Annotated in this window: 48 protein-coding genes, 1 pseudogene, 4 riboswitches and 1 other annotated feature (1 of these 54 running past the window's edge); of the genes and pseudogenes, 34 read left to right on the top strand and 15 right to left on the bottom strand. The window is 29.7% G+C overall.

Annotated elements, in window-relative coordinates; translation table 11 throughout:
- Window positions 1–660: the 5' portion of a creatininase gene (locus IO99_RS07705; RefSeq protein WP_035132102.1), read on the bottom strand. It extends 96 nt beyond the left edge of the window; 660 of the gene's 756 nt are visible here — the first part of the coding sequence; it begins with the start codon at window positions 658–660; its stop codon lies beyond the left edge, outside the window.
- Window positions 661–1,045: 385 nt separating this feature from the next.
- On the opposite strand from IO99_RS07705, the gene zupT reads away from it, so the two are divergent.
- From zupT to IO99_RS07685, 4 genes are all read left to right on the top strand, one after another.
- Window positions 1,046–1,870: a zinc transporter ZupT gene (gene zupT, locus IO99_RS07700; RefSeq protein ID WP_035132100.1), complete on the top strand. Its 825-nt coding sequence runs from the start codon at window positions 1,046–1,048 to the stop codon at window positions 1,868–1,870.
- Between the two features lie 21 nt (window positions 1,871–1,891).
- Window positions 1,892–3,139, top strand: coding sequence for a UV DNA damage repair endonuclease UvsE (uvsE, locus tag IO99_RS07695; protein WP_035132098.1), 1,248 nt, complete (start codon window positions 1,892–1,894; stop codon window positions 3,137–3,139).
- A 105-nt stretch (window positions 3,140–3,244) separates the two neighbouring features.
- A complete protein-coding gene (locus IO99_RS07690; protein ID WP_035132097.1) occupies window positions 3,245–5,185 on the top strand; it encodes a sigma-54-dependent Fis family transcriptional regulator in 1,941 nt (646 codons plus the stop codon).
- 336 nt (window positions 5,186–5,521) lie between these two features.
- A complete protein-coding gene (locus IO99_RS07685) occupies window positions 5,522–6,601 on the top strand; it encodes a 2,3-butanediol dehydrogenase (RefSeq protein ID WP_035132095.1) in 1,080 nt (359 codons plus the stop codon).
- 111 nt (window positions 6,602–6,712) lie between these two features.
- Here IO99_RS07685 and ric read toward each other — a convergent pair whose 3' ends face one another.
- Together ric and IO99_RS07675 are read right to left on the bottom strand one after the other, a co-directional pair.
- Entirely contained in the window at window positions 6,713–7,429 is a 717-nt protein-coding gene (gene ric, locus IO99_RS07680; RefSeq protein ID WP_035132093.1) for an iron-sulfur cluster repair di-iron protein, read from the bottom strand.
- Window positions 7,430–7,555: 126 nt separating this feature from the next.
- Window positions 7,556–8,263 (bottom strand): Crp/Fnr family transcriptional regulator, encoded by a 708-nt coding sequence (locus IO99_RS07675; protein ID WP_035132091.1) that lies wholly within the window; start codon window positions 8,261–8,263, stop codon window positions 7,556–7,558.
- A 198-nt stretch (window positions 8,264–8,461) separates the two neighbouring features.
- On the opposite strand from IO99_RS07675, the gene IO99_RS07670 reads away from it, so the two are divergent.
- The 5 genes from IO99_RS07670 (at window position 8,462) to bioA (ending at window position 13,311) form a co-directional block, all read left to right on the top strand.
- Complete coding sequence (locus tag IO99_RS07670; RefSeq protein WP_035132209.1) at window positions 8,462–9,355, top strand: AraC family transcriptional regulator; 894 nt, start codon at window positions 8,462–8,464, stop codon at window positions 9,353–9,355.
- A gap of 289 nt (window positions 9,356–9,644) precedes the next feature.
- Complete coding sequence (locus tag IO99_RS07665) at window positions 9,645–10,205, top strand: biotin transporter BioY (RefSeq protein WP_035132089.1); 561 nt, start codon at window positions 9,645–9,647, stop codon at window positions 10,203–10,205.
- A 24-nt stretch (window positions 10,206–10,229) separates the two neighbouring features.
- A complete protein-coding gene (gene bioB, locus IO99_RS07660; RefSeq protein ID WP_035132087.1) occupies window positions 10,230–11,213 on the top strand; it encodes a biotin synthase BioB in 984 nt (327 codons plus the stop codon).
- The gene (bioD, locus tag IO99_RS07655) at window positions 11,206–11,931 is read left to right on the top strand and encodes a dethiobiotin synthase (RefSeq protein ID WP_035132084.1); all 726 of its coding nucleotides are present in this window, start codon (window positions 11,206–11,208) and stop codon (window positions 11,929–11,931) included. Before bioB ends, bioD begins: the two co-directional genes overlap by 8 nt.
- 18 nt (window positions 11,932–11,949) lie before the next feature.
- Window positions 11,950–13,311 (top strand): adenosylmethionine--8-amino-7-oxononanoate transaminase, encoded by a 1,362-nt coding sequence (gene bioA, locus IO99_RS07650; RefSeq protein ID WP_035132082.1) that lies wholly within the window; start codon window positions 11,950–11,952, stop codon window positions 13,309–13,311.
- 420 nt (window positions 13,312–13,731) lie between these two features.
- On the opposite strand, the gene IO99_RS07645 is transcribed toward bioA, so the two are convergent.
- Both IO99_RS07645 and IO99_RS07640 read right to left on the bottom strand, forming a co-directional pair.
- Window positions 13,732–14,712 (bottom strand): anti-sigma-I factor RsgI family protein, encoded by a 981-nt coding sequence (locus IO99_RS07645; protein ID WP_035132080.1) that lies wholly within the window; start codon window positions 14,710–14,712, stop codon window positions 13,732–13,734.
- Window positions 14,709–15,434 (bottom strand): hypothetical protein, encoded by a 726-nt coding sequence (locus tag IO99_RS07640; RefSeq protein WP_051823994.1) that lies wholly within the window; start codon window positions 15,432–15,434, stop codon window positions 14,709–14,711. The genes IO99_RS07645 and IO99_RS07640 overlap by 4 nt, the downstream gene beginning before the upstream one ends.
- A 171-nt stretch (window positions 15,435–15,605) precedes the next feature.
- Here IO99_RS07640 and IO99_RS07635 point away from each other — a divergent pair, with 171 nt between their 5' ends.
- Together IO99_RS07635 and IO99_RS07630 are read left to right on the top strand one after the other, a co-directional pair.
- On the top strand, window positions 15,606–17,309 hold the full coding sequence (locus IO99_RS07635; RefSeq protein ID WP_035132078.1) for an ABC transporter ATP-binding protein: 1,704 nt from the start codon (window positions 15,606–15,608) through the stop codon (window positions 17,307–17,309).
- Window positions 17,310–17,350: 41 nt separating this feature from the next.
- Window positions 17,351–19,093 carry an ABC transporter ATP-binding protein gene (locus IO99_RS07630; RefSeq protein ID WP_035132076.1) on the top strand — a complete coding sequence of 581 codons (1,743 nt, stop codon included), beginning with the start codon at window positions 17,351–17,353 and terminating at the stop codon, window positions 19,091–19,093.
- 142 nt (window positions 19,094–19,235) lie between these two features.
- Here the strand turns inward: IO99_RS07630 and IO99_RS07625 are convergent, their stop codons facing one another.
- Complete coding sequence (locus IO99_RS07625; protein ID WP_035132074.1) at window positions 19,236–20,552, bottom strand: hemolysin family protein; 1,317 nt, start codon at window positions 20,550–20,552, stop codon at window positions 19,236–19,238.
- A 246-nt stretch (window positions 20,553–20,798) separates the two neighbouring features.
- Window positions 20,799–20,904, top strand: a riboswitch (SAM riboswitch).
- Window positions 20,905–20,993: 89 nt separating this feature from the next.
- A riboswitch (SAM riboswitch) is annotated at window positions 20,994–21,111 on the top strand.
- Window positions 21,112–21,224: 113 nt separating this feature from the next.
- Here IO99_RS07625 and IO99_RS07620 point away from each other — a divergent pair.
- The 11 genes and pseudogenes from IO99_RS07620 to IO99_RS07570 all read left to right on the top strand — a co-directional run bounded on the left by IO99_RS07620 (window position 21,225) and on the right by IO99_RS07570 (window position 34,151).
- Window positions 21,225–22,523: an O-acetylhomoserine aminocarboxypropyltransferase/cysteine synthase family protein gene (locus IO99_RS07620; protein ID WP_035132071.1), complete on the top strand. Its 1,299-nt coding sequence runs from the start codon at window positions 21,225–21,227 to the stop codon at window positions 22,521–22,523.
- A 4-nt stretch (window positions 22,524–22,527) separates the two neighbouring features.
- On the top strand, window positions 22,528–23,412 hold the full coding sequence (locus IO99_RS07615) for a homoserine O-succinyltransferase (RefSeq protein WP_035132068.1): 885 nt from the start codon (window positions 22,528–22,530) through the stop codon (window positions 23,410–23,412).
- Between the two features lie 40 nt (window positions 23,413–23,452).
- Window positions 23,453–24,679, top strand: coding sequence for a homoserine dehydrogenase (locus IO99_RS07610; protein WP_035132066.1), 1,227 nt, complete (start codon window positions 23,453–23,455; stop codon window positions 24,677–24,679).
- A 35-nt stretch (window positions 24,680–24,714) separates the two neighbouring features.
- Window positions 24,715–25,602 (top strand): methylenetetrahydrofolate reductase [NAD(P)H], encoded by an 888-nt coding sequence (metF, locus tag IO99_RS07605; RefSeq protein ID WP_035132064.1) that lies wholly within the window; start codon window positions 24,715–24,717, stop codon window positions 25,600–25,602.
- Between the two features lie 36 nt (window positions 25,603–25,638).
- Window positions 25,639–26,172: a methionine synthase gene (locus tag IO99_RS07600; RefSeq protein ID WP_242844108.1), complete on the top strand. Its 534-nt coding sequence runs from the start codon at window positions 25,639–25,641 to the stop codon at window positions 26,170–26,172.
- A 137-nt stretch (window positions 26,173–26,309) separates the two neighbouring features.
- The gene (locus tag IO99_RS07595) at window positions 26,310–28,688 is read left to right on the top strand and encodes a homocysteine S-methyltransferase family protein (RefSeq protein WP_035132062.1); all 2,379 of its coding nucleotides are present in this window, start codon (window positions 26,310–26,312) and stop codon (window positions 28,686–28,688) included.
- Window positions 28,689–29,057: 369 nt separating this feature from the next.
- Complete coding sequence (locus tag IO99_RS07590; RefSeq protein WP_035132060.1) at window positions 29,058–29,501, top strand: hypothetical protein; 444 nt, start codon at window positions 29,058–29,060, stop codon at window positions 29,499–29,501.
- A gap of 490 nt (window positions 29,502–29,991) precedes the next feature.
- Window positions 29,992–31,401, top strand: a complete 1,410-nt coding sequence (gene ltrA / locus IO99_RS07585; RefSeq protein WP_035132058.1) for a group II intron reverse transcriptase/maturase — start codon at window positions 29,992–29,994, stop codon at window positions 31,399–31,401.
- A gap of 157 nt (window positions 31,402–31,558) precedes the next feature.
- Window positions 31,559–31,790 (top strand) — a binding site (T-box leader).
- Window positions 31,791–31,922: 132 nt separating this feature from the next.
- Window positions 31,923–32,445: pseudogene (epsC, locus tag IO99_RS07580) on the top strand (serine O-acetyltransferase EpsC).
- A gap of 36 nt (window positions 32,446–32,481) precedes the next feature.
- The gene (gene cysK, locus IO99_RS07575) at window positions 32,482–33,411 is read left to right on the top strand and encodes a cysteine synthase A (RefSeq protein ID WP_035132056.1); all 930 of its coding nucleotides are present in this window, start codon (window positions 32,482–32,484) and stop codon (window positions 33,409–33,411) included.
- A gap of 155 nt (window positions 33,412–33,566) precedes the next feature.
- Window positions 33,567–34,151: a hypothetical protein gene (locus IO99_RS07570; protein WP_035132054.1), complete on the top strand. Its 585-nt coding sequence runs from the start codon at window positions 33,567–33,569 to the stop codon at window positions 34,149–34,151.
- A 226-nt stretch (window positions 34,152–34,377) separates the two neighbouring features.
- On the opposite strand, the gene IO99_RS07565 is transcribed toward IO99_RS07570, so the two are convergent.
- Window positions 34,378–34,857, bottom strand: a complete 480-nt coding sequence (locus tag IO99_RS07565) for a TspO/MBR family protein (RefSeq protein WP_035132052.1) — start codon at window positions 34,855–34,857, stop codon at window positions 34,378–34,380.
- A 170-nt stretch (window positions 34,858–35,027) separates the two neighbouring features.
- Between IO99_RS07565 and IO99_RS07560 the strand changes: the two genes are divergently transcribed.
- The 4 genes from IO99_RS07560 (at window position 35,028) to IO99_RS07545 (ending at window position 39,629) form a co-directional block, all read left to right on the top strand.
- The gene (locus IO99_RS07560) at window positions 35,028–35,549 is read left to right on the top strand and encodes a hypothetical protein (protein WP_035132050.1); all 522 of its coding nucleotides are present in this window, start codon (window positions 35,028–35,030) and stop codon (window positions 35,547–35,549) included.
- A gap of 102 nt (window positions 35,550–35,651) precedes the next feature.
- Complete coding sequence (locus IO99_RS07555) at window positions 35,652–36,512, top strand: rubredoxin-like domain-containing protein (protein WP_051823993.1); 861 nt, start codon at window positions 35,652–35,654, stop codon at window positions 36,510–36,512.
- Window positions 36,513–36,639: 127 nt separating this feature from the next.
- Window positions 36,640–37,290, top strand: a complete 651-nt coding sequence (locus IO99_RS07550; protein ID WP_035132047.1) for an FMN-dependent NADH-azoreductase — start codon at window positions 36,640–36,642, stop codon at window positions 37,288–37,290.
- A 350-nt stretch (window positions 37,291–37,640) separates the two neighbouring features.
- Entirely contained in the window at window positions 37,641–39,629 is a 1,989-nt protein-coding gene (locus tag IO99_RS07545; protein WP_035132045.1) for a methyl-accepting chemotaxis protein, read from the top strand.
- Between the two features lie 81 nt (window positions 39,630–39,710).
- On the opposite strand, the gene IO99_RS07540 is transcribed toward IO99_RS07545, so the two are convergent.
- From IO99_RS07540 to IO99_RS07530, 3 genes are read right to left on the bottom strand one after another with little or no spacing between them, the layout of a single operon-like run.
- On the bottom strand, window positions 39,711–40,475 hold the full coding sequence (locus IO99_RS07540; protein WP_035132043.1) for an ABC transporter ATP-binding protein: 765 nt from the start codon (window positions 40,473–40,475) through the stop codon (window positions 39,711–39,713).
- Complete coding sequence (locus tag IO99_RS07535) at window positions 40,475–41,563, bottom strand: FecCD family ABC transporter permease (protein ID WP_242844110.1); 1,089 nt, start codon at window positions 41,561–41,563, stop codon at window positions 40,475–40,477. Before IO99_RS07535 ends, IO99_RS07540 begins: the two co-directional genes overlap by 1 nt.
- An 8-nt stretch (window positions 41,564–41,571) precedes the next feature.
- Window positions 41,572–42,597: an ABC transporter substrate-binding protein gene (locus IO99_RS07530; protein WP_035132041.1), complete on the bottom strand. Its 1,026-nt coding sequence runs from the start codon at window positions 42,595–42,597 to the stop codon at window positions 41,572–41,574.
- A gap of 136 nt (window positions 42,598–42,733) precedes the next feature.
- Window positions 42,734–42,903: riboswitch (cobalamin riboswitch) on the bottom strand.
- 255 nt (window positions 42,904–43,158) lie between these two features.
- On the opposite strand from IO99_RS07530, the gene IO99_RS07525 reads away from it, so the two are divergent.
- Entirely contained in the window at window positions 43,159–43,479 is a 321-nt protein-coding gene (locus IO99_RS07525) for a (2Fe-2S)-binding protein (protein ID WP_035132040.1), read from the top strand.
- A 159-nt stretch (window positions 43,480–43,638) separates the two neighbouring features.
- Window positions 43,639–43,815 (top strand): (2Fe-2S)-binding protein, encoded by a 177-nt coding sequence (locus IO99_RS07520; RefSeq protein ID WP_035132038.1) that lies wholly within the window; start codon window positions 43,639–43,641, stop codon window positions 43,813–43,815.
- Window positions 43,816–43,892: 77 nt separating this feature from the next.
- Here IO99_RS07520 and IO99_RS07515 read toward each other — a convergent pair whose 3' ends face one another.
- Window positions 43,893–44,174, bottom strand: coding sequence for a hypothetical protein (locus IO99_RS07515; RefSeq protein ID WP_035132035.1), 282 nt, complete (start codon window positions 44,172–44,174; stop codon window positions 43,893–43,895).
- A 524-nt stretch (window positions 44,175–44,698) separates the two neighbouring features.
- On the opposite strand from IO99_RS07515, the gene IO99_RS07510 reads away from it, so the two are divergent.
- On the top strand, window positions 44,699–46,060 hold the full coding sequence (locus tag IO99_RS07510) for a short-chain fatty acid transporter (RefSeq protein WP_035132033.1): 1,362 nt from the start codon (window positions 44,699–44,701) through the stop codon (window positions 46,058–46,060).
- 193 nt (window positions 46,061–46,253) lie between these two features.
- Here IO99_RS07510 and IO99_RS07505 read toward each other — a convergent pair whose 3' ends face one another.
- The 4 genes from IO99_RS07505 to IO99_RS07490 are packed head-to-tail and all read right to left on the bottom strand — an operon-like array spanning window position 46,254 to window position 49,058.
- On the bottom strand, window positions 46,254–47,168 hold the full coding sequence (locus tag IO99_RS07505) for a DUF4097 family beta strand repeat-containing protein (protein ID WP_035132031.1): 915 nt from the start codon (window positions 47,166–47,168) through the stop codon (window positions 46,254–46,256).
- 28 nt (window positions 47,169–47,196) lie between these two features.
- Window positions 47,197–47,913 (bottom strand): hypothetical protein, encoded by a 717-nt coding sequence (locus IO99_RS07500; RefSeq protein WP_035132029.1) that lies wholly within the window; start codon window positions 47,911–47,913, stop codon window positions 47,197–47,199.
- 9 nt (window positions 47,914–47,922) lie between these two features.
- A complete protein-coding gene (locus IO99_RS07495) occupies window positions 47,923–48,690 on the bottom strand; it encodes an ABC transporter ATP-binding protein (protein ID WP_242844107.1) in 768 nt (255 codons plus the stop codon).
- A gap of 2 nt (window positions 48,691–48,692) precedes the next feature.
- The gene (locus IO99_RS07490) at window positions 48,693–49,058 is read right to left on the bottom strand and encodes a GntR family transcriptional regulator (RefSeq protein WP_035132027.1); all 366 of its coding nucleotides are present in this window, start codon (window positions 49,056–49,058) and stop codon (window positions 48,693–48,695) included.
- A 393-nt stretch (window positions 49,059–49,451) separates the two neighbouring features.
- Between IO99_RS07490 and IO99_RS18365 the strand changes: the two genes are divergently transcribed.
- The 5 genes from IO99_RS18365 (at window position 49,452) to IO99_RS07465 (ending at window position 57,517) form a co-directional block, all read left to right on the top strand.
- Complete coding sequence (locus IO99_RS18365; RefSeq protein WP_051823992.1) at window positions 49,452–51,869, top strand: PAS domain S-box protein; 2,418 nt, start codon at window positions 49,452–49,454, stop codon at window positions 51,867–51,869.
- A gap of 156 nt (window positions 51,870–52,025) precedes the next feature.
- Window positions 52,026–52,595, top strand: a complete 570-nt coding sequence (locus tag IO99_RS07480) for a TetR/AcrR family transcriptional regulator (protein ID WP_035132024.1) — start codon at window positions 52,026–52,028, stop codon at window positions 52,593–52,595.
- Window positions 52,596–52,800: 205 nt separating this feature from the next.
- The gene (locus IO99_RS07475; protein WP_035132022.1) at window positions 52,801–55,287 is read left to right on the top strand and encodes a YhgE/Pip domain-containing protein; all 2,487 of its coding nucleotides are present in this window, start codon (window positions 52,801–52,803) and stop codon (window positions 55,285–55,287) included.
- 69 nt (window positions 55,288–55,356) lie between these two features.
- Window positions 55,357–55,458, top strand: a riboswitch (purine riboswitch).
- Window positions 55,459–55,595: 137 nt separating this feature from the next.
- A complete protein-coding gene (locus IO99_RS07470; protein ID WP_035132019.1) occupies window positions 55,596–56,942 on the top strand; it encodes a uracil-xanthine permease family protein in 1,347 nt (448 codons plus the stop codon).
- Complete coding sequence (locus IO99_RS07465; protein WP_035132017.1) at window positions 56,942–57,517, top strand: xanthine phosphoribosyltransferase; 576 nt, start codon at window positions 56,942–56,944, stop codon at window positions 57,515–57,517. The genes IO99_RS07470 and IO99_RS07465 overlap by 1 nt, the downstream gene beginning before the upstream one ends.
- Window positions 57,518–57,671 lie beyond the last annotated feature (154 nt).

Here is a 57,671-nt window from a genome sequence, read left to right as displayed (position 1 = left end):
AAGTATTCCAGTTTCGGGAACGATATCTTTTTCTATAGGATATCTAAAATAAGTTGCAGGACTAGCATTTTCAGTATCTAATATTTTATCTTCTCTAACAAGCTCTGGTGCAAAATACATCATTAATGAAGTCTCTGTAACGGCAGCATGTTCTAAAGCCCATCCTGGGAATGGGACTTCATCAAAAACTTTATCAATAACATCAGGTGACATTGGATCCCACCAGTTAGTAAGAAGAAGCTTTACCTTGTCTCCATATTTTGCAGAACATAGATCCATAGCTTCTACAATAAATGCTTCGTTTTCAAAGTGAGCACTTAAAATAAATATTTTTGTAAATCCATCACGAACAAATTCATCAACAATATCCATTACTAAGGCTTGTAATGTAGCACCATTTAAGTCAATAGTTCCAGGAAATAATGGGCCACCACCACTTAATGGTTTTGATTTATATCCATAGGAAATTGTTGGAGCAACTACTCCATTTATTTTTTCAGCTATGCGATAAGCAAACTCTCTTGCTAATACAGAATCTACACAGGTAGGTAAGTGAGGGCCATGTTGTTCTGTAGCACCTATTGGTAATATAATTACATCATCTTTTTTCTTTGCAAACTCTTGCCATGTCATATTTTCCATTTTAACATTTTCGTACATAATTAATGTCTCCTATTCTTAAGTGTAATAAAGTTTTTTGATAATTATTTATATAATAAAAATAAAGTTTACATAATATTATTGTAACATAAGTATGCTTTTACATAATAACCATATTATAAACAAAAATATAAATAGAATTATTAAAACACTAGCATAAGTATTATTTTATATAGGATAGCATAGTAGTGATTTTTGAATTGATTATGATATAATAATTATACTATTAAAGGAAAATAGAGTAATTCATCCTATGAAAATGATTAGGTTTAAATATGGTGAAAATTAGTTAAAGTTGCATTAATTGATATTGTAATGATTAAACAAGTTTGTGTAAATTATTAATAAGTATATGAATAAAATATAGGATTTAGGGGGAAAAGATATGGAACAGGTTTTTATTGCCTTTGCATTAACGTTATTTGCAGGGCTATGTACAGGAATTGGAAGTGCTCTTGCGTTTTTTGCTAAAAAGACCAATACAAAATTCTTATCAATTAGTTTAGGATTTTCTGCAGGAGTTATGATATATGTTTCTATGATAGAAATTTTTGTTGAAGCTAGGAAATTATTATCCGTTGAACTTGGTTTTAAATTGGGTTCTTGGGTTACAGTAGGAGCTTTCTTTTTTGGTATGTTAATTATAGCGATTATTGACAAACTTATACCAAGTGGTGAAAATCCTCATGATATTTATAAAATTGAAGAATTAGAGGGAACGGAAAATGATAATTTAAAAGATACATCAAAAGATAATAAGAAATTGCTTAGAATGGGATTACTTACAGCACTAGCAGTAGCTATTCATAATTTTCCAGAGGGATTGGCTACATTTATTTCTGCATTACAAGAGCCATCAATAGCAATACCTATAACAATAGCTATTGCTATTCATAATATTCCTGAGGGTATCGCAGTGTCAGTTCCAGTGTTTTATGCTACAGGTAGTAGAAAGAAAGCCTTTCTATATTCTTTTCTATCTGGACTGTCAGAGCCTCTAGGTGCTATTATTGGTTATTTAGTACTAATGCCATTTATTAACAATGTTACCCTTGGAATTATTTTTGCTATAGTTGCTGGTATTATGATATTCATTTCTCTTGATGAATTACTTCCATCGGCAAGAGAATATGGGGAACATCATTTATCTATCTACGGGCTAGTAGCGGGAATGGCTGTAATGGCAATTAGCTTATTACTTTTCATTTAAGTAAAAGGATGGTGTTGTAAGTTGCTTGAAAAAAATAGAATTGGATATGCATGTACACCTGCATCTATTCCATATAAAACTTCAAGAAGCTTTTTATTAAAAAATTTTAGTGATAATGTTTTTAATCAGTGTGTTAGAAGTAACATTGATGATTTGATGAATATATTAAAGTGGAATGTAGAAAATTCAATATATTTATTTAGGATAAGCTCAGATATAATTCCCTTTGGTAGTCACCCCATTAATAACCTAAAGTGGTGGGAGACCTATAATAAAGAACTTACAGAGTGTGGAGAATTTATAAAAAATAATAATATTAGGGTTTCTATGCATCCTGGTCAATATACAGTTCTAAATTCTCCTAATGAGGAAGTAGTTGAGAAAAGTATTATGGATCTAGAGTATCACTGCAAATTTTTAGATAGTTTAGGTGTGGACTATTCTAACAAAATCATACTTCATGTTGGAGGGGTATATGGAGATAAAATTTCTGCCATGGAACGATTTAAGCATAATTTTAATAGACTATCAAACTCTTTGAAAAAAAGATTGGTAATTGAGAATGATGATAAGAGTTATACCATAGAAGATGTATTAAATATTTGTAATGATATTAAAATACCAGCAGTGTTTGATAATCTTCATCAACAGCTCAATCCTTGTTCTTTAGAGTGGAAGGATATTTTATACTCTGTTAAAAATACATGGAAGATTGAAGATGGTCCAGTAAAATTCCATTATTCTGATAGGGATATAAGTAAAAAAGGAGGAGCTCATTCTAAGTTTGTTGTTACTAGTAATTTTTTAGATTATATGAAAAGTATTTCAGAAATTAATTCAGATGTTATGCTTGAAGTTAAGGATAAGGAAATATCAACAATCAAGTGTATTTGTGCTATTAATGAGGACTTACCAATTTATGTAAGGACAGAGCAATGGGCGAAGTATAAGTATTCTTTAATGGAAAAGGATTATTCTTATTATAAAAAATGTAGTAGCTTAGTAAATTCTCCTATACCAATGAGAGAAGTGTATATGTATATAGATCAGTGTTTAGAAAAGCCTTTTAGTAGAGGAAATTTTATTAACACATCACAACATGTTTATGGATATATAAAAGATAAAGCAACATTAAAAGAAAAGAATAGGTTTAATGAACTTTTAAAGAATCCAGATGAAAATAATATTAAGGTAAAAACTTTGTTAAAGAAACTAAGTGAAAAATATGGAGTGGATTATATTAATAACTCTTATTATTTTATATATTAGATTTAGTTCTAGGTATACATTTTATCCATGGTGATATAAAACAAATGCTAAAATAATGAATTTATTGTTTTAAGTATATATTTCTTAAGGGGTGGGAGTGTAAGAATGGATAATTATACGGAATTCATTACAAAAGCTTGGAATGAATTTGTGAAATACGGTATAGATAATAAAAAAGTTAAAAAACATATAAGAGATTCATGGATAAGATGTAAAGAGTATAATGTAGACTATATGGATGGAAGAGGTGTTGAGAAATATAAAGCTCCTGTAGGAATTAAAGTTAAAGAGAATATAGATTTAGTTTCAGTAGCACATTCTATAATGGAGAATTTGTATAACACCATATCAGGTTCAGGCTTTGCTTTATTCCTTGCAGATAAAGATGGATATATAATAGATGTTATTGGTGACGATAGTATTTTAGAAAAAGCCAGGGATTTAAGATTTACAAAGGGAGCCTTATGGTCAGAAAAAGCAGTAGGAACTAATGCTATAGGAACCTGCTTATATCTAAATAAACCAATACAAACTATTGGAGCTGAGCATTATGGTATACAACAACATTCTTGGACGTGTTCATCAGCACCTATACATGATAGTGATGGGAAAATAATAGGGTGTATAAATATGTCTGGCATATGCAAGGATGCACATCTGCATACTTTAGGAATAGTTATTGCAGCAGCTGAATCCATAAAGAAACAGTTAGAACTTATATTATCCTATAATTTATTAAATATAACTTTTGACTCCATTGTAGAGGGAATGATAGTAATAGATGAAAAATTTAATATTAAGAGAGTGAATCATAGAGCAGAAAATATTTTAGATATGAATCAAGATGAAATATTTGAAATAAATATAAAAGAAGCTCTAGGTAATTTAAATTTTGATTACATTATAGAAAATTATGAGGAAACGTATAATAACATAGAATGTGACTTTAATATTAATAATAAAAGAATAAAATGTATATTAAATATTGTACCTATGAATGCTAATAATAGGTCCATGGGAGTAGTTATAACTTTTAGAGAAAGTAAGTCTGTACATAGGCTTGTAAATAAAGTGGTAGGATATAAGGCTAACTATAAGTTTAAAGACATTGTAACTAGTAACGATAAAATGATAAATATGATAAATTTTGCAAAAAGGGCTTCAAGAAGTGATTGCAATATATTAATAGAAGGACCTAGCGGTACGGGAAAAGAACTGGTAGCTCAAGCTATACATAATTATAGTCAAAGAAGTGATGGACCTTTTGTAGCTGTAAACTGTGCTTCAATTCCTAGAGACCTAATGGAAAGTGAATTTTTTGGTTATGATAAGGGCGCTTTTACTGGAGCGGCTAAAGAGGGACATCCAGGAAAATTTGAATTAGCAGATGGTGGAACAATTTTCTTAGATGAATTAGGAGAACTTCCTTTAGATATGCAATCGAAATTATTGAGGGTTTTAGATAACAATACCATAGTTAGAGTAGGCGGAAATTACGAAAAGAAATTAGATGTAAGAATAATAGGAGCAACCAATAAAGAGTTGAAAAAAGAGGTAAGTAAAAAAACTTTTAGAGAAGATTTGTATTACAGGTTAAATGTAATGAATATAAAAACCATCCCTTTAAAGGAAAGAAAGGAAGATATAGAGACATTAGCAAGATACTTTGTTAATAACCTTAATTTTAAAAATAAAGATAAATATAAACTAATAAAAACAGATTATATAAATGGACTAAAAAAACATGATTGGCCTGGAAATGTAAGAGAACTTAGAAATGCTATAGAAAGGGATTATTATTCTAGTGAAAAGGATATAATTTGTGTACAATCTTTGGAAAAGTCACAAATAATAGAAGATAATTTTAATAATGAGAAAGCAAGTGATGTAGGTGAAATAGTACCTATAGATATTTTAGAAAGAGAAAGTATAATAAAAGCTATTAACTTTTGCGGAGGTAACATATTAAAGTCTGCGGAAATGTTAGGAATAAGTAGAGCTACTATTTATAGAAAGATAAAAAAATATAACATAAATGACCTATAAATTACTTTGTTTTTTTATTATCAATGATTAGAATTATATATGTATCAAAATGAGAATTAAAAATAATAAATCTCAAGATGAGACACTAAGTTGTGTATCATTTTGAGATTTTTTAATTTACTATATAAATTAAATTTTTATATAGGATTTATAATAAATTTAATTAGAAATATAGAATGGTACTTAGTGTAGTCATTTACATAGCTATAAGTAAAATAGGAAAAATAATGTCTGAAAAAGTATTTTAAGTAATGATTTTGGCATAAGTCTTGCATAATAAATATGTGAGAATATTAACAATATAATAGATTATATTTTTTAGGAGGTACTTTTATTATGAAAGCAGCATTATGGTATGCTAAGAAAGATATTAGGGTTGAAGAGGTAGATGAACCAAAGGTTACTAAAGGAAATATAAAAATTAAAGTTAAATGGTGTGGAATATGTGGTTCAGATTTGCATGAATATTTAGGAGGACCTATTTTTATACCTGTTGGACAACCTCATCCTTTAAGTGGAAATATAGCACCAGTAGTTCTAGGGCACGAATTTTCAGGGGAAGTTGTAGAAGTAGGAGAAGGAGTAACAAAATTTCAAATAGGTGATAGAGTTATTGTAGAACCTATAGTAGCTTGTGGAGAATGTCCAGCATGTAGAGAAGGTAAATACAATCTGTGCTCTTCCTTAGGATTTCACGGACTTTGTGGTAGTGGTGGAGGACTTGCAGAATATACTGTATTTCCAGAAGAATATGTGCATAAAATGCCAGAGGGGATGACTTATGAACAAGGAGCTTTAGTAGAACCAATGGCGGTAGCACTTCATTCTATTAGAATTGCTAATTTTAAAACAGGAGATACTGCCATAGTACTTGGTTCAGGACCAATAGGTCTTGCAACTATTGAATGCTTAAAAGCAGCAGGAGCAAAATTAGTAGTAGTGTTACAAAGAAAATCAATAAGACAGGAATATGCAAAGAGGGCAGGAGCAGATGTTGTTCTTGATCCAAATGAAGTTGATATAGCTATGGAGGTTAAAAAACTTACTGGTGGAACAGGTGTAGATGTGGCCTTTGAAACTACAGGAGCAAAGATAGGCTTTGATATAGGCTTAGATAGTTTAAAATATGAAGGAACTATGGTAATAACAAGTATTTGGGAAGATGGAATAAACTTTAATCCTAATGTATTAGTATTTTCTGAAAAGAAAATAGTAGGAACTTTAGCCTATAGACATGAGTTTCCGGCAACAATTGCGCAAATGAGCGATGGAAGAATTAAGGCAGAAGGATATATAACTAAGAAAATAGCACTTGAAGATATAGTTGAAGAAGGCTTTGGAGCTTTGACAGGTCCTGAAAAGAAAAAACATGTGAAAATTCTTGTAACTCCAGATAAAGAGCTTTTAAATAAATAAGAAATCAGAGAAAATGTAAAGATATAAAACAAGTATGGAATAAAATGATAAAAAGCCTAAGGAAATAAATTATCCTTAGGCTTTTAAATTTTTTTGTTTTATGAAAATTACTTATAGATGTTTGTTAACATCCAAGTTCATTCTCTTAAATAGAATATTGTTTTCAAGGTGAATATGCTGGAATAAATCACTCTCTAGTTCTTCAATAATTTTAAAAGTTATAACATAGGTATTACAACCGTCATTAGGAACTTTGAAATCATTGGTAATTTTTCTAAGTTCCTTTAAAATATCTCCAGCACCTTCATGCTCCTCCTCGGTTTCATTAATTACTTCATTAATTTTTTGAAGTTGATTAACACTTGGATTTTTATCATATTCTTTAATTAATGGGAAAAGAATTTGTTCTTCTTTAAGCAAATGTTGTTCTAACTCAGTTTTAAGCATTGAAAAGAGCTTATGGACTCTAAATAGTACATTATGGTTTATACCATGAACTCTCATTATTTTTGTTGTTAACTCTCCTAATTCAGGAAGTACTCTTTTAGTATAGGCATGATGAGTATTTTCAATATGGTCAATTAATTCACTTGATGTCAATGCTCTAAAATCCATGGATACTTCTTTTGTATTATTACTTTCTTCAAAAGTCTCATTTATTTTATTTAATATTAGATTTTCATCAAGATGTAATTCGTAGAGTACCTCTTCAAGGGGTCTATTACCTCCACAGCAAAAATCGATTTTATATTGTTTGAAAATTTCACTAGCCTTAGGCATAATTGAAACAATTTCTCCTACGGTTTGAGAACTATTAAATTTATTCATATATATTCCTCCAATACAGTTTATTTAAAGATTTCTTGTTTATAACTCTATAATATATTAGTTATATAAAATATTCTGTGACTGGAGTCATAGTTTTAAAACAAACTATCTAATTATTTTTATTTTTTAATTCATTAAAGCATCTATATCTCTTATTAAAATCTGTTTATTTCCTATCATATCAATGACACCTTCATCTTGTAGTACGCTTAATTTCCTACTAACCGTTTCTCTAGCAGTACCTATATAATTAGCTATTCCTTCACGACTTAATGGGAGCTCTACAATAACACCATTAGGATGTTTTTTACCATACCTTTCTGCAAAATCAAGAAGTAGTGAATTTATACGCCACTCTATGTTTTTAGTACCCATATTCTGTACTGAGCTTTCTATTTTATCCATTCGACTACATAATTCTTCTATGATTTTAATCCCTATTTTAGGATAATTAATTAAAAGATTTTGAAAGTCATTTTTATTTATCATGCAAATATAAGTAGTTTCTAATGCTTCAACATTATAGGTAGATTGTTGATTATTTAAGAGATTTTTTTCACCAAAGAAGTCACCATGATCAAATATATATAGAATTTGCTCTTTGCCTTCAATAGTATAACGAAATACTTTTACTTTACCTTTATCTATAATGATTAAATTTTCTAAATAGCTTTCTTCCATTATAATTAGCTCACCTTTTTCATATTGCTTTTTTACAATTAAGGTAGCTACTTTACTTAATTCTTCAGAATTTAAACCAGAGAAAATTGGAACTCTTTCTACACATAATTTATGAAGACAATTATCGCAGTTACATTTTTTATTTTCACTCATGAATAATCACATCCTTATTTATTAGATGATAAGTCATTTTTAATAATATTACACTAAATTTCTTTAAAATCAATATACCATTAAAATATTCAAAAGTGAATATTGGGTTTTAAATTTAGATTTTAGCAAATTAGGAACAGCTTAAATTTTAAAGTCTTGATATAATAAAGATACCCTAGGGAAAAGGTTGTGATAAAAGTGAATTACAGTAAAGACATTGATAGATGTATTGAATTTATAGAAAATAATATTAAGGAAGCTATTACGGTGAGTGAAGTTGCTGATTATGTGGGGTATTCTGTAAACCACTTTTGTAGAGTTTTTACTTTATGTAAAGGTATATCTATAATGGAGTACCTTAGAAAACGTAAGCTATCATTAGCAGCATTAGAACTATTTAAAGGAAGAAAAATTATTGATATTGCCCTTGAATATGGATTTGAAACACCTAGTGGATTTTCAAAGTCCTTTCGGAAAGCTTTTGGATATAGTCCAACACAATATATAGCTAGAATGGATGGATACTTTAATAAGGGAATAACATTTAAAATTGGAGGTTATATTATGAAGCCTATTATTGTTAAAAAGCCAGCTTTTAAGGTAGCTGGATATGGAATAAATACTAATATTGGAGGAACAAGTTATACAAAGGATATTGCATCCTTTTGGAGTAATTATGATGGAGAAAATTTAGAAACAAAGATGTATGAAATCTTAAATCCTCCTAATCATGGGGAAGTTGGTCTATGCGTTCCAACTGATAAAGGGGGAAATGTATGCTATCTTTTAGGAGTCATTGTTGAGGATTTCTCTAAAGTTACAGAGGATATGATTACAGTGGAAGTACCAGAGGCGGAGTATGCAGTATTTACAACTCCTCCAGTGGATGTTACTGTAGACCCTAACCAAGATAAGTTTTCAGAAGTGATTAAAGAAACTTGGAAATATATATTTGAAGAATGGTTTAAAGATAGTGGATATATTTATGACGAAGATAAATTAGATTTTGAATTTTATGATGAGCGTTGCCATTATCGAACAGACACGATTATGGAGATTTATGTTCCAGTAAAAAGGCTACTTGAAAATTAGTTAAATATTAAAGCACAGGCTAAACTTTTGGTGAAAATCAGAAGAGAATTTTGAATTAGAGCCTATGAAAAATAATAAATATAATACTTGATAAATTAGAGAGCATTGCTATATAAAGAGCATGCTCTCTAATTTTTATGTACTTGTTAATAATACCTAGTGTATTTTTAGTTCAGGTAATGGAATATATCTACAATAAAATTGTAAACTATAATAAATTTATAAGTTGACAATAAAAGAATTCTTAATTATAATTTCACTATAAAGTAAACATTCTAAGGAGAGAATTATGAAAACTACCAAGAATACGAGAAATTTGATTTTAGTAGCTATGTTTGCAGCCTTAACTGCTATTGGTGCATTTATTAAAATACCAATACCTTATGTGCCTTTTACTCTTCAATACTTATTTTGTGCCTTAGCAGGAGTTATCTTAGGATCTAAACTCGGCGCACTATCCCAAATAATTTATGTTATGGTTGGACTTGCAGGTGTACCAGTATTTACTGAAGGGGGAGGGCTTAGCTATGTATTTAAACCTACCTTTGGATATCTTATAGGATTTATAGTGGCAGCTTATGTCATAGGAAAGATAAGAGAAAAGATTAAGGAATTAAGTTTTATTAAAGCTATGGGGATGCTTTTAGCTGGACTGTTTTTTATTTATTTATTTGGAGTTATATATCTTTATGTTAGCTATAACTTATATCTAGGACAACCAATGTCACTATATTTTGCATTTTTTAATGGCTTTGTACTATGCATATCTGGAGATTTGATTTTAACAGCCTTTGCAGCGTATGTAGCAATAAAAATAGTACCTATATTCAAAAGGTTTGGATACATTTAATAAAAGTGAAAGAAGGCTTGAAGTATGAAAAGTTTTATTAAGGATTTAGAGATAAGAATTTTATCAGGTGAATACATAAATTTTCAAGAAGCAATGACATTAACAGAGCTTAGAAATAATGATGACATTGAACAATTATGTCTTAGTGCTAATAATATAAGAAAAACCTTTTGCGGTAATAAGGTAGATCTTTGCTCTATCATGAATGCAAAGTCAGGTAGATGTTCTGAAGATTGTAAATTCTGTGCGCAATCTGTTCATTATAATACTAGTGCAGAAGTCTATGATTTAGCTTCAAAGGAAGTAGCATTAAAGTTAGCAAAGGAAAATGAATCAGAGGGAGTAAATAGATTCTCTTTAGTTACTAGTGGTAGAGGGATTACAAGTAACGATTTTGAGAAGGTTTTAGATATATATGAAAACCTTAATAGGGAATTAAAGATTGAGTTATGTGCCTCTTTAGGAATACTTGATTATGATAAGCTACTTAAGTTAAAGGCAAGAGGAATAACTATGTACCATCACAACTTAGAAACAAGTAGGGAATTTTATAAGGAAATATGTACAACTCATAGTTATGAAGAAAGAATAGATACCATAAAGGCTGCACAGAAGGCAGGTATACCTGTATGTTCAGGAGGAATTATTGGACTTGGTGAAAGTTGGGTTGATAGAATCAATCTTGCTTTTGAATTGAAAGAATTAACGATTATGTCTATTCCGGTGAATGTACTTAATCCTGTAAAAGGTACTCCTCTTGAAGATTCTAAAAATTTAAGTCAAGGGGATATTTTAAAGACCATTGCTATTTTTAGGTTTATAAACCCTAAAGCTTTAATCAGATTAGCTGGTGGTAGAAATCTCATTAGGGATTTGGGGAAAGAATGCTTTAACTCAGGTGCAAATGCTACTATTACTGGAAATTATTTAACCACTTCTGGTAATAAAATATGTGATGATAAGAAAATGATAAGTGAACTAAAGTTGGAGGTTAGAAGTAATGGCTAAGGGGATATTTGTAGTTGGAACGGATACAGATGTAGGAAAAACTGTTGTAACTGCAGGACTGCTTCATGTCCTTAGAAGTAAAGGGCACAGAGCAACATATTTTAAGGGAGCTTTAAGTGGGGCTATAGAAGAAGGTAATAAACTAATTCCTGGAGATACTGACTTAGTAAGCCAGGTTAGTGGATTAAAGGAACCCTATGAAAATATAACTCCATATATATTTAAGACAGCGATATCTCCACATTTAGCTGCCCAAATAGAAGATAATCCTATTGAGCTAAATATTATAAAGGCTAAATTTGAGAAGCTAAAAGAAAAATATGATTTTATAATTACAGAAGGTAGTGGTGGTATAATATGTCCTCTAATAAATCGAGATGAAGAAATATATACACTAGGTGACCTTATTAAGGATTTAAATATGAGTACCGTGGTTGTAGCTAGAGGTGGAGTGGGAACAATAAATCACACAGTACTTACTGTGAAATATATAGAGTCCATGGGAATCAAAGTAAAAGGAATTATTATAAATAATTATGAAGACAATTATATAACTCAAGACAATATTAAGGTTATAGGAAAACTTACTGGAATTTCTATTGTAGGTAAATTTAAAACTATAGATAACTTGGATAAAGGTAATATAGATAATATAAGAACTGTTGCATCAAGGATTTTTAATGATAAAAGTATTATAGAATGGATGGAAGAATTGTAGTAAAGGGTAGGTGTTTATATGAAGGATTATGTAAAAAGAGATTTAGAATATATATGGCATCCTTGTGCACAGATGAAGGATTACGAAGAGCTTAATCCTATAGTTATTGAAAGAGGAGAAGGTGTTTGGCTTTATGATATTCATGGAAATAAGTATTTAGATTGTATATCATCTTGGTGGACAAATACCCTAGGTCATAGCAATAAAAGAATAAATAAAGCCATAAAGAATCAAATTGATGAAATAGAACATGTTATCTTTGCTAATTTTTCAAATAAACCGGCTATTGACTTAGCAGAAAAGTTAGTAAGTATAACACCAGAAGGATTAAATAAAGTATTTTATTCAGATAATGGATCTTCTGCAGTGGAAATAGCTTTAAAGATGAGCTTTCACTATAATATGCAAAGAAATAAAACTAAAAAGAAAAAATTTGTAGCTTTAAGTGATGCCTATCATGGAGAAACTTTAGGTGCTCTATCTGTGTGTGATATTGATGCCTTTAATATGATATATAAACCCTTACTTTTAGATACTCTTAGGATTGATGGACCAGATTGTTATAGGTGTAAATATGGCTGTACTAGAGATAAATGTAGTGCTAGATGCTTTGAAGCTATGGAAAAATGTTTAGTTGAAAATCATGAAGAGATAAGTGCTGTAATAGTTGAGCCAATGGTTCAAGGTGCAGCAGGAATGAAAATTTATTCACCTATTTATCTTAAAAAGCTTCGTAATCTTTGTGATAAGTATGATGTACATTTGATAGTAGACGAAATTGCCATGGGATTTGGAAGAACAGGAGAGATGTTTGCATGTAATCATGCAGATATAAGTCCAGATTTTATGTGCCTTTCAAAGGGGATTTCTGCAGGATATATGCCAATGTCTGTAGTTATGACTACTAATGAAATATATAATTGTTTTTATGCTGATTACTCAGAAAGAAAATCTTTTTTACATAGTCATACCTATGCAGGAAATGCTATGGCTTGTGCTATTGCTTTAGAAAATCTAAAAATATTTGAAGAAGAAAATATAATAGAAAATAATAAATTTAAGGGAAGATTAATAGAAAAACTTACAATAGAAAGAGGAAAGAATTGTAGTCATATAGGAGAAGTAAGAAGTATAGGCATGATAACTGCTATTGAAATAGTAAAGGATAGAGGTACCAAGGAGAGATATTCTTGGCAAAGTAGAGTAGGTTATAAGATTTATAAAATAGCATTGAAGAAAGGGTTACTATTAAGAGCTATAGGTGATGTACTTTATTTCATACCTCCTTATGTAATAAGTAAAGATGAAATAGAATTTATGATAGATATTTGCTTTGAAAGTATAGAAGAATATTTTAAGTATAATTTTAAAATAGAATAACAGTAAAATAAATATGTAAATATTAAACTAGTATTATATATAGATATTTAACTATTAAACTAGTTAAATAGTTGTTCTGTTTATGCGGGTTTCAGGGATATTTATAGGCATATAAAAATACAAAGAGTATGGGGGCATTAGGGGCATACTCTTTGTATTTTTTTGTACTTTACGATGTTTTTATCTTTAGTTTATTTAATTTATGTTTTTATCTTTAGTTTGTTTAAATTATATTTTTATCTTTAGTTATATAAGTAATATATATAAAAACTATTATTAGTTTTTATTTGATTTTTCATTACCTTTTTTTCCTGGATTTTCAGGTTTGTTAGGTGTTTTTTCTTTAGATTTCTCAGGCTTGTTAGGTATTTTTTTCTTTAGGTTTTTCAGCATTGTTGTTATTTTTTTTTCTCAGTTACTTCAGATTTTTTTATTAGCTTTATTCTCAGTCTTTTCAAGCTTGTTAGTAGCTTTTTCTATTTTATTCTGAGATTTTTGGCTAGCTCTTTCCTGCGTAGCTTTAGTATCATTGGTATTTTCAGCTTCTTTAGTTAGGGCTTTATCAGTTTTTATTTCATCTGCTACTTCTGTACTATCTGTAGTTGATTCTTCAGTAGATTCATCTTCATCAGAAGTTTCAGTTTGTTCTATTTTAGCTTTCTTATTTTCCTTTATAGCACTCATAATTTCTTTAACAGGTTTATTTAACCACTCTTCAAGAATAATGCTTTCTGGATTTGAAGAACTATTTTGTAGTTTTTCAACTAAATTTAGTTTGCCTGGTGTTACACCAAGTTCTTTGGCTTTTTGTACTCGTTCAAATCCAACACTTATAGTTTCAAGGGTAATATCTTCACCTATTTCTTCAATTTCAGTTTCTAAACTTTCTTGTAGTTTTTCAGCAAGTTCATCTGATTTTTCTTGATCTTCACCAGAAGTTGCAATAATAATTCCACCATCAATGTCATTATCAATGCTATTATCAAAATAACCATCTTCACTAATTTGATTAACGGTTTCAGCAACTGCATCTTCAATTTTTTGATCTTCAAGCTTGTCCAATTCAAGTTCATTAAGAATTTCCTGACCATCATCATTAACTGCAGTTATACTAATTACCTTGTCAAAACGATTTAAAGAATATTCAATAGAAGGATTTACATCTAAACTCACATAGGAGTAAGGTGTTTTATAGGCCCATAGTGTTATGCCTCCTACAATTGCAATCATAGCTGTTAAAGCAGAACACATTACCAATTTATTTATATTTTTCAAATTGTTATTTTTCATCTCAATCACCTGCCCAACGATATAATTTTTATCTTTTACTTTTGATATGCAGCCATCTTCAGAAAGGACTGCAGCATAGCCAGCCTTGATTTCTACAACAACAGATTTCATTTATTAATCTCCTCTCTGATGTACCTGAAATAGTAAGCTAGATTTGGATACTCTCCGGATAGTATCTCTACTGCTGCTATTATATATTTTCGGTGACGTTCTAATATTTTTCGGGGTACATTTAAATTTTTTTCAATTATTTTTAATGGTAGTTGTTTTGAACTTTGTAATTCATTAATTAATATTGGGTTATTGAGTAAATATACTACAACTTTTGCACAGGACGACTTTGTCTTTTTAGCTTTAGGTGAACATGTAGATAAATCTAAAAAAGAAAAGCCATAATAGAAAAATACTTCATTTGCAGCTTCAATCTCAAATTTTAGTGTATAATTTTCTTGGTGAATTATCTTTTCTGCTACTGCAAGTCCAAGTGCAATATCTTTATCATTTTCATTTTCGTCTAACTGACAATTAAATATGGCAGGATTTACGGATAATTCTAAGTTATATTTCTTCTGAAGCCTAAGATAATCAATAAGACGCCTACGAATTATAAGCTCGGCAAAACTGAGAAAATTTCCTTTAATTAATTCGTAGCCTTTAATTGCTTGTACAAATGCCTGAAGTGAAACAGACCATTCATCATCACTTTTAGTTATGTATTTTCGGGTTATTCTTGATGTACATTTCAAAATAAACAATTCATTTTGCTCAATGAAACTATTTAATAGATCCTGATTATTATCAGCATCTATAGCCATATAATCTATTTCTCTCAACATGGCACCTCCTTATTCTTATTATTCTATCATCTAAAAATTATTAGGTAAACCTTTAGAACTATAAATTGCTAAAGCAAATTTCTGAATTTTAAAATAGATTTTTTAAAAACTTTAAGATATAATATATTTAGGAAAACGAAATATATTATATCTTAAAGGTGGAATATTATGAAGCAAATATTTAAGTATTTAAAACCTTATAGAGTAAACATGCTTATAGGATTTTCAATAAAGTTTACTGGAACTATTGTAGAACTAGCAATTCCATGGATTTTGTCTTATATGATTGATGAAATTATTCCATTAAAGCAGGTATCTCTAATTTTAATTTGGGGTGGAATTATGCTTTTATGTGCCATTTGTGCAGTAACTTTTAATATATTAGCTAACAGAATGGCTTCAAAGGTGGCAAGAGATACCACAGAGCGAGTTAGAAATGATTTATTCTCTAAAATGATATGTCTTTCTGATAGACAAGTGGATGCTTTTACACTACCTTCTTTAATTTCTAGAGCTACCACGGATACTTATAACATCCATCAGATGGTGGGAATGATGCAAAGACTAGGTATTAGAGCTCCAATAATGCTTATTGGTGGAATAATTATAACATTGACATTAGATCCATTACTAACTTTAGTAATGATTTCAGTAATGCCTATTATTTTTATCACTATTATGTACATATCAAAAGTAGGTATCCCTATGTATTCAATTGTTCAGAAAAAAGTAGATGATTTTGTACGTGTAGTTCGTGAAGATGTTACAGGAATTCGTGTAATTAAGGCTTTATCAAAGGAAGAACATGAGAAGGAAAGATTTAATGCTCGGAATGATGCTACAGTAATTCAAGAAAAGAAGAGTGGTATGGTTATGGCTATACTAAATCCAGTAATGAACCTTTGCTTAAATGTGGGGACAGTATTTGTTATTTTGGCTGGAGCTTACAGAGTAAATAGTGGAGCCATTAAACCAGGAGCAATAATTGCATTTTTAACATATGTAACTTTAATATTAAATTCCCTTTTATTTATTTCTAGAGTATTTACTAATTACTCCAAAGCAAGTGCTTCCGCAAAGCGTATTACCGAAATACTAAATGAGAAAGAAGAATTACCAATTAGGAACATACCAATTATAAATACAGATTATGCTATTGAATTTAGAAATGTCTCTTTTTCTTATAATCATAAAGAAGAAAATGTGAGTAATATAACCTTTGGAGTTAAAAAAGGTGAAACTCTAGGTATTATAGGGGCTACAGGCTCAGGAAAATCTACTTTAATTAAATTATTAATGAGATTTTATGATGTAGATCAGGGTTCTATTTATATAAATGGACAAGATATTAGATCTATTAATATGAAAAAATTAAGAGAAAAGTTTGGAGTGGTATTTCAAAACGATTTTATAAGCACGGATACAATTTATGAAAACATTAGGTTTGGAAGAACTCTAGAGAATAGTGCTATAAGATCAGCAGCAGATTATGCTAAGGCAACTGAGTTTATTGAAGGCAAGGCAGAAGGCTTTAATACTAAAGTTGCAGTAAGAGGTGCAGATTTAAGTGGTGGACAAAAACAAAGAATGCTTATAGCCAGAGCCATAGCAGCACACCCAGAAATATTAATTTTAGATGATTCTTCTAGTGCTTTAGATTATAAGACAGACGCTGTACTAAGAAAAAATCTTACAGAACATTTTAAAGATACTACAACTATAATGATTGCTCAAAGAATTAGTTCGATTTTTAATGCAGACCAAATCTGTGTATTAGAAGATGGTTATGTTGTAGGGTATGGAACTCATGAAGAACTTATTGAAAGTTGTGATGTATACAAAGAAATTCATAAGTCTCAGATGGGAGAGTAAGTTATGGAAATCAAAGTAAAAAGGGAGGACATTTATAATATATGAAAGATAGAAAAAGGAATACATTAAAAAGAGTAATGTCCTATTTATTTGAATATAAGATATTAATTATCATAGCAATTATATTATCCATAGGCTCTAACGTATTTGCCTTAATTGGTCCAATGTTATCAGGTTATGCTATAGATAATATAAATGTTGGAAGAGGGGCAGTAAATTTTTCTAAGATATATTATTACTGTGGACTTATGATTGGATTTTATATTTTATCTTCTATATTAGCTTATATTTTATCAGTACTTATGCTAGAAATTAGTAAGAGAATATCCTATAGACTAAGAAAAGATTTATTTGATAGATTATTATCTCTTCCAGTGGGATATTTTGATACCCATGCAACAGGAGATATCATAAGTAAAATTTCCTATGATGTGGATACTTTAAATTCTACCTTAACATCTGATTTAGTGAGCATTTGCTCAAGTATAATTACTGTGATTATATCCTTTGGGTCTATGGTTATGATATCTGAAAAGTTAGTTTTAGTATTTGTATTTACAGTTCCTATGTCTATTATACTTACTAAAAGAATAACCAGGGTAACAAGACCAATGTTTCGTAATCGTTCAAGAAAATTAGGGGAACTTAATGGAATGGTAGAGGAGTTTGTATCAGGTCAAAAGACTTTAAAGGCTTATCATCAAGAAGAAAACACAAAGAAAAAATTTGCAAGTAAAAATGAAGAAGCAGTAAATGCTTATTATCGTGCTGATTATTATGGTTCTATGGTTGGTCCTTCAGTTAACTTTATGAATAATTTATCCCTAACTCTTATCAGTATTTTTGGGGCTATTATGTATCTTTTTGGACAAATGACTTTAGGAAACATATCTTCCTTTGTACTATATTCTAGAAAATTTTCAGGACCTATTAATGAAGCTGCTAATATCATGGGAGAATTTCAATCCTCACTTTCTGCTGCTGAAAGAATTTTTCAATTAATGGATGAGTTGTCAGAGGTAGCAGATAAGGAAGGAGCTAAAGAGCTTGTGGATATGGAAGGAAATGTGAAGGTAGAGAATATTTCCTTTGGATATAATAAGAATAAGATTATTCTTAAGAATCTTAGTATGAATGTACCTGCTGGAAGTATGATTGCTATAGTAGGCCCTACAGGAGCAGGAAAAACTACTTTAATTAATCTTCTCATGAGGTTCTATGATGTTAATGAAGGGGATATTAAGGTAGATGAAAATTCAATATCACAGGTTACACGTAAGAGTTTAAGAAAAGCTTATGCTATGGTACTTCAAGATACATGGCTATTTGAAGGAAGTATATTTGAAAATATTGCTTATGGCAATGAAAATGCAACTATGGAAGATGTGGTAGAAGCAGCTAAGGCAGCTAAAATTCATTCATATATAAAAAGACTTCCTAAGGGCTATGATACAGTAATTACTGATGATGGAGCTAATGTATCTAAAGGACAAAAACAATTACTAACCATAGCAAGGGCTATGCTTTTGGATGCAAAGATGCTTATTTTAGATGAAGCAACTTCTAATGTTGATACTAGAACAGAAGTTCAAATTCAGCAAGCCATGAGAAATTTAATGAGGGATAAAACCTGCTTTGTAATTGCACATAGGCTTTCTACCATAAGGAATGCAGATCATATTCTAGTGGTTAATAATGGGAATATAGTTGAACAAGGAAATCATGTGGAGTTATTAAAACAAAAGGGTTTTTATAGTCAATTATATAATTCTCAGTTTGAATAATTAATAAAAAAGGCTATCTTCAAATAATTAACTAATACTATAAAAATAAATTTGCACCTAACAATATAAGTGTAAATTTATTTAATGGTATTAGTTTTTTTAGATAGCCAAATTTATATTCAATTTAAGTAATTACTTTAAATTAAAATTCAATGTTGTTGCTTTTATTTATTATAAGATGAATCTTATCTATTCTTCTATCATCTAAGGCTAAAAGTTTTAGGGTTACATTATCTATTTGAACTTGATGGTTATTTGTGTCCTTAGGGAAAGTTCCAAAGGTTTCAAGGAATAAACCACCTATGGTATCTGCAACCTCTGAATCTAAAGAGAGATTTAAAAAATCATTCAAATCAGATAGAGTAAGTAATCCACTAACTATATAGTTTTCCTCATCTACTTTTTCTATTTCAGGTTGTTCATCATCATATTCATCACAAATTTCTCCCATTACTTCTTCAATAATGTCTTCTATGGTAACAATACCTGAAAATCCACCATATTCATCTATTAATATAGCCATATGATTCCTGTTTGTCTGAAGTTCTCTGAATAAATTATCAATAGAATTTGTCTCAGGAACAAAATAAGGTTTTTTCATTATATCTTTAATAGAAATATTATCTATGCCCTTTTCTACTATACTTGCAAATATATCTTTCATATAAAGCACGCCTACAATATTATCAAAGTCCTTATCATAGACAGGTATTCTAGAAAAACTTTCACTCAGGATATAACTTATGTTGTCTTTAATGGAATCATTTACTTCTAGTAGATAAGCCTCTGTTCTTGGTGTCATAATTTCTTTAGCCATGGTGTCATCAAACTCAATTATACCATCAATCATCTCACGTTCTATCTTATTAATAGCGCCCTGTTCTTGGCCAATTTCAATAAGACTTCTGATTTCTTCTCTTGAAACCTGATCTTCCATACCATCTGTCTTAATTCCAAAGAGTTTCATTATAAGATTAGTGGAGCAAGATAAAAACCATACGAAAGGTTTAGTAAATTTAGCTATAAGAACTATAGCTTTTATAGAAAACATAGCTACCTTCTCTGAATTTTGAAGAGCTATTCTCTTTGGAACTAGTTCTCCTAGAACTAACGTTAGATAAGATATAAGCAAGGTTATAACAACTAGAGCTATTTTATCACTGTATGGTATACCAAATCCAGATAGTGTATCTGAAAAGCCTACAGAAATAGATGTAGCTGCTGAAGCAGATGCAAAGAAACCTGCAAAGGTAATTCCTACTTGGATAGTAGATAAGAAATTATTAGGATCCTTTAAAATTTTTTGAAGAAGTAAGGCCTTCTTATTACCTTCATCCGCTAAAAGATTTAGTTTAGTTTTGTTTAAAGATACAATTGCCATCTCTGCAGATGCAAAGAAAGCATTTATTAAGATTAGTAAAAAGATTAGAATAAAACTGCCACTGGGGCTCCCGTCCATTCTTATATTCCCCCTTATTTTAAAATGTAGTGAGCTTATTATAGCATACTAATTTATAGGTAATCAAATAACAGACTTAATTATTTAAGGTTAAATATGGCAAAAGAATCAAGTCTCCTTATTAAATCTATGGATATATAGTATTTACTTTAATACTCTATGGTTTAATTAGCTATTAAATAAAAAATCTATTGACATAGATATTCATAGTCATTATAATGATATGTAATAAAATATTTAATATAATACTTATCAAGAGAGGTGGAGGGATAGGCCCTATGAAGCCCAGCAACCAATGTGTTCATCTACATATATGGTGCTAAATCCTACAGTATGAGCTGAAAGATAAGAAGACGATTGTTACAACCTCTTTCAGTGAAAGAGGTTTTTTGTTTTTAAATTGTTTTCAGAAATTATACTATTTAAAATTTAATAATGAAACTCTTATCAAGAGAGGTGGAGGGATAGGCCCTATGAAACCTCGGCAACCTTCAGACCCATTTGTCTGAAAAGGTGCCAATTCCTACTCTAATTTTACAAATTTAGAGAAAGATGAGAGGGAGCTATAACATGGGTACCCTTGTATGTAAATCCCCTTTCATCTAGATTATTTAGATTTAGATGAAAGGGGATTTTATGTTTTCTAATAAAATATTTTAAGGAGAGATTAAAATGGGAGAAAGAAAATTTAAATTTGATACGTTACAAGTTCATGGAGGTCAGGAAGTAGATAGTGCAACAGGCTCTAGAGCAGTTCCCATATACCAGACTACATCCTATGTTTTTAATAGCGTTGAGCATGGAGCTAATCTATTTGCTTTAAAGGAAGAAGGAAATATTTACACTAGAATAATGAATCCAACAACGGATGTTTTTGAAAAAAGAGTGGCAGCTTTAGAAGGGGGTGTGGGAGCTCTTGCAGTTGCATCTGGTTCTGCTGCAATCACATACGCAATAATTAATATAGCAGGAGTAGGAGATGAAATAGTTGCAGCTAGCACTTTATATGGAGGCACATACAATCTTTTATCTACAACTCTTACTAAGTTAGGTATTAAAACCGTATTTGTAAATCCAGATATCATAGAAAATTTTAGAAAGTCTATAAGTAACAAAACTAAGGCTATTTATTTGGAAACTATAGGAAATCCAGGGATAAATCTTATTGATATTGAAGAGGTAGCTAACATTGCTCATGAGCACAATATACCACTAATTGTAGATAATACATTTGGGACACCATACCTTATACGTCCAATAGAACATGGAGCTGATATTATAGTTCATTCTGCAACAAAGTTTATAGGGGGACATGGAACTTCAATAGGTGGAATAATTGTAGATTCTGGAAAATTCCAATGGTTGAATAACCCGAGATTCCCTGAGCTTAACAAACCAGATTCTAGTTATAACGGTATAGTTTATGCTAAAGATATAGGAGCAGCAGCTTATATTGTGAAAGCTAGAGTGCAACTTTTAAGGGATACAGGAGCAGCCTTAAGTCCTTTCAACTCATTTTTATTTTTACAAGGACTGGAGACTCTTTCATTGAGAGTAGAAAGACATGTGTCAAATGCTAAAAAGATTGCGGAGTTTTTACAACGACATCCACTTGTATCATGGGTAAATTATCCTAGTTTAGAAGGTAATAAATATTATGCTCTTTCACAAAAGTATTTTCCAAAGGGTGTTGGTTCCATATTTACATTTGGGATAAAAGGTGGAGTAAAGGAAGGAGTAAGATTTATTGAATCACTTAGCATATTTTCTCATCTTGCTAATGTTGCAGATGCAAAATCTCTTGTAATACACCCAGCAAGTACTACTCATGCTCAATTAAATGAAAAAGAACAATTAAATGCCGGAGTTACATCAGATATGATAAGACTTTCTATTGGAATAGAAGATGTGGATGACCTTATAGAAGATATAGATCAAGCTCTTAAAAAAGCAGTTTTAAAGGAATGGTGATGGAATGTCCTTAATAATAGATAAAAATCTTTTATCAGTAAATAAGTTAATTGAACATGGAATCCAAATAGAAGATGCTTCTCACAGTTACCATTCAGATGTGATACGTATTTTAATTGTAAATTTAATGCCTAAAAAGTGTGAAACAGAATTTCAGTTTTTAAGTATATTTGGCAATATGAATACAAGTATAAAGGTAGATTTCTTGTATATGAAAACCCATACACCACGAAATACAGATAAAACCTATTTAGAGAAACATTATAAATCCATAAGTCAGGTAGCAAATAGTAATTATGACGGCGCTATTATTACGGGAGCTCCCTTAGAATTTTTAGATTTTAATGATATCGAATACTGGAAGGAACTACAGAGAGTAATTGATTATTCTAATAAAAAGGTTAAGTCTACATTATATATATGTTGGGCAACAATAGCAGGATTATATCACAATTTTGGAATAAATAAATGTGTAACAACAGAAAAGATCTTCGGAGTTTTTCCTCATGTAATTGTAAATAAAAAGGAGCCTCTATTAAAAGAGCTTAGTGATGGATTTATAGTTCCTCATTCAAGATATGGGAGAGTTAGAAAACAGGATATAGAAAAAATAAAAGAATTAGAAGTCCTATGCGAATCAGAAGAATCAGGTATCTATATAGTAAGCACTAGAGATAAAAAACAAATCTATATTACAGGACATCCTGAGTATGAGAGCTGTACTTTAAAAAAGGAATATGAAAGAGATATAAAAAGTGGATTTAATATAAGTGTACCTAAAAATTATTTTCCAAGTGATGATTCTAGCCAAGAAATTGACTTAGATTGGAGTAGTAATTCACAGCGTTTATTCTCAAATTGGGTAAGAGAATGTTTAGTAAAAAGTTAAAATATGCAACTAATTATATTAAAAGAGGAGTGATATTTTTATGAATATAGGATTATTAGGATTTGGAACTGTAGGCACAGGAGTTTATGAAATTATATATAAAAGAAAAAGGATTTTTAGAACATTAGTGGGTGATGAACTATCTATAAGTAAAATTCTTATTAAAGATATAAATAAGGATAGGAGTATAAAGGAGTGTAAAAATAAACTAACAGATAATCCTTATTTTATTTTAGATGATCCAGATATAGATATAGTCATAGAAGCTATAGGGGGAATAAAAGAAGCTTATGAATATATAAAATATGCTTTAATAAAAGGGAAACATGTTATAACTGCAAATAAGGCGGTGGTTGCAAGGCATATGAAGGAACTTATAGATTTAGCAAATAAAAATAAAAGAGCATTTTTATATGAAGCTAGTGTGGCAGGTGGTGTTCCTATTGTTAAACCTTTAAAACAACAAGTAACCTTAAATGATATTAAAGAGATAAATAGTATATTAAACGGTACTTCTAACTTTATATTAAGTAAGATGATTAAAGAAAACCTAGACTTTTCACAGGCACTGGATATTGCTCAAAAGTTAGGTTATGCGGAAGCGGATCCAACGGATGATATTGATGGATATGATGTTAGAAGAAAATTAGCAATTTTATCTACCATAGCCTTTAAAAGAGAAATAAAAGAAGAAGATATTTACTGTAGAGGCATTAGAACTATTAAGGCAGTAGATATAAAGGCAATAAAGGAATTAGGATATACGGTAAAACTATTAGCAAAGGCTTTATTTAATGAAAATAACTATTATTTATCTGTAGAGCCCAATATTTTGTCTAAGGATTCATTTTATGCAAAGGTAGAAGATGCTAATAATTTAGTGTCTATTATTGGGAATGATATAGGAGAGCTGAAATTTTATGGTGCAGGTGCGGGTAAACTACCTACAGCAAATGCTGTGGTAAGTGATGTTCTTGATATTATATATAATAATTATGGAAGTTGTGGAATAAATCAGGAAGAAGATAAGTTATGTAATAATACAGATTTAGTTAAAGATATATATTATATAAGAATAAGTCCTAAATATGGATTAAATGAGAAGGTATTAAACCTTATTAAAGAAGAAAAAATAGTTGATAAAATTATAAAAACTGGTGAAAATATTATATTTACCTCTAAAGATATAGATTATGTGAAAATAAGTAGATTTATTAGTAACATTAAAAACTTCATTAATGATGAGTTTTATGCTGTTATTAGATAACAAATATTATATTATTCTAAGAGGGGGTATAGTAAATGCATATAAAAGAGTTATTTAAGGAAAAAGAAGTAGTTTTTTCTTTTGAAATATTTCCACCTAAACCTACATCATCAATAGAGACTGTATACGATACTTTAGAGGGATTACAAGGTTTGAATCCTGACTATATTAGCATTACCTATGGAGCTGGTGGAAGTGTTAATAATAATAGAACATGTGAGTTATCATCTTTAGTTAAAAATAAATATGGTATAGAGGCATTAGCACATTTAACGTGTATAGGTTCTACTAAAAGTGAAATAAATGGAATTTTAGAAAGTTTAAATGAAAATGGAATCGAAAATATATTAGCTTTGAGGGGAGATGTTTCTGAAGGAAATCCCTCAGTAGGGGAGTTTAATAATTCTCAAGAACTAATAAACCACATAAAGGAAACCAAGGAATTTGGAATAGCAGCAGCTTGCTATCCTGAAGGACATATTGAAAGTAGAGACATAGAGAGGGAAATTGAAATATTAAAATTAAAGGAGAATGCGGGAGCAGAGTATTTAATTTCCCAGTTATTCTTTGATAATAATTATTTCTATAAATTTTTAAATTCTGTAGAGAAAAGTAGTATAGAGGTACCTATTCAAGCAGGTATTATGCCAGTAACCAATAAAAAACAAGTTGAAAGGATAGTTTCTCTTTGTGGAGCTAATCTACCCTCCAAGTTCATAAAAATAATAAATAGATATGAGCATGATAAGGATGCACTGAGGGATGCAGGAATAGCCTATGCATTAGAACAAATAGTAGATTTAGTTTCTACTGGTGTAAGGGGAATACATCTTTATACAATGAACAATCCATATATAGCTAAAAGAATTACTAATAGCATTGGATCAATACTAAATTCTATAAATAAAAGACAAGTAATTTAATATATAATTAATGAATAAGGGAGGTGGAGCTTGCCCATGGATAAATTTCTACAAAATAAACATGAGGTTTTAAGATATTTAGGCTATAAAAATCAAGTTTTAGATAAAGTTACTAATGATTTAATTGATGAATTAATGGATGAAATGAGAAGTTTAATTAAAGCTAGATATGTATATAAATTCTTTAACATTAGGAAAGAGAAGGATAGAATATGTATTTTAAATAGCAATTTTAGTATAGCAGGAGAAGATATTAGAAAGCACTTGGATAAATCAGAAATCTGTATCTTAATGGCTGCAACTCTAGGAAATAGTGTAGATGAAAAAATAAGATATTATGAAAAGATAAGCATGACTAAGGCATTAATACTAGATGCTTGTGCTACAACAGCTATAGAAGAACTATGTGATAGAATATGTGAAGAGTTGGAGGAAGTTGTACAAAATGAAAACAATACACTAACATCTAGGTATAGTCCTGGATATGGGGATTTACCCATAGATATACAAAAAAAAATTTCTCGCTATGCTCAGTGCAGAAAAATCTATAGGGCTTACTGCATCCTCTAATAGTATTTTAATACCAAGAAAATCCGTTACAGCCATAGTAGGGGTTGTTAAAAGAGAGAATAATAGCATAAAAAAGATAAGCTGTTTACAGTGTAATAAATATTCTAATTGTATGTTTAGAAAAGGGGATGATAGATGTGGAAATTAAAGAAAAATTGAAAGAAGGAATTTTAATTTTTGATGGTGCTATGGGTACTATGTTGCAAAGTAGTGGATTAAAGTTAGGTGAATTACCAGAAATATTAAATATTACTGATTCAAAAATAATAATTGAAATACACAAAGCTTATATTGAAGCTGGTGCAAATGTTATTACTACCAACACCTTTGGAGCTAACGAAATTAAGCTTAAAAATAGTAATTTTAGTGTAGAGAAAATAATTCATTCAGCAGTAGAAAATGCAAAAATAGCTACTAAGAATAAACAAGCATATATAGCTTTAGATATAGGTCCCATTGGTGAACTATTAGAGCCCATGGGGACTTTAACCTTCGATGAAGCCTATAGTATTTTTAAAAGGCAGATTATTCAAGGGGTAAAAAGTGGTGTTGATTTAATATTAATAGAAACCATGACAGACTTATACGAAGCAAAGGCCGCAGTATTAGCAGCTAAGGAAAATTCAGATTTGCCAGTATTTTGTACAATGAGCTTTGAGTCAGACAAGAGGACTTTCACAGGGTGCAATGCCACATCTATGGTAATGGTACTAGAAGGGTTAGGCGTAGACGCTCTTGGAGTTAACTGTTCTTTAGGACCTAAAGAAATAGAACCTATAATAGACGAAATATTAAACATATCTAAAGTGCCTGTAATGGTCCAACCTAATGCAGGATTACCTAATATTATAAAGGGTGATACGATATTTAATATTTTACCAGAAGAATTTGCAGTTTACGGAGCAAAGTTTAAAGAAAAAGGTGTAAAAGTAATAGGCGGATGCTGTGGTACAACAGATAGACATATAGAAAGTTTAGTAAAAGCTTTAAAGAAAGTAGAAATAAAAGACAAGAAATATAGTCCTTTAAGTGGTGTATGCACTCCTACTAAAGCAGTAATTATTGATCAGGTCAAAGTAATAGGAGAAAGGATAAATCCTACAGGTAAAAAATTATTTAAGGAAGCATTAAGAAATGGAGATATAGATTATATTCTAAGGGAGGCTATAGCTCAAGTTGATGCAGGAGCCCATATTTTAGATGTTAATGTTGGTCTTCCAGAAATAAATGAAGAAGAAATAATGGTTAAGGTTATTAAAGAAATACAATCCATATTGGACGTACCTCTTCAGATAGATTCTACAAATGCTAAAGCTATAGAAATGGGATTAAGATATTATAATGGTAAGGCTATAGTTAATTCAGTAAATGGAGAAAATAAAGTTTTAGAAAATATATTACCTATAGTAAAAAAATATGGAGCTGCTGTAGTGGGGCTTACTTTAGATGACAGAGGAATACCTTCAAGTGGGGAAGAAAGATTTAGAATAGCTGAAAAAATAGTAAAAACAGCAGAAAGTTATGGTATAGATAAAAAAGACATATATATAGATTGCTTAACATTAACAGCTGCTGCTCAACAGGAAGATGTTAAAGAAACTTTAAAAGCACTTTCCTTAGTAAAAGAGAAGTTAAATGTAAAGACTGTACTTGGAGTATCCAATGTATCTTTTGGATTACCTAATAGGGAAATTCTAAATAAAACATTTTTAGCAGCAAGTTTATTTGCGGGTTTGGATTTACCTATAATAAATCCCTTAAATAAAGATATCATGGACATAATAGTAGCCTCTAAAGTTTTATGGAATGAAGATAAGGGAGCAAAGGAATATTTAAAATATAATGAAAATATATCTAAAGAGCAAATATCTATAAAAAAAGATGTAAACAATATTCAAGATGATTTATTTAAAATAATATTAAATGGTATTAAAGAAGAAGCCCAAATAGCTACAGTGAAGTTATTAGAAAATAAACAACCACTAGAAATTGTAAATGAATATATAATTCCTGCCTTAGATATTGTAGGAGAAAAATATGAAAATGGACATATATTTCTTCCACAACTAATCCAATCTGCAGAAACAGTAAAAGAATCCTTCAAGGTCATAAAAGATAAGTTAAGAAAAGGAACTGATGCTGAGATTTCAAAAGGAAAGATAGTATTAGCTACTGTAAAAGGAGATATACATGATATAGGAAAAAATATAGTAAAGGTACTTCTGGAGAATTATAACTATGAGATTATCGATTTAGGAAAAGATGTTTCTAAGGAAAAGATAGTAGAAGCTGTTATTAGAAATAATGTTAAGCTAATAGGACTTAGTGCACTAATGACTACTACTGTTAAAAATATGGAAGAAACCATATTTGAACTAAAAAGGACTAAGCCAGATTGTGTAGTTATGGTGGGTGGAGCGGTACTTAATGAGGAATATGCAAATATGATTAAAGCAGATTTTTATGCTAAAGATGCAAAGGAATCTGTAACCATAGCTAGGAAAGTATTGGGATAAAACAAGTTACATATTATTTTTGAATATTAAGGGTGTATTAATTTGAATATGCGAAAAGGCTATTGGAGAATTTCCAATAGCTCTTTCTTATTAACAACAGTATTTATTAGATACCTTAAAGAATAAGGACTTATACATTAAATTTATTTTATTATGATAACAAAGCAATGAAATTGGAAACTTTAAAGAAGTATAAAAATACGTAGCAAGTATACTATAGCAGCATATAATAAAATTAAGAGTAGTCATTAGTAAATGATTATTTTAAATAGACTTAAAAAAGCTGAACTTAATACTAATAATAGATTTTTATTTAATAAAATCTAATAAAATTACGGTTAAAATTTTAAAAATGAGAGGGTATAGTTTATGGAAAATAAAATAAATTTAAATACTGAAAATATAGAAGAAATATCTATTGAATCTGAAATTCCAGAAAATGCTGAAAGTATTATACTTCCTGATAGATTTAGAGATTTATTACCATGTGTATGTCCACAGAATCTTATTAATGAAGCTGGTGCAATAGACGGTGCAACTGTTGGGAGAGTAGTTAATTTTAATGTTTTGGTTAGAAACCTTTGTCCTAACAAGCCTTTTATCATATGTGTAATAATATACAAAATTGTTGGTACAACAAGAGTTACACTTGCTCAAATCGCTGATGTAGTAACAAATACTACTGGTACTACTTGTAGTGATTTTGTTAAACCTTTGACTGCAGTGATTAATGAACCTATATGTTCTAGTGAAAGAATCTGGTTCCGTGTAATTGGAAACTATGTAAACTGCTGTAATGTGCCTTTAAGCTAAGTTATTTTATCTAGAAATTTAAGTAATAAGGAATGGAGTATGCTTAGCAAAGCATACTCCATTTATTCTAGTGCGCCCAGCATGGGCGTAATCTTAAGGGTGAAAGTCCCTAACACGACCTAGTAGTGGTAAGTGTATAGCTTAAGACAAGGGTGTCCACCGTGAGATGGAATCTGAAGGAAGTCGGCGGCAAATCTCTGGTCTGACGAACAGAAACCACATGTAAGGCAGTACCTATGGGTAAAGTTGCTAGTCAAACTAAAGCCCAATAACTACTCGAAAATAGGTAATGTAAATGTGGCAGATAGATGGAGAGAAAGATTACGTTCTTACCTGGGGAGGTCTTAGATATACATTGTGGAAATGAATTTTGAAGCAATAACCTATGTAGTGATACATAGCTGAAGTCTAAGAAGTCAGCAGAGGTCATAGTACTCTCGCTAATCGCGAAAGCGAGTGGAAGGACTGAACGATAGGAGGTTTTGAAACTTTGAAGAACACAAAGAAATGTGATGAAAGCAGACAACTTCATAGAGAAGGTTACCTACAGAAGGATAGAGTGGAACTCGAAGAGTATGTAGGAGCGCCTAGCATTTCATTGACGTTAGAAAAGCGACAAGACGCCGAAATTAAATACTCCAATGGATTGCTAGAGAAGATTATAGATAGAAACAATCTAAATCAAGCCTTTAAAAGAGTTAAAGCTAACAAAGGAAGTCATGGTATTGATGGTATGAAAGTAGATGAACTTCTACAATACTTAAAAGAAAATGGCGATAGCCTTAGGCAATCTATATTGGATGGTAGCTATAAACCAAATCCAGTTAGACGTGTAGAAATTCCAAAATCAGATGGTAAGAAGCGTCCACTGGGAATTCCAACGATAGTTGACCGAGTGATACAACAAGCCATTGCTCAAGTGCTAATCCCAATATTTGAAGAGAAGTTTTCTGAGAATAGTTATGGATTTAGACCAAATAGAAGCGCTCATCAAGCAATTCTAAAATGTAAACAGTACATGGATAATGGATATAAGTGGGCTGTTGATATAGATTTAGAGAAATACTTTGATACTGTAAACCATGATAAGCTAATAGGCTTAGTTTATAAAGAGGTTAAAGATATTAGGGTAATTTCTCTAATAAGAAAATATCTACAAGCAGGTGTGATGATGAACGGAGCAGTAAATACTACGGAGAAAGGCGTACCTCAAGGAGGTAATTTATCTCCATTGCTTAGCAATATCATGTTAAATGAACTTGATAAAGAACTAGCAAAACGAGGATTAAATTTCTGTAGATATGCTGATGATTGTAATATATATGTTAAATCAAAGAAGGCTGCAGAAAGAGTAATGCATAGTATCACAAAATTCATAGAAGAGGATTTGAAACTCAAAGTGAATAAGGACAAAAGTAAGGTCGATAGACCGTGGAAGTTAAAGTATTTAGGATTCTCATTTTATAACAAGAAAAATGAGATGGGAATAAGAGTACACAGTAAATCCATTGAGAAATTAAAAGCTACGCTTAAGAAAATTACTGGGCGAAGCAATGCAATGAGCATGGAATATCGTGCAGTAAAATTAAGACAAATAATAATTGGTTGGATTAATTACTTTAAGTTAGCAGATATGAAAAGTACTCTTATAAGTCTAGATGAATGGCTAAGACGAAGGCTACGCCTATGCTATTGGAAGCAATGGAAGAAAATTAAAACAAAACATGATAATCTAGTTAAATTAGGATTAGATAGCTTCAAAGCGTGGGAATATGCAAACACAAGAAAAGGCTATTGGAGAATCTCCAACAGCCCTATTTTAGCAAGAACATTATCTAACAATTACCTAAAAGAACAAGGGTTTATAACATTAACTGAAAGTTATTTAAGATATAGGTAATTCTATTGAACCGCCGTGTACCGAACGGTACGCACGGTGGTGTGAGAGGACGGAAAATAAAATAATTATTTTCCTCCTACTCGATTTTAAAATTTTTTATAAACTAGTTGACATTTTTCATTTATGTGCATATAATAAAATATAATAATTTAAATATACAAATACATCGAAGAAGGAAAGTAATATTTAATGAAGATTCAGAGAGAATATCCATTAGCTGAAAGGATATTTATTGGAATTATATATGAAGTGCCCTTTGGAGTACGATACCGAATTAAGTAGGCTATCGCGGTTTTAACCGTTATATTAATAGAGTATGATAGTACTTGAAGAGTGGGGTTATTTTTTTACCAAATAGAGTGGAACCGCGGATATTATCCGTCTCTAAGTTTATCTTAGAGGCGTTTTTTTTTATCTCTAAAATAGCTTAAATATAGTATGAAGTTAATTATTTAGATTAAAAATAAGTATATTGTTGATTTATAGTTTTACAATTGAAAATTTTATGGAGGAAATATATTATGAACTTTTTAAAATCGCTTAAATATGATATAGACTCAGTTTTTCCAAGAGATCCTGCAGCTAGAAGTAGGATTGAGATATTTTTATTATATCCTCACATAAAGTCTCTTATATTTTATAGAATATCTAATTTTTTATATAGAAAAAAAATTATTCTTTTTAGCAAGATTTATTTCAAATATCAGTAGATTTATTACAGGTATAGAAATACATCCAGGAGCTAAAATAGGAAGAGGTTTATTTATTGATCATGGAATGGGGGTGGTAATTGGTGAAACAGCAGAAATTAAAGATAATGTAACTATGTATCATGGAGTTACACTTGGTGGAACGGGTAATGAAAAGGGAAAACGGCATCCAACTATAGGAGAGGATGTAATTATTGGAGCTGGTGCTAAGGTTCTAGGAAATATATATATTGGTAAAGGAACCAAAATAGGAGCTAACTCAGTAGTACTGCAATCTACAGAAGAAAATTCAACTGTAGTAGGAATAGCTGCAAAACCTTTAAATAAAAAATAATATTAAATTTTAATAAAATATAGGGAGGAATTACTCATGAAAAAGATTTATAGGAGTTTAACAGAATTAATAGGAAATACACCATTGCTAGAGCTTTCAAATTATAATAAAAAGCATAATTTAAAAGCAACTATAGTTGCAAAATTAGAATATTTCAACCCAGCAGGAAGTGTAAAGGATAGAATTGCAAAGGCAATGATTGATGATGCAGAGGCTAGAGGAATTTTAAATGAAGATTCCGTTATTATTGAACCAACTAGTGGAAATACTGGGATAGGGCTTGCTTCAGTGGCATCAGCAAGAGGATATAAAATTAAATTAGTGATGCCAGAAACTATGAGTATTGAAAGAAGAAACTTGATGAAGGCTTATGGAGCTGAGATTGTTTTAACAGAAGGTGCTAAAGGAATGAAGGGAGCAATAGCTAAGGCTGAAGAGTTAGCTGGTGAAATTCCAAATTCATTTATTCCCGGACAATTTGTAAATCAAGCTAATCCAGCAATTCATAAAGCAACTACAGGACCAGAAATTTGGGAAGATACTGATGGTGAAGTAGATATTTTTGTAGCTGGAGTTGGAACAGGGGGGACTATAACTGGAACGGGTGAATTCTTAAAGTCAAAAAATTCAAAGGTGTCAGTTGTAGCAGTAGAACCAGAAGATTCACCTGTGTTATCAGAGGGTAAAGCAGGACCTCATAAAATTCAAGGAATAGGTGCTGGATTTATTCCAGAGACTTTAAATAAAGAAGTTTATGATGAAATCGTAAAAGTATCTAATGATGATGCTTTTGATACAATTAAGGAACTAACAAAAACTGAAGGAGTGTTAGTTGGAATATCTTCAGGAGCTGCATTAAAAGCAGCTACAGAATTAGCTCTTAAGCCAGAAAATGAAGGGAAAACTATAGTTGTTTTATTACCAGATACTGGAGAAAGATATTTATCAATTCCAAACTTTATATAGAGTATAACTAGTTAAGGAGAAGGGAAAAAATTTATACCCTTCTTTTTGTTAATTGAAATTTAAATAATTCATATTGTATTGAAATAATATTTAATATAACATTATATATAGAAATAAATGATAATAGTTAAATTAAATGTTAGGGGCGAGGTCTAGTGGCAGATAAAAATGGAGATGAATATGTAGTTTTATCTTTAAACCAATTAATAATAGATAATGAGGGGAAAACGGGGATACCCTTCGAGGTACTGAGAAAGGTCTTTGGGTTCTCCATAAATGTAAAGGGACCTCATATTTATATAAAAAGTGCCTCAGATAAATTTGAAATTTCTACAGATAAATATAATAGTAAAGAGGGCTCTACAGATAATTTTTTACAAGACTTTAAATTTTTAAAGGAGAAATTTTCTTTTAAAGAATATTACCAGGGCTCTCTAATATATAGCTCAGACTTAAGGGGGCTTAAGCACTATGATGTATTAATTACGGAGAATTCAACTTGGTGTAATATAACCCTAAGAGGAGACTATGTAAATTATTGTGATTTCTCAAGTAATAAAAATATAATAGCTCCCCTTATGAAATTTTACTTTCCTAAGGATTATGATAAAATTCTTAAGGATATTTTAGAAAAGGAAAATGCAAGATATATATGTGATGAAAGAGATGTACTTATAAGAAAAGATTTTGATGGCAATACCAAAGAAATCGTATTTTCTCAGTTAGGTGGAAGTTTGTAAAATAAAAAGAGATTTTTTAGTAGAATTTCAATAAGAAATACATAGGATTTATTTTTAATTTGAAACTTAGGGAAAATACAAAATAAGGAATACTCTTATATGGTATTCCTTGTTTTGTGAGAAAATATTTATATTTAATCTTATTTGTTCTTGCGTAATAAGTTCCAAAGTGATGTAATGTAAAATAATAGAGTGGTAGCAAGTAGCAATTAAAATTTGAATATATTTAAATGTTTAAAAGAATTATATTATAATTTAAGTACGCAGCAAATATTAGCCATAAAAGATATGGTATCTGTAAATATGCAGCACATTTATTTATCTTATAAAAATTAAATATCATAAAGGAAACTAATACTATCAATACTAAAATCCAAATGAAAGCAAAGGTAAATTGATTTAAGTTGAAAAATATTATAGACCAAAAGAAGTTGACTATCAGTTGAACTATATAAAGTTTAAGACTATATTCTTTATATGGAGAATTTGATTCATAAACTATATAGGCAGAAATACCCATAAGTATAAAAAGAATAGTCCACACAATTGGAAAGACAATAGCTGGAGGCGCTAAATTAGGCTTTATAAGATTAGCATAAACTTCTCTACTATTTCTTGTAAGCAGTGAAGAGAGAAATCCGGTTCCTAAACTGAGTATTAAACTAATTATTAATGGTTTTAATTTAATGGTAGATATATTTGACATATTTTCACCTCCTTAATGCTATAGAATTTAAATTTAGAGTTCATATAAAGTATATTAAAACTATTATAAATTAGTACTTATATAATAATCATATTATTATGAATATATTTTAGATATAATTACATAATATTTATTTGTGAGTGAAACTCATATTATAGAAGGGGATTAAGATGAATAATTTATTACATCCAGTAAATGAGAATAAGTTTAAAGAAATAGTTAATATAAGATTTAACAACATTAATGAAGGATTTAATAATTATAAGAGTGCAATGTTAAAAAGCAAAACTTTAGAGGATGCTGAAGAAAATATAATTAAATTTATGGAGGAAGTTATAATATTAAATGGTGAGGATAACTCCTTTGTAGATTTATATTTTTCTACTTTAGAAAAAGAAGATAAAGAAAGACTAATAGGGTTATTGGAAGAAAAAGATAAAGAAATAATGGAAAGTATTAAGGACACTTTACAGGGAGACACAATTTATTTTAAGTTAACTAAAGACATCATACCATTTATAACTAGATTAAGTACTAGAGAAGTTCTATTCTGTACTGTATATTTCACAAAATACCCATTTACTATATGGGGTAACTATAATAAAAAATTTCCATGTTTTTATAAGGCAGATAAAGTATTGGATTTATATACTAATATTGCAAAGGAATGCGATGTTGAAGTTATTGTTTAATAATAGCTATTATTGACTAATTTATGAGTTAGTAATACTATATGTATATAGCTATAAGGAAAATTACAGTTATAATATAGGGTATATATGGAGGAATTCAACATGAAAAAATTTATTTGCAAAGTATGTGGATACATATATGAAGGTGAAAAATTACCAAGTGATTTTGTTTGTCCAGTCTGTGGCGTGGGATCAGAGATGTTTGAAGAATTGAAGGAAAGTAATTTGTTTAGTAAATTTAAAGTGCTTAATAAGGTTAAAGAAAACGATGTAGTTACATCTTTTTATTTAGCTTCTGTAGATAAAAAAGTTTTAAAAAAACATAAAGCTGGACAATTTATTTCTATAAAACCAATAACTGAAGGGGATAAATCTAGTGAGGTTAGACAATATTCCTTATCTATGAAGCCAGGAGAAGATTTTTATAGAATAAGTGTTAAGAGAGAAGATAAAGGATTAATTTCCAGATATCTTCATGATAATATAAATGTAAATGATGAAGTAGAAATAACAGAACCATTAGGTGAATTTATATTAAAGGATAACAATAAACCCTTAGTGCTTATAAGTGGTGGAATTGGAATAACGCCTATGATGTCTATGCTTTATAAGGCTATAGAAGAAGGACGAAAGGTAAAATTTATTCAAGCAGTTATAAATTCAAATGTTCATACTTTTAAAAATGAGCTAAGGGATTTAGCTAAAAAATATGATAATGTAGACGTAGAATTTTTCTATAGTAAGCCATTAGACAATGATAAACTTGGAGAAGATTATCAATTTGAAGGATATTTAACTAAGGAATGGATTGAAAAAAATCTATCCAAGGATGAAGAATTTTATTTCTGCGGACCTTTAGGGTTTATGAAAATGATATATGATGCTTTAAAGGCAATGGGAGTGTCAGAGCATTATATAAATTATGAAATGTTTGGTCCATCTGCTGACTTATCAAAAATGTAGTTTACAGGGATACTTCAAAGTATATTTGAAGTATCCCTGTATTTTTTTATATTCCCCTAAATAGTTATGAATATTTTAAGCTTTAAAGCAAAGAATAGCAATATTAATAATTATAGAGGTGAAATTTATGAAGAAGTTATTGTATATAACTGTAAACTCTAAACCAGAAGAGTTATCTGCTAGTAAAACAGTAGGTAGAACATTTGTAAATAAATTTTTAGAAAATCATAAGGAGTTTATTCTAGAAGAATTAGACCTTTATCAGTGTCACATACCTAGACTTGAGTACGAATACTTTGAAAAAAGAAATTGTATGATTAAGGAAGAAGATTTTAGTAAGTTGAATGAAAAACAACAAGAAGAAGTTCATAAAATTGTAAAACTTGTGGATCAATTCAAAGAAGCTGACTTATATGTAATAGCAGCGCCGATGTGGAGTCTTTCCTTTCCAGCTCCATTAAAGGAATATATTGATTGTATAGTTATGGATGGAAAAACTATAAAAATATCAGAAAACAAAATGGAAGGACTATTAAATGACAAACCAAGGGCTATGGTATATATCCAATCATCAGGAGCACCTATTCCATGGATGTTAAGGTCTATTTTTAATAAAGGACTTGATTATGTAAGAGATATAATGAAGTATATAGGAATTAAGAAATTTGAGGAACTATTGGTGGATGGAACAGGTTTTACTGAAGAAGAAAGAAGAGAAGCTATAGAAGAGGCTAACAAAGAAGTAAATAAACTTATAGAAGAAATTTGGGAAAAATAATCAACATATTACAAAAACTGTTAATATTCTACATATTAATAGTTTTTTTGCGTATACATAGGATGTTTTTTTTTACTAAAGTGTTTATTATAACTCCGTTGATACGATTATAATTGTGTAACCTTTAATAAACAAAAAAAAATTATATATTTTTATTAATAACATTACTATTTAATTTTAATATAGTTATATATTATAGAATATTGAAGAAGTTTAAAATTAGACTAAGAAAGGAGATGGATATGAAATATATGCTTGTAGAAAAAAAATAATATATAAAAAGTAAAATTGTATGTGTTGAGTAGCAATGACTTATATGTAAGACTGGAATTAATTATAGGGGGAGAATTATGTTTAAGTTTAAGCGTTTAGGAACTAAAATGACTGTGTTTATAGTAGGCATAGTGTTAGTTGGAATGTTAACAACTCAATTAACAACTACTATAATAATGAAACAAAATCTTAAAGAAGATACAAGTGAAAGAGGAACTACAGTAGTAGCAGAATTAGGAAAGTCCTTTGAAAAGGAGCTATTACAGTATGAAAAAGATTTAAAATTAATTGGAGAAGAAAGTGCTTTTAATAAGGAAGTGCTTAAGGATTCTGTAGCTTTAGAAGAGGTATCATCATTATTTAAGAATTATACTGAATCTAACTCACAGATATTAAGCATATATGTAGGATTTCAAGATAAAAGTATGCTTGCAGAACCTACATGGGAAGTGCCAGCAGACTATGATGTAACCCAAAGAGAATGGTACATAAAGGCATCAGAAAGTCCAGAAGATGTAATATGGACAGAACCATATATTGATGCCGACAATAATGTTCCAGTAATTACAGCAGCAAAAGCTATAGTTGAAAATGGAAAAGTAAAGGGCGTATTAGCTGTTGACTTATCTCTAGAAAACTCTTTAAACAATGTTAAAGAGCATAATGTAGGATACAAAGGTTATGCGTTTTTAGTTAGTAATGAAGGAGTTGCACTATACCATCCAAAATTAATTAATGAAAACCTAAAAGAGCAACCTATGTTTGGTGAGATCTTCAAATCAGAATCAGGTTCTTATAAATTTAATGAAGGTAAGGAAGATTTAGAAGTATATTACTATACTATACCAAACTTCAATTGGAAAGTAGGAGCTGTATATAATGAGAAAGATATGCAAGCTAGCATAATTGAAATTAATAATTTTACTATGGCTATAACTTTTGTAGTGATGCTAGTATTAGCTATAATATTATTTATACTTATAAAAAGAATATCTAATCCTTTAGTTAAGTTATCCAAGGAAGCAAAGTTAGTAGCAGAAGGTGATTTAACAGTAGATATAAAATCTAAATTGAAGGATGAAATTGGACAAGTAACTAATAATTTCAATAGCATGGTTAAGGATATTAACAATATAGTATCTAATGTACAAAAATCTATATATCAAATCAATAGTGCTAGTGAAAATCTAAGTGCTATATCAGAAGAAACTACAGCTTCAACAGAAGAGATAAATGCTGCAGTTGCAGAAATAGCTAGAGATACCTCAAATCAAGCAGAGACTATTGTAGGTATAGTAGACAAGGTAGAAAAACTTAATGAATCCATTGAAGATATTAATAATATTATCAATAAAATGAATGAACTATCCAATTCTTCTACAGCAGCATCAGAATTAGGCTTAGAAAATGTAAGTAATTTAAATATAAAAATTAATGAAAACACTACTGAACTTAATAAGGTAAATGACATATTCCAGGGATTAGTTTACAAGCTACAAGAAATAGATAAGGTTATCGATATGATAACTAATATATCTGATCAAACTAACTTACTAGCTCTTAATGCAAGTATAGAAGCAGCCAGAGCTGGAGATGCTGGAAAAGGATTTGCTGTGGTAGCAGAAGAAGTTAGAAAATTAGCAGAGCAATCTAGTGATGCAACAAATAAGATTAAGGAATCTTTAACTAATATAAATAAAGAAACTAATAATGTGAAAAGTGCAATACTTTATGCTAATGATATAAACAAAGAAACTGCAAATGCTGTATTAAGTACAGAACAATCTTTTAATTCTATTAATGATGAGTTACAAGAAATAGTTGAATTAATAAGAGAAACAAGTCATAGAACAGAAGATATTAATAACTATAGTGGAAATATCTTAGGTGGAGTAGAAGACATTTCAAATAATGCACAACAGAATGCATCTACCGTTGAAGAAGTTAGTGCTTCTATAGATGAACAAAGCGTTGTATTTGGAAGTATAGCACAACACTCTGAAGAATTATCACAATCTTGTCATGATTTATCGCAATTAATTAATCATTTTAAAGTAAGTAAGTAGAAATATTTTTTAGACTATAATAATGAAATAAATTATGGATAAAATAAAGGGTATCTCAAGTTGTGGAGATACCCTTTATTGTTACATAGGGTTATAACAAATATTTAATAAAGTAGTTGTAGGATTTTCTATAATCACTGAGTCAACTCCATAAACATCTTTAATTAACTTAGAAGTAAGAATTTCTTTAGGTGTACCATAAGCAACGATTATACCTTCTTTTAAAACATAAAGTTTGTCACAATACATTGCTGCAATATTTAAATCATGAATTGCAGCCACTACTTCTATGTTAAGATTTTTTACAATACTCATAAGCTGAATTTGATATTTTATATCTAAATGATTAGTTGGCTCATCCAAGATCAAACATTCAGTTTGTTGTGCTAATGCTCTAGCAAGAATAATACGTTGTTGTTCACCACCGGAAAGAGTTAAAAAGCTTCTATTTATAAAATTTACCATTCCTACTTTATCTAAGGCATCATAAATTATATCGTAGTCCTCTTTTGTATCTCTATCTAAAAATTTTTTATGTGGAGACCTACCCATGAGTAATATATCTTTTACAGAAAAATCAAAATTATAATTATTATGTTGAGAAAGAACAGCTAATTTTTTAGAGCTTTCTCTTACTGTAATTTTACTTAAGTCAATATCATCTAATTTTATTATGCCACTATTGGGTTTTAAGTTTCTATAGATACACTTTAATAAGGTAGACTTACCACTACCATTTGGTCCAATAATTCCTATGAATTCTTTATTATTAGCATTAATATTAATACCCTTTAGAATATCAGTATCACCAATTTTAACTTTTATGTTTTCTGTTGAAATATGCATTAATTGCTACCTCCAAATCCATAGGATTTTTTTATCATAAGCGATACAAAGCAAGGCGCACCTACCATAGAAATTAATATACCAATTGGAACCTCGGTGCCTTTTATTATAATTCTAGATAGTACATCTGCCCAAATTAGAAATATTGCACCTAGTATAGCTCCTATAGGAATTATTTTTTTATGATCTGTACCAAATAGTATTCTAACTATATGGGGGATTATAAGTCCAATAAATCCAATCATACCTGAGGAATATACTATTACACCAATCATTAAAGAAGTAATAATTAAATAAATGATTCTAAATCTATGTAAATCAGTACCTAAAGTAACAGATACTTCATCACCTAAAAGCATTAGGTTTAGAGTTCTATATTGGGTCATAAAGAATAATGTTCCTATAAAAATAATAGGGAGTATAAAAGAAATTTCATTCCAATTAGCACCAGCTAAACTACCCATAAGCCAAAAACTAATGTTTTTCATTCCTTGAGAATCATTGGTAATATAAACTATAAAGCTTGAAAATGCACTACATACAGAGCTGAGAGCCATTCCGGAAAGAAGTAATTTTACAGAATTCGTTCTTCCACCTATATTAGAAAGCATTAAAACTAGCATTGAGATAGAAAAAGCGCCTATAAATCCCATTATTCCAATATAACTGCTACCTAAACTTGCGCCAATACCGAGTAGAATTGCTAAAGTAGCCCCAAGGGATGCTCCAGAAGATATTCCTAAAATATAGGGGTCGGCTAACGGGTTTTTAACAATGGCTTGCATTACAATTCCAATTACGGATAATCCCATTCCAACGGCTATAGCTAAAACTGTTCTAGGCATTCTAATCAACCATATAACATCTATTTTAGCAGCACTTGTAGAGATCTCACCTATATTAAAAAGTTTATAAAGAATAATCCCATATACTTCTTTCATGGATATATTTACTGAGCCAATAGTAACAGCTAGTCCTATTGAAAGAATAAGTATTATTAAAAGAACAAGAGAAGTACCTATATAAATAGGCATTCTCTTAAAAATATTAGAATATCTAGCTTCGTGTAAATTTTTATTTTTAATCATCATAATTACTACTTACCTAAAGTTCCATATAAACCTTCAGAGAAAGTATTTATTCCATCTATAGTTCTGATGCCACTAGAATACATTTCTCCTAAAGATATAGGATATACTCTTTTATTTTTAATAGCTGAAAGTGTTTGAAGAGATTCATCTTTTAAAATTTTATCTACTTCTTGTTGAGGAATGTTTTCATCGCCTCTATCCATATAAACTACAAATATACAATCAGGGTTAAGAGTTATTAAGTCTTCTTTACCAATACTGTTTCCTTCGGGATTTAATAAATTAGCTCCAAGTTTTGTTATCATATCACCAGCTAAAGTGCTAGCTCCATAAGTGCTGATTTTATCATCAAAGAATTCTACAACTAAAGCATTTTGCTTTTCTTTATCTTTAACTGAATTAGCAGTATTTTCAGCGGCTTCAGTAATTTTATTCACTAGAGCTTGTGCTTTATCTTCAACATTGAAAATTTTTCCTAAGTTTAATATATCAGTAATTTCATTATCAATAGTTTTCTCTTCAGCAACACCACTATTTAAAGACATATATGTATTAGTACCATTATCATTCCAATAAGATACATCACCAAGATTTTTATCCTTAAAAAGTGAATACCAGCCAAGAATGAAGTCAGGTTCAGACATAACTACAGTTTCTTTTGAAGGAGTAAATTCCTTTAAATAATTAACTTTTTCAAAAGCAGATTTGTATTCTTCTTTTACAGGATGGTCAAGACCAGCAGCAGCTACTATTTTATCTTCAAGACCTAAAGCAAGAAGAGTTTCTATAGAGTTTTGATATACAGCAAAAACTTTTTCAGGTGCTTTATGAAAAGTTAGTTTTATAGGTTCTTTTGTGAAGTTATAAGTTTCAATTGTTACTGGATAATGAGAATCTTTAGATTCGTTTTTAGATGAATTAGATTTCTCAGAAGAAGTGTTTTTATCAGATTTGTTATTACTACAACCTACTAGACTAAGGATAAGTAATAAGCTCAATAGAAGTGAAGTGATTTTTTTTAAGTGTTTCATTGTAATTCTCCTTTAACATTATAATTATAATCAGTTAAATATTATAATTTGTATGAATATAAGGATACTCTTGATAAAACCATAGACAATAAAAGTATAGTTGTCATGGCAAATATCACTCTTTACTCGAAGAGTATCGATATTTTTAATATTGGTAAGTATCCTGACTTATAGATCATTATATTAATTAACCTTCCCAAACAAAAGTTCAGTGGTATAAATAATTAATATTCCCTAATTACAGTAGCGGTACTGTGTGGAAATTTCATCCATCTTCCTTTGAAAACCAATATCATTCATATGTTATTATATTTCAACAATCCATACTTTATCATAGTTGAGAAAGGTTGTCAATGAATAGAAAGGAAGAACTCTTTAAATTTCCGGCAGGCGCAAATAAATTCTATACTGAATATATTATTAAAAATAACAAAGAATAGAATTGTAGCTACATCAACCATGGACGATGAATAGTGAATATATAATAATAAATATTGATTAATAAAAACTATTAGGTTATAATGGAAATATATAAATAAGAGATTTAAGGAGGAATATGAAATGTCACTAGAACAAATCGTATGTTTATGTAATGGAGTTACTTATGCTCAAGTAAGAGAAGCTATGGCTCAAGGGGCTAGAACAGTACAAGATATTCAGGCTGCTACAGGAGCAGGAGATGTTTGCGGAGGATGTATTGAAAGAATTGAAAAAATATTAGGTGATGTATGTACATGTAGAAATGTTTCTACCGAAGAGGTGGTAAAAGCAATACAAAATGGAGATACTACCGTAGAAAAAGTAGGTGTAACTACAGGGGCAGGAACAGCATGTGGAAAATGTAAATGTGTTATTGAGAGTTTAATTGAATCAAATAAATAATATGTTTTAATGTTACAAACAATTTCATTGGCTGTAAATCTAAAATCTAAAAATATAGTGTATTGAAATGTGATTTATAGTAATACTATTATAGAATAATTACATTATATATGATTAATTATGTTAATCATATATGTCTATATTAAGGAGGAAAAATAAATGTCAGAAAATAGAATTATATGTACTTGTCAAGATGTAGACTATAATACTATAAAGAAAGCCATTGAAGATGGTGCTAAGACTGTAGATGATATAATGGAAGCTACAGGAGCAGGAACTGTTTGTGGAGGATGTATTAGTGAAATAGAAGAAATTCTTCAAGAAGTAAAAAAATAATTAATAGAAATTTTTAGGTCTATATTGATATATAAAGTAGTTATATCAGTATAGACCTAAATTAACTTTCATGTTTATTAGTTCTTCATTTGATTTTTCACATCATTTTTTAATTCTTTAGCTATTGTTTTTCCTCCAACCATAGCTTTATTGTACAGGTTTTTAGCTAATTGACCTTCTTCTCTAACTTCATCTTTCATTTGATTTTTAAGGTCGTGAACAAATTTCTTATTTGAAATAAATTCTTTAATATCTTCCTTTTTTTCACCATACTGAATTTTAACTTCATTATACATATCCGTAACTTCACTAGTAACTTTATTCATACCTTTTTTAACTTCATCACCTATTTTATTCATAAAAATCGCCTCCCATAAAATTATTTTAAATGAAATTTAGTATCATATAGTAGAAATCATTATAAAAAATAAAAGTAAAAATTAATTCTATTTTCTATATAGTTTACTCAAATTACAAAATAATATTTAATGAATTTAATGGATATTCAATTTTAAAATTTAAGTGGTTATATTGAAAAATATAGTAATAGAATATACTCACTCCATGTATTAATAAAATAAAGAACTATGTATTAAGTTGTATGAAAAAAGTATTATATATGTATTAATAAGTAATAAAATTTAAAAAAAAGTAATATGTATATTTAAAAAATATTGAAAATATGGTATACTAAACATGGATTGGGTATACATGTGTTTAAGTAGAATAATGTTCATGTATAAAAATATGGTACAACCAATATAGTTAAAAATTTAACTATTCAAATGAAAGCAATATAATTGATAGCAACAAATAGCTACATAAAAAATATAACTATTTGCTGATATAAAGAAATCCATATATTTATTAAGGGGGAAAGAAAATGTTTAAAAAATTTACAAATGGTTGCGTTAAATTAGTTCAAAATTACCTACCAGATCCATTTTTATTTTGTATCATTTTAACTTTCATAATCTTTATTTCAGGTGTTTTATTCACAGGACAATCTCCATTATCTATGATTATTCATTGGACAAATGGATTTTGGAGTTTATTAGCATTTGCAATGCAAATGGCATTGGTTCTTGTTTTTGGTCATACCTTAGCTAGTGCACCAGCATTTAAAAAAATCACAAAGAAACTGGCTAGAATACCCAAAACACCAACCCAAGCAATCTTATTAGTTACTTTTGTATCTTCTATAGCATGTATATTAAACTGGGGATTTGGATTAGTTATAGGAGCAATATTTGCAAAAGAACTTGCAAAGGAAGTAGATGGTGTTGACTATAGACTTCTAATAGCTTCAGCTTATTCAGGTTTCTTATTATGGCATGCTGGACTATCAGCATCAATTCCATTAACTCTTGCTACTGGTGGAGAATCTTTAGTTAAAGCTACAGCAGGAGCAGTAAGTGCTGCAGGAGTACCAACTAGTGAGACTATATTTTCAATATTTAATCTAGTTATAGTAGGCGTTTTAGTAGTAACTCTACCACTTATAAATAGAGCAATGCACCCAGATAAGGGCAGTGTTGTAGTTATAGATAAAGGATTATTAGAGGATGAAGAAGTGTTTGTAGAGATGCCAAAAGAAAATATGACTCCAGCTGATAAGTTAGAAAATAGTAAGATAGTTACTTGGTTAATTTCAATAATGGGATTTACCTATATAATATATTATTTTATTACTTCCGGATTTAATTTAAACCTTAACATAGTAAACTTTATATTTTTATTCTTAGGTATTTTGTTACATGGAACTCCTAAGAGATTTATAAATGCTTTAATGGATGGAGCTAAAGGAGCTGGTCCTATATTACTTCAGTTTCCATTTTATGCAGGTATAATGGGAATGATGACAGGAGCAAATGCAGAGGGGATATCTTTAGCTGTGTTAATGTCAAATGTGTTTGTAACTATTTCTAATAAAGTTACATTCCCAATGTTCTCATTTTTAAGTGCAGGATTAGTTAATTTCTTTGTACCATCTGGTGGTGGACAATGGGCTGTACAAGCGCCTATCATGATGCCAGCTGGAGCAAAACTTGGAGTAAGTACGGCTAAAACAGCAATGTCAATTGCTTGGGGAGATGCGTGGACAAATATGATTCAACCATTCTGGGCTTTGCCAGCACTTGGAATAGCAGGTCTAGGAGCAAAGGATATTATGGGATATTGTATAATAGATTTATTATACTCAGGAGTGATAATTGCAGTAGGCCTTACTGTTATAGGTATGTAGAATTATGTTATAAATCTACATACTTAGAATAAATGCTGTCTACAATATAATACAAAGGACTTTTATAAAAATATATAAATAATCTTAAATAAAATATTGAGCATGTACTTTAATATTACGAGGCGTTTTAGCCTTAATAATATAAGTACTTGCTCAATATTTTTTCACACTACGTTATTTTATGATAAATTAGTTAGTTTACAATCAGATTACCTACTCCTACATTTAGATCAAAGGTGTATATATCTTCACCAGAAGTTTTGGCATTTATATCTATGCTACCTATACCAGTAGAAGTAGCTAGCTTTACAGGAGAATTATTTGGAATAGATATAACAGTTTTACCTACACCACCATCATAAGTTAAGTCTCCTCCAACTTCAGCAAAGATAATGGAAAGATTACCTACACCACCATCAATATCTATATCACCACATTTGCTAGAAAGATCTATGGTTGTATTTCCAACTCCTTGTTCAAGCTTTAGATCTTGAAAAACTATATCTTTCAAGGTAAGATTTCCAGCACCACCTTCAACCTTTAATTTATTAATATTTATTCCATTAATAGAAATGTTACCAGCACCACCATGTAATTCTAAATCCTTATTAAAATCTTTAGGAATATTAATAGTAATTTCTCTAGATGTAGATTTATTAAAAAAGCCTAAGTTTATAGAAGAATTTAAACCATGTTCTTTAATGTTGAGGGTATTTCCTATAACATCAATTGTGGTTTTATCTACAAAGGAACTAGATCCCCTGCAAGTTATAGTAAAATCTGAACTATCAACAGAGTTAATATTTACATTAGAAGCATGGATTTCAATATCTATATCTTCTATATTTTTCATAGGAATGGTTTTGGATATGTCTTCATCATAGGTGGTTAAATTTCCATTATTATCAAAGTCATCAAAGTTATTACTAATATCATCTAAATTATCTAGAAAGTCTGTACCTAGATTCCCAAATAATTTATCATTATTAAAATTCACTGAATTACTATTCTTAGGTCGAGATTTCACACCAAACTCTACATTACAACCCACAAGAAGAGTAGTCGTAAGTATTAGAGTAGGAATTATAATAAAAAGTTTCTTCTTCATAAAAAACACCTCTATTTTAATAAATTAATTAAATTATATCTAGTTTTTTGTCTATTCTATTGGCAGCAACTATTTGAAGTATAATTAGGGCTAATATATCTATAATTATTGCAAATATATCTAATTCAATAGCTCCATATTTACCTATGGTCATATACATATAAGGTAAAAAGTATAATATTAAATTAGCTATAAAGGAGTAAATAATATTTCCAACAATACTAGCACCTATTACAGCCAATACACATAAAGCAGTGCTTCTAATATAGGAACCTAGTATTGCGATTAATGCAGTTATAATTAAATAACTTATAATAGTACCTAAGGACATAGATAATGAAATATTAAGAACTATGGATGGAAAATTGCCAGAGTTAACCATAGCACCTAAAGCTACAATTATAGTAATAAAAAGATTTATAAAAATTAATTCTAAAAGATTACCTAGAATAAAATCTATACCAGATATAGGAGTTAAAAATAAAAGTCGCCCATATTCCTTTGATAATTGCATAGAAAATATTATTATATGAGCTATAAAATTTGTAGCGATAAGAATTGAAACAGCTGGTATTAGATCTAACCCTTGAGTGAACTTAGACAAAAATGAACTTGACCCAAGAGCTAAAACTAGAATAATAGCTTCTATTAAATACATAATTCTCAAGGTTCTAAAAGAATATTTAGCTATACTAAAAATATTTTTCATTTTTATTGATTTACTTTTAATTATTTTATTTTCCATAATATTCACCTATTCTGCAAATACCTTTCTATATATTTTGTCTATAGATGTACCGTACTTTATACGTAATTCTTCTGCATCGCCTTTTTCAATTATTGAGCCATCACCTAAAAATATTACTTCATCAAAAATCTGCTCAAGTTCTCCTACATAATGAGTTGTAATTATCATTGAAGCATTACTATCTAAATTATCTATAATTGCATTAATTATCTTATCTCTACTTATAATATCAACTCCAGAAATAGGTTCATCAAGGATATATAAGTTGCAATTTCTACTTAAGGTTAGGCTAAGAGCAACCTTTTCTAACATTCCTTTAGATAATGATTTAAGTTTTGCATCTGTTTGGATATTCATAAATTTTAATAAGCTTAGAGCTTTAGATTCATTAAAATCATAAAAGAAATCTTTATAAAACTTAAGAGCATCATTTACTTTCATCCACTTAAATAGATAATCTTTTTCCTGTAGATATGAAACAAACTGTTTAGTTTCCCTTCCAACTGACATGCCGTTAATAGTTACAGTTCCTAGAGTGGGTTTAAAGAGTCCAGATATAACATTTAACAAGGTTGTTTTTCCTTGACCGTTTGGTCCAAGGATTCCAAGAACTTTACCTTTTTTCAAGTTAAAACTTATTTCATTTAAAATATGCTTAGCTCCAAAATTTTTGGATAGAGTAGTTATTTCTAGTACATTATCACTGAATGTGTTTAAATCAACATTATTTAAAAGTTCATCTTTAGTTACTATGGTAGTTGCGTCATTCTTCAAGATTATTCCTCCTCATACATATTCATAATTAGTTCTAAAATTTCTTCTTTAGAAAACCCTAAGGTTTTACTTTTATGGATAAAATCTCTTAGTAATTCTTTAGAATATTCTTTTCTTAGATTATCTATTATAGCTTCATCCTCTGTTAAAAATTTTCCGATACCCCTTTGAGTATTTATTAATCCTTCATTTTCAAGCTCAGAATAAACTCTTAATATAGTGTTTGGGTTAACTTTGAGTTCACTGGCATAATCCCTAACAGACAATAATCTCTCCCCCTTTTTAAGTTCTCCAGAAACAATTTTCATTTTCATGTAATTTTTTATCTGAATATATATAGGTTCCTTTGAGTTTAATTCTAACTCCATTTCATCACCTCATCTTATCAGTTATAGTGTCTTAATTACATGATACACTAGTACTGATTTAAATGGTATTGTTAAAAAGTGCCATATAATCTGATTAGAGTAAAATAGATGTAAATTACTCTTGTTTTCTCTAATTTATAAGGAAATAAGCAATTTAGAAGATAAAATACTACAAAATAATCCAATATATAATAATTCATGTCATTAATTTGTTACTATATATTGTAATATATTACTTTAAAATGTATAATTGGTAGTGTGAATATACACTTGTAGAGAAATATGGAGATATAATATAAATAAATATACATATATGATAAAAAGTCATAAAAATTAACTTTTATAATAATTTCAGTGCAGTGAAGAAAGATATAATAAAGGAGATGGAAGTTTATGGAGCAGGTTTTTAATAGTCTAGATGAAATGATATTAGTAGTTGATAGTAAAGAAAAAGTTCTATTTGCAAACTCTAAGTTAATAGAACGGTTTGAATTAAATGAAAAAGACTTACAAAAATCTTATAGAGACATAGCTTTACAGCAAGATAGGGATATACTAAGGGAACTTATATGTAATTTTGAAATGTATACTAATAGAGTTATAGAGTATACGCTTTCTTTACAAGGGTTAGGCAAAATTCACTGTGATGTAAATGTTAACAAAGGAATGTGGTGCGGAGAATCAGCTTTTTTTGTTACGTTAAAAGAAAAAGAAATATATAGTAAAAGAAATTTAGAAATACTTCTAGACAAGCTACCCTATAGCATGTGGATGAAGGATGTTGAGGGCAAATATATATATGCAAATACTCAATATGTAAAAAACTTGGATGTTGATAAGGAGAGGGTTATAGGATCTTATGACTGGAACTTTTGTGATGAAGACCTATGTGATTATTCAAGTGAAACAGATCATGAAGTAATTATTGATAAAAGACCAATACTATATGAAAGAGCAATTCATAATTCAGAAGGTGATATGTGGCTTGAAACTTATAAGGCTCCAATATTAGACCAATATGGAGAAGTAAAGTATATAATTGGTGTTTCAAGAGATATAACTTTTAACAAGAAGATAGAATCAGAATTGTTAGATAGTCATAAGCAATTTTATGCTTTAAGTGAAGTAGTAAGCAATGGTTATAATGAAAGTAGTGGAAGATTTGATAATTTAAAAGAAGATATTATCCAAAAACTAGGTGCAGATGCTATAAATATATGGGCCTATGATGATAAGGCAGGTAAACTTAATTGTAAATGTTATCTAGGAAAATATAATGAAATAGATATTGACAATATAGAGTTTCCAATAACCTATGAAGAATTGGATAGATTATTTATAGAAGAGGGTGGCGAGGGATTAAAGCCACTGTGCGAAAGAAAAAATTATCCTAATAAAGACATATTAGAAAAAAAAGGTGTAAAATTTGTTGGAATATATAAACTTGAATATAATAATAGAATTATCGGTGTAATGAGTTTCTTATATAGTGAAATCGATGATAAAAAACTAAATAGCCATAATTTTATAAAAGTATTGTGTAATCAAATCGCAGTAATAATAAAAAATGATATTTTATCTAAAGAGATTAAATTAGAACTTAAAAAACGTATGGAAACAGAAAGTGAGCTACAGTTATTTTTAGACACTGCTATTGATTTGATGGTTATAATTGGAGAAAACGGAAACCATAGAAAGTTAAATTCAGGGTGGGAAAAGACCTTAGGATGGAGCAAAGAGGAACTTTTAAAGATGAAGTGGACAGATATAATTCACCCAGAGGATTTAGAATTAAAGAACGAATTTATTAAAAGGTTAAAAACAGAAGAAAAGATAATGAGTTTTAAGACAAGACTTATGTGCAAAAATGGAGATTCAAAGTGGATTCAATGGAATAGTAGATATTTAAAAAGTAGAGGAATATCTATATGTACAGGTAAGGATGTAACAGAGCAGCATCAACTAGAAGAGCAAAGAAAAAATTATGAAGAAGCAATAAAATTAGAGAAAATTAAAGGTGAGTTTTTCTCAAATATATCTCATGAATTTAAAACTCCTTTAAATATTATTCTTACAACTATGCAACTGATAAATAGTAATATAGAAAAAGAGCGTATTCATGCTGATAAAGGTGTGGCTTTAAAAAGATACATGAATTCTATTAAACAAAATTCTTATAGATTATTAAGGCTTGTTAATAATCTAATAGATATAACTAAGATAGATGCAGGATATTATAAATTACAACTTGAAAATCATAATATTGTTAATGTAGTAGAAGATATCACCATTTCTGTAGCTCAGTATGTGGAAAATAAAGGAATTGAATTGATATTTGATACAGAAATTGAAGAAGAAATAATTGCTTGTGATCCAGACAAAATTGAGAGAATAATGCTTAATTTATTATCCAATGCAATTAAGTATACAAAGGTAAATGGAAGAATTGAAGTATATTTAGGTATTGATGATGGAAAAGTCTTTATATCAGTTATGGATAATGGAGAAGGAATAGAAAATGAAAAGGTAAATTTGGTATTTAATAGATTTATTCAAGCAGATGATACTTCAGAAAGAAGATATGAAGGTAGTGGAATTGGATTATCACTGGTTAAATCCTTAATTGAAATGCATGGTGGTAGCATTAATGTGACAAGCAAGGTTGGTGAAGGTACTAAATTTACATTTTATCTTCCAATAAGGATTGTAGAAATGGAGGAGGGTGAAAAAGACCATGTGCCTCATAAAAGTGAAATGATAAGTTCAAAGGTAGAAAAATGTAATATAGAATTTTCGGACATATACAATTAATGTGACTCCTAAAATCATTATTGGAAATTTTATTTTAGTTTATTATTTAGTAGTATATAAATATTATGATATAATAATGTTTATATTACTAAAAGATAAAATATAAATTATAAGGAGTTGTGTTGCTTCATATCATGATAGATAGAAGCGTATATTATGAATAAGACTAGAAAAATTATTTTTGAGGCCGCAATAAAAGTATTTTCAAGCAATGGTTACGAGAGTGCCACTATGGATGAAGTAGCAAGCGAAGCTGGAGTTGCAAAGGGAACTTTATATTATCACTTTAAAAGTAAAGAGGAATTATTTTATTTTGTCGTACAGACAGGAATTGATTTAATAAACAGTGAAGTTGAAGAATCCATAAAAGAAATAAGTGATCCTATAGAAAGATTGAAGGAATCTGCTAGGGTTCAGTTAAAATATGTGTATATTAATAAGGATTTATTTAGAGTAATAATGAGTCAGGTATGGGGACAAAAGGAACGTCATGAAGAAATAAGAGAGCAGGTAATGAACTTAATTAATATGAATTCTAAATTTTTAGAAGGAATTACAAAGAGTAGAAATATTTCTGACGAAGATTCAGATATATTAAGTTACTGCTTTATAGGGGTATTATTTTCATCTGCACTCTATGAAATTATAAATAATGATAATTATAATCATGATGAAGTAGTAGAAAAATTTATGGATTACATTAACTATGACATAAGATTATCTTGAGATATGAAATATAAATAAAAAATAATATACAATTTTAATAGAAGAGTTTTCTAACTAGGAGAATAGCAAGTTAGAGAGCTCTTTTTTAATATTTTTGAAAAGGATAACAGTAAAAATATTCTTTAATAATATTGACTAGTCAGTGCAAAAATAGTATATATATAATATTGACTGTAAAGTATAAAAAATTAAAGAAGGTGATAGTGTGAACTTTTTAAAAATTGCCGGTAAGGATATAAAAAGCATTTTTAAGAACAGATTCATAAGAGTATCGGTTATTGCAATTATTATAGTACCATTACTATACTCACTGTTGTACTTAGATGCATTTTGGGATCCTTATGCACGAATTCAAGACATGACCATAGCTGTAGTTAATGAGGATGGTGGTGCCTTACTTGATGGTAAAGAGGTAAACTACGGTGAGGACATTGTAGAAAACTTAAAGGGAAATGAAGAGGTTGGCTGGGATTTTACTAGCAATGATAAAGCCAATGAAGGTTTAGAAAAACAAGGGTATTATGCTAAATTTGTAATTCCAGAAGATTTTTCAAAAAGTGTTGTGGCTGCAAAAGAAGGTAAGCCTCAAGTAGCAGATTTACAATTTGTTTGTAACGAAAAGAAAAACTTTTTAGCAGCTCAAATCAATTCACAGGTTGAAAAATTACTAAAAGAAGAAATTGTAGGAACAATTTCAAACAACTATGTCACTGTTGCTTTTGATAAGTTATATGAAGCAAAAGATGGATTTATAAAGGCAGCTGATGGAAGTGAAAAACTTTATAATGGAATTGGTGAACTAAATGAAAAGGTACCTATGCTAGCGGAAGGTGCTAATAAACTTGGAGATGGTTCAGCACAATTAAAAGATGGACAAGGTGCTCTTAACTCTGGAATAAAGTCAATAAATAATGGCTTATCAGAAGTGAATAGTAAGGTGCCAACTTTAGGTTCAGGTGTAGAAAAGCTATATAATGGTTCGCAAGAATTAAAAAGTGGACTAGGAACTGCAGCAAATGGATCAAATGCATTAACAGCGGGAAGTGAAAGTCTTTATAGTGCATTTGGTAATACAATTTATCCAGCTATAAATTCACTTAAAAATGGAGCTAATGAGCTAAATGGTGCATTAAAAGCTGGAGAAAGTAGTATAAAAACATTAAAAGAAGGTGGAGAAGGCTTAAAAACTGCTAGCGGTAATGTTGCGGAGGCTGCAAAAGGCATAAATAATGGATACCAATCAGTTAAAGGTGGAGTTGACCAGCTTATAAGTGGTGTTAATACATCTTCAGTAGCAATGAAGGATATATCTAAAGATATTATAACAGCGGTTAAATCAAATCCAGAAGTAGCAAAAGATCCAAATATTCAAGCAGCACTTGTAAAGATACAAGCTTTAAACGAATCAACTAGTGAAACACCAAAGCAGATACAAGGATTGCAAGCAGGAACTAAGATGTTTGGTGATAAATTAGGTGAGTTTAATGGTGCTGTAAATATGTACACTGGTAAGGTTAATGAATTTGCAACTGGAACAATAGCTTTAACCGATAATGTAAATAAAGTTAGTGAAGGGGTAAGTAAAATCAGTGGAGGATTAAATTCTTTAGAAGCTGGACTTGATGAAAATAATACTGGTTCCTTTGGAGCAGGATTAAAATCAGTATCAGACAATATGGCTGCTTTAAGTTCAGGTATTAATAAGTTAAGTAGTGGATCTGGTGAAATAAATGGGGGGCTTGGGCAGTTAAGAAGCAATGTTCCAGCTTTAAGTGGTGGAATACAAGCTTTATATAATGGTTCAAATCAATTAGTAGATGGTTCTAATGCACTAGTAGATGGACAAAACAAGTTAAATGATGGAGTGTTAGAGTTAACAGGAAAAGTACCACAATTAGAAGATGGGGTAGATAAGTTATATAAAGGATCAAATGAGCTTGCAACTGCTTTAAAAGATGGTGCAGGAGAGATGAAATCCGGACTTAAAAATTCCTCTAAGGAAATGGGTGACTTTGTATCAGCTCCAATAAATATGAAAAATGAACCAATAAATAAAGTGCCTAACTATGGAACAGGTTTTGCACCATACTTTATATCGCTATCTTTATGGATAGGTGCAATAATGATGTTCTTCGTTATCTCAGCTAAAACTGATGATGATGCTAATTTATCCAAGTTTGATAAAGTTATAGGTAAATACTTATCCTTTGGATTTATAGGTTTATTACAAGCATTACTTGTAAGTGCAGTTGTAATGGGACTAGGATTAACTCCAACAAGTACAGGTATGTATTTTGCATCCATAGTATTCTTATCATTGGTATTTATAGCAATAATTCAATGTTTAATATCCCTATTTGGAGATGCAGGAAGACTTTTAGGAATAGTATTATTAATACTTCAGCTAACAGCTTGTGCAGGTACATTCCCGTTAGAGATAGTACCTAAATTCTTTAAAGTGATTAATCCATATATGCCATTTACTTATAGTGTAGAATTATTAAGAGAAGTTATTTCAGCCAATACAATTAATTATGGAATAGTCGGAAAAGATTTCTTAATCCTTGGAATTGTTCTTCTTGTATTTTTAGCAATATCAATAGTATTTAAAAATGCAGGGGAAAATCTACAAAATATAATTGAAGGAAGAAAAGAAAAATCAGTGGAAAATATAAAAGAACAATCAATGTAACAGTAAACTTATTATTACAAATAATCCTAACAATAGCTGGTTGTAAAATATAAATGTTCGTGTTATAATGACAATACAATTGGTAAGACTCGTATATAATCGGTAATATGGTCCGAAAGTTTCTACCTGCAAACCATAAATTTGCAGACTACGGGGAGTTGTATTTTATTATAACTATAGGCATTATAGTGATGAATCACAGCACCTCAATTTTTATTGAGGTGCTTTTATTTTTTGATTTAAATAAATCTAAGGAAGTAGCTAACCCTTAGATAAAATTAAAACAATATCTAAAAGGAGATGAACTTATGAATAATGAAGAACTATTAACTAATGATATTGAATTAACTTATGGTGTTGATGATAACCCAACTTTAGTTAAAAAGATATTATTTGGTTTACAGCATATATTTGCAGCTTTTGGAGGGATAGTAGTAGTGCCTCTAGTAATAGCAAGTGCATTAGGATTTGATGCAAAAATAACTACAACATTAATAAGTGCAACAATTTTAGCTTCTGGTATTGCAACCATAATTCAAGCTAGAGGTTTCGGAGTTATAGGTTCAAGGGTTGCTTGTATCATGGGTACAGACTTTACCTTCGTTTCACCAGCTATTTCAGTGGGAACAGTACTTGGACTTCCAGGAATAATTGGAGCTACTATTTTAGGAGCATTCTTTGAAATTATTTTAAGTTACTTTATTAAACCTCTTATGAAATTATTTCCGCCAATAGTTACGGGAACAGTGGTATGTTTGATTGGACTTACATTATTACCAGTATCTATTGATTGGGCTGCGGGTGGAGTTGGAGCTGCAGATTATGGTAGTATTAAGAATTTATCAATAGCCATGTTTGTTTTAATTTTTACCTTGATTTTAAATAGATATGGAAAAGGTATGGTTAGTAGTGCATCTATTTTAATTGGGATGGTTGCGGGATATATAATTTGTATTCCTTTAGACTTAGTGAGTTTTACAGCTATTAAAGAAGCTAGTTGGATTTCCTTCCCTAAAATATTTGAATATGGAGTGACCTTTGATATAAAAGCTGTAATTGCATTTATTCCAGCTTATTTTGTAACTACTATAGAAACTGTTGGATGTCTTAAGGCTATTGGAGAAACTTCTCAGATACACATGGATGAAAAACGTGTGGGTGCTGGTGTATTGGCAGATGGTATAGGAAGTATGTTAGGTGGAGTAGTAGGTTCTTTCCCAAATACTACCTTTAGCCAAAATGTAGGATTAATAGCATTAACAAAGGTAGCAAGCAAACACGTTGCAGTTATGGCAGGAATAATTATGGTGATTTTAGGTTTCTTACCTAAACTAGCAGGTCTAATAAGTGGAATACCACAACCAGTTCTTGGTGGAGTTGGAATAGTAATGTTTGGAACTGTTGCAGCAGCAGGAATAAAGACTTTAAGTAGAGTAAGACTTACTGAAAGAAATCTACTTATAATAGCTACATCTATAGCTTTAGGTCTTGGAGTTACCTTTAGGCCAGATGTTATAGCACAATTACCAGAAGGATTAAAGATGATTTTCTCATCAGGAATATCTACAGGAACTATAACTGCTTTAATATTAAATTTAGTATTAAAAGAAGATAAAGTAGAGAAAATAATAGTAGAAAAAAGTGAGGTGGCATAATGGAAACTTTAAAAAATCGTATATTAAAAGATGGACATGCGTTAAATGAATCTGTATTAAAGGTTGATTCTTTCTTAAACCATGGAGTAGATGCTAAATTAATGCAGGAAATAGGAACAACATTTAAAGAACATTTTGAAAACCATGGAATAACTAAAATCTTTACCATTGAAAGTTCAGGGATAGCTCCTACAGTTATGACCGCACTTCAAATGGAATTACCAATGGTAACACTAAAGAAACAAACATCTAAGATTTTAAGTGGAGATGTATATCAAACTACAGTACATTCTTTTACTAAAGCTGTAGATTATGAGTTAACTTTATCAAAGAAATTTATATCACCAGAGGATAATATACTTATAATAGATGATTTCTTAGCCTATGGAGAAGCAGCACAAGGCGCTATAAGATTGGTAGAAGAAGCTGGAGCAAAGGTTGCAGGAATTGGAATAGTCATAGAAAAATCCTTCCAACCAGGTCGTAAAAATCTTGAAGATAAAGGTTATGAAGTATATTCACTAGCAAGAGTAAGTAAGCTTGGTAAAGATATTATAGAATTTGTAGAAGAATAATAAAAAAGGTGTATGGGCACCTTTTTTATTTTGTAATACGCTAGTAGCTATATTGCATATTCATGAATCTCGCAAACCCGCACTATGACAACAACTATTTAACTATTTAACTAGTTTTATATATGAATAGTTTCATATATAAATATATATATAT

This window comes from Clostridium sulfidigenes, from assembly GCF_000732635.1.
In the GTDB taxonomy this organism is placed as follows: domain Bacteria; phylum Bacillota; class Clostridia; order Clostridiales; family Clostridiaceae; genus Clostridium_J; species Clostridium_J sulfidigenes.
The sequence above is the reverse complement of the archived record's forward strand: the minus strand, read 5'-3'. Positions and strand labels throughout refer to the sequence as shown.

What these genes read in the sequence shown, in the direction of transcription:
- zupT (WP_035132100.1), top strand. Translation starts at nt 1,046, where the DNA reads ATGGAACAGGTTTTTATTGCCTTTGCATTAACGTTATTTGCAGGGCTA.
- IO99_RS07690 (WP_035132097.1), top strand. Translation starts at nt 3,245, where the DNA reads ATGGATAATTATACGGAATTCATTACAAAAGCTTGGAATGAATTTGTG.
- IO99_RS07685 (WP_035132095.1), top strand. Translation starts at nt 5,522, where the DNA reads ATGAAAGCAGCATTATGGTATGCTAAGAAAGATATTAGGGTTGAAGAG.
- ric (WP_035132093.1), bottom strand. Translation starts at nt 7,429, where the DNA reads ATGAATAAATTTAATAGTTCTCAAACCGTAGGAGAAATTGTTTCAATT.
- IO99_RS07675 (WP_035132091.1), bottom strand. Translation starts at nt 8,263, where the DNA reads ATGAGTGAAAATAAAAAATGTAACTGCGATAATTGTCTTCATAAATTA.
- IO99_RS07665 (WP_035132089.1), top strand. Translation starts at nt 9,645, where the DNA reads ATGAAAACTACCAAGAATACGAGAAATTTGATTTTAGTAGCTATGTTT.
- bioB (WP_035132087.1), top strand. Translation starts at nt 10,230, where the DNA reads ATGAAAAGTTTTATTAAGGATTTAGAGATAAGAATTTTATCAGGTGAA.
- bioD (WP_035132084.1), top strand. Translation starts at nt 11,206, where the DNA reads ATGGCTAAGGGGATATTTGTAGTTGGAACGGATACAGATGTAGGAAAA.
- bioA (WP_035132082.1), top strand. Translation starts at nt 11,950, where the DNA reads ATGAAGGATTATGTAAAAAGAGATTTAGAATATATATGGCATCCTTGT.
- IO99_RS07645 (WP_035132080.1), bottom strand. Translation starts at nt 14,712, where the DNA reads ATGAAATCTGTTGTTGTAGAAATCAAGGCTGGCTATGCTGCAGTCCTT.
- IO99_RS07635 (WP_035132078.1), top strand. Translation starts at nt 15,606, where the DNA reads ATGAAGCAAATATTTAAGTATTTAAAACCTTATAGAGTAAACATGCTT.
- IO99_RS07630 (WP_035132076.1), top strand. Translation starts at nt 17,351, where the DNA reads ATGAAAGATAGAAAAAGGAATACATTAAAAAGAGTAATGTCCTATTTA.
- IO99_RS07625 (WP_035132074.1), bottom strand. Translation starts at nt 20,552, where the DNA reads ATGGACGGGAGCCCCAGTGGCAGTTTTATTCTAATCTTTTTACTAATC.
- IO99_RS07620 (WP_035132071.1), top strand. Translation starts at nt 21,225, where the DNA reads ATGGGAGAAAGAAAATTTAAATTTGATACGTTACAAGTTCATGGAGGT.
- IO99_RS07615 (WP_035132068.1), top strand. Translation starts at nt 22,528, where the DNA reads ATGTCCTTAATAATAGATAAAAATCTTTTATCAGTAAATAAGTTAATT.
- IO99_RS07610 (WP_035132066.1), top strand. Translation starts at nt 23,453, where the DNA reads ATGAATATAGGATTATTAGGATTTGGAACTGTAGGCACAGGAGTTTAT.
- metF (WP_035132064.1), top strand. Translation starts at nt 24,715, where the DNA reads ATGCATATAAAAGAGTTATTTAAGGAAAAAGAAGTAGTTTTTTCTTTT.
- IO99_RS07600 (WP_242844108.1), top strand. Translation starts at nt 25,639, where the DNA reads ATGGATAAATTTCTACAAAATAAACATGAGGTTTTAAGATATTTAGGC.
- IO99_RS07590 (WP_035132060.1), top strand. Translation starts at nt 29,058, where the DNA reads ATGGAAAATAAAATAAATTTAAATACTGAAAATATAGAAGAAATATCT.
- cysK (WP_035132056.1), top strand. Translation starts at nt 32,482, where the DNA reads ATGAAAAAGATTTATAGGAGTTTAACAGAATTAATAGGAAATACACCA.
- IO99_RS07565 (WP_035132052.1), bottom strand. Translation starts at nt 34,857, where the DNA reads ATGTCAAATATATCTACCATTAAATTAAAACCATTAATAATTAGTTTA.
- IO99_RS07560 (WP_035132050.1), top strand. Translation starts at nt 35,028, where the DNA reads ATGAATAATTTATTACATCCAGTAAATGAGAATAAGTTTAAAGAAATA.
- IO99_RS07555 (WP_051823993.1), top strand. Translation starts at nt 35,652, where the DNA reads ATGAAAAAATTTATTTGCAAAGTATGTGGATACATATATGAAGGTGAA.
- IO99_RS07550 (WP_035132047.1), top strand. Translation starts at nt 36,640, where the DNA reads ATGAAGAAGTTATTGTATATAACTGTAAACTCTAAACCAGAAGAGTTA.
- IO99_RS07545 (WP_035132045.1), top strand. Translation starts at nt 37,641, where the DNA reads ATGTTTAAGTTTAAGCGTTTAGGAACTAAAATGACTGTGTTTATAGTA.
- IO99_RS07540 (WP_035132043.1), bottom strand. Translation starts at nt 40,475, where the DNA reads ATGCATATTTCAACAGAAAACATAAAAGTTAAAATTGGTGATACTGAT.
- IO99_RS07535 (WP_242844110.1), bottom strand. Translation starts at nt 41,563, where the DNA reads ATGATTAAAAATAAAAATTTACACGAAGCTAGATATTCTAATATTTTT.
- IO99_RS07530 (WP_035132041.1), bottom strand. Translation starts at nt 42,597, where the DNA reads ATGAAACACTTAAAAAAAATCACTTCACTTCTATTGAGCTTATTACTT.
- IO99_RS07525 (WP_035132040.1), top strand. Translation starts at nt 43,159, where the DNA reads ATGTCACTAGAACAAATCGTATGTTTATGTAATGGAGTTACTTATGCT.
- IO99_RS07520 (WP_035132038.1), top strand. Translation starts at nt 43,639, where the DNA reads ATGTCAGAAAATAGAATTATATGTACTTGTCAAGATGTAGACTATAAT.
- IO99_RS07515 (WP_035132035.1), bottom strand. Translation starts at nt 44,174, where the DNA reads ATGAATAAAATAGGTGATGAAGTTAAAAAAGGTATGAATAAAGTTACT.
- IO99_RS07510 (WP_035132033.1), top strand. Translation starts at nt 44,699, where the DNA reads ATGTTTAAAAAATTTACAAATGGTTGCGTTAAATTAGTTCAAAATTAC.
- IO99_RS07505 (WP_035132031.1), bottom strand. Translation starts at nt 47,168, where the DNA reads ATGAAGAAGAAACTTTTTATTATAATTCCTACTCTAATACTTACGACT.
- IO99_RS07500 (WP_035132029.1), bottom strand. Translation starts at nt 47,913, where the DNA reads ATGGAAAATAAAATAATTAAAAGTAAATCAATAAAAATGAAAAATATT.
- IO99_RS07490 (WP_035132027.1), bottom strand. Translation starts at nt 49,058, where the DNA reads ATGGAGTTAGAATTAAACTCAAAGGAACCTATATATATTCAGATAAAA.
- IO99_RS18365 (WP_051823992.1), top strand. Translation starts at nt 49,452, where the DNA reads ATGGAGCAGGTTTTTAATAGTCTAGATGAAATGATATTAGTAGTTGAT.
- IO99_RS07480 (WP_035132024.1), top strand. Translation starts at nt 52,026, where the DNA reads ATGAATAAGACTAGAAAAATTATTTTTGAGGCCGCAATAAAAGTATTT.
- IO99_RS07470 (WP_035132019.1), top strand. Translation starts at nt 55,596, where the DNA reads ATGAATAATGAAGAACTATTAACTAATGATATTGAATTAACTTATGGT.
- IO99_RS07465 (WP_035132017.1), top strand. Translation starts at nt 56,942, where the DNA reads ATGGAAACTTTAAAAAATCGTATATTAAAAGATGGACATGCGTTAAAT.